The following is a 57,671-nucleotide window of genomic DNA, read 5'->3' on the forward strand; positions in this document are numbered from 1 at the left end:
GTCGAGAACCGGCTGCTCGGTGTCTTGACCGGTGAAGTGGGCAGCGGAAAATCCGCTCTATTGCGGCGTTTATTCCGATCGCTGGACACGATGCGCACGCATCCGATCTACATCAGCATGGCGGACCTGAAGCCAAGAGACTTTTACGGACAGCTTCTGGCTGTATTTCGTCAAGTAAAATTACCCGAAAAAATCGTGCACTTTTACCCATCGTCATCAGGGGTAATTTTCAGCGCTCCTTCATGAGCGCGTGCTTCATTCTGTAGCTCTCACCCTCGAATACGAGCAGATGTCCGTGGTGCGCCAAGCGGTCAATCATCGCGGCCGCCATCTGGTCGTCGGTAAAGACCGAGCCCCATTTAGAGAACTCCAGATTGGTCGTAATAATCAGACTCCGACTCTCGTAGCTGTCGGCAATAACACGGAACAAGAGCTGCGCTCCTTCCTTGTCGATGGGAATGTAGCCCCATTCGTCCAGGATCAGCAGTTGGCAGCGCTGGATCTCGCCCATGAGACGTTCAAGCGTACCACCTCGTTTCGCTTCACCCAGCCGCATCACGAGTTCCGCCACAGTGTAAAATTTAACAGCTAAGCCGAGTTCGCAAGCGCGCAAGCCTGCTGCAATGGCCAGATGCGTTTTACCTGTACCAACGGGACCGTAAAGCACCAGATTGCGTCGTCCCTGAATGAAGTGCCCTTCCGTCAGGTCGCTCCATTGCAGCGACGATGGCAGCTTCACGCCTTGCCTGTCATAGCCCTCTAGTGTCTTGTACACCGGAAATCCTGCCCGGCTCATCAATCGGGAACGGCGGCTTCGCTCCCGGCTCTCCATTTCTTCGGCGAGCACGCGATGCAAGAACTCCTCCTGCTTCGGCGTCGCCTCACTCTCGCACAGCTCCACCGCTCGCTGACTCAAAACAAGCTTCTTGCAGAAGGCGGAAATCTCACTGCGCAGCGCCTCTCGTTCGCGGACTATGCTCATTGCAGCGCACCTCCCGCTTGCTCGAGCATGTCATCGTAAACGCTAAGATCTACGACGCTTGCGCCCTCTGGTTCAAAGCTCGAAAGACGTGCCGCCAGCACTATGCTGTTCGCGTTCGTCAGGCGACCAAGTGATGCTGCTTGCTCCATCGCCGTTAACGCTGTGTCAAAGTCGTAACGTCCTGTCAGCTCCTCCATCGTCTGTAAGGCCTCCTTGAGCTCGCCGCGTTCCAGCCCGTCCAGTTCCTCGCGAAGTCGATCGGGCAACGCGCTGCGTATCAAGCTATTGCGCCAGGCACCGGGGCTCTGAAGCAGCTTGCCTAGTGTCGTACGCACGTCGACGCTGTCTGTCCGCTGTGTTCCGAACTGGCGGATGTGAACGCTTATCGGGTCTCCGCTTGGCGCCAGCGGTTCAACGGTATGCGCTCCAATGCGCACGACAATCTCGCGCCCGGCGTAGTCTGGCGAAGAGGAGTAGAAGTGCTTGCCGTCGACAAGGAACTTTCCATAGCCGTCTGTCTTCACACGGGTATAACGGCATGCGTTAAACTGCGTTTTTGGCAAGTAGAGAAAAGCCTTCTTGTCATCCTCGAACAGGAGGTGAATCGGCATGCTCTTCTTGTAGTGTTCACGCTGCCAGTCCGCCTCACAGCGCTCTAGCAGCTCGCGGTTAAACTCCTGCACATCCGTAACGGTCGGCAGCGGCACGAATAAGTTACGGCGCATGTAGCCAACTTTGTTCTCGACGTTGCCTTTTTCATGACCGGAATAGGGGTTGCAGAACGTGATCTGGAAACCGTAGTGGGCCTTGAAGCGCAGGAACACCTCGGCCATCCGTACGTTGTCGCTGACGCGTCTACCGACGCCACTGGCGTTGTCAAAGATGAGTCGTGTCGGTACACCGCCGATGCGGTGGAATAGATCCTGAAGACCGTGCGCAACGCACTCCGCGGTCTCGCCGCCGAAGAGCTGCACGTATCCAGCATTACTGTAAGGAAAGCTCACGCACAAAAACTTGTACATCCGCTTCTTGCCGCTGGCGTCCATGAAGTCCGCTTCACCAAAGTCCACCTGCGCTTCTCCCGGCTGCCAAATGAGTTCAAGCGTCCCCTCCTTATGCCGATATTCTCGCAGACGCTTCACATAGCGCTGGACGAGCGGATAGGACGCGTCATAATCCTCGCACTCAGCCGTTAGCCGCTTGTGAATTCGCATCGCCGTATGGCGTTGCTTGTACCTGTGCTTCCGGTCTTCCGCAAGCCACTGCTGAATGAGCGGCTTGAACGGATCGAGCTTCGACGGAAGGTCGACATGACTTTCCTTTGGCCCCTGTTCAAACTCATCCAAGGCCATGTATTTGCTGACCGTCTTCCGTGTAATGTTCAACCGTTCAGCGATGGCTACCGGCCCCAGCCCCTGCGCCTGCAAATCTTTGATCGTCTCGATCTGACTCATCTTCAGCATCTCCCGTTACCGCACCCTTCGTCTCTTTGCTACGAAAGGTATCGGAATTTCTACCTGGATTTGTTGTACCCTTGACGATCAAGTGGGGTAATTTTGCACGATTTTTTTGGGTATTTCAGTTTGATCATTTGGGGTACTTTTAGTTTACGATAGACACTTCTGGCGCACGTCGATGAAGAGGCCCCTTACTCCGTCGCGAAGGCGCGTCGGTTGTGGGGCGAGGTGATGTCTCGGCGGGAGGCGCAGGGAGAGCGCAACATTCTCGTCGTCATCGACGAAGCTCACGAAATGAACGAAGCGATGCTGCTGGAGCTGCGCTTTGTGATGAGTCACCAGATGGATGCGAGGTCGCTATTCCCTGTACTGCTTGCGGGTCAGCCGGAGCTACGGAAGAAGCTACGCTTGAAGAAGTATGAGTCGATTAGCCAGCGCATCGGCATCCAGTACCATCTAAGCGGGATGAGCCGTGAGGAGACGGCGGGCTACGTCCGTCATCATATGGGAGCGGCTGAGCTGCAGCGGCCTGTGTTTTCCGACAGTGCGATCCAGATGCTGCACGCAGCAAGCCAAGGCATCCCACGAGTGGTGAACCAAATTTGCAGCCAAGCGCTCTATGACGTCGAGCGTTCGGACGCCGAAGTAGTCGAGGATGGGCACATTGGGCGTGTGCTGTCTGATATGGACCGACAGCGAGGGACGGCGGGATAACCGCCGTTTTTCCGCTACTGCGATAATTGGCGTTAGCATTCTCAATGTAAGCGTCAAACCTAGCACACCTTCAACAAGATGAATCGTTATGAGAAGATAAGGCCAACGTTATTCAGAGATGGAGGCTTATACTCATGACGAAGAAAGAGCTGAGAAGACAAGAATGGATCGCTCGTGTCTCGGACTATGAAGCGAGCGGACAGACCATGAAAGCATGGTGCGCCGAACAAGGCGTGACCAAGGACCAATTGCGTTATTGGCTTCGTACGCTTAACGAACGTACTTCTGGTAAATCCTCTGGCAACACCAGTAATTCCTTCATTCCACTGACCCTATCGGATTCGAGTAATCCAACATCCTCCTGCATCATCGTTCATGCGGGTGCCGCTCGTCTTGAAGTACGATCAGGCTTCGATGCCAAGCTTCTTCATGACGTCGTCAGCGCTCTAACGGTCTCATGCTGAGCATCTCGAGTGCGCATCAGGTCTATCTGGCCGCTGGAGCAACGGATCTTCGGAAATCGATTGACGGACTGGCAGCAATCGTTCAAGAATGCTTTGGCCTGAATCCCTTCTCCAAGTGCCTCTTCGTCTTCTGCAATCGAGAGCGCAACAAGCTCAAACTGCTGTACTGGGACCATAACGGCTTCTGGCTATTTTATCGCCGGTTAGAGCGCGGCACCTTCCAATGGCCGAGCAGCACGGAACGTACGGTTGCGATCTCGGCACGCGAGCTACGCTGGCTGCTGGATGGACTGGCGCTTACACAGCGGCAGGCACACCGGGCCGTTACAGCAGACAACGCCTGGTAATCCATACATTGTTCGCGGAATCGCCTTATCTAGCAGCAGGCGAGAGCCATCTGCTGACGAATATATCCGTTATGGATAAGCGACCGGATTCCCCAACTCTCGAAGAACTCCAACAACAAAATAAGAAGCTGGAAGAACAGAACGTAGAACTATCGGCCAAGCTCAAATGGTACGAGGAGCAATTCCGTCTGGCTCAGCAGAAACGTTTCGGCTCTTCCAGCGAGAAGACGCATCCGGATCAACTCGAGCTGAACCTGTTCAACGAAGCGGAAATGCTGGCAACACCAGTTGGTGAAGAACCGCCAATGGAGAAGGTGACGTATGAGCGCCGGAAGTCTTCCGGCAAGCGTGAGGAAGATCTGTCCAACCTGCCCGTGGAGACTATTGTCTATACACTGGAAGAAGGTCAGCAGCTCTGCGCATGCTGCGGCGGTTCACTGCACGAGATGACGACCGAGACGCGCAGCGAGATTGCCATTGTACCGCCACAGGTCAAGGTGATGCGTCATGTGCGTCAGGTCTACTCCTGCCGTCACTGTGAGCGCCATGAGCTGCAGACGCCAATCGTCACCACGCCCATGCCGAAGCCGGTCTATCCCGGCAGCTTGGCTTCGCCGTCCATCCTATCTCATGTCATGTGTCAGAAGTACGTGGACAGTTTGCCGCTGTATCGACAGGAGCAAGCTTTTGCCCGGTTGGGCTATTCGCTCTCCCGGCAGACGATGGCGAACTGGATGATCTACGGAGCTGAGAAGTGGCTCATGCCGATGTATGAAGCGATGAAGCGTTATCTGCTTAGTCAGGATGCGCTGCATGCGGATGAAACGACCCTTCAGGTGTTGCGGGAGCCGGGCAAATCGGCAGAATCCACCTCGTATCTGTGGCTGTATCGCACAGGCCGCGGGATACCGCCGGTTGTGCTGTATGACTACCAGCGGACGCGGGGCGGCGAGCATCCTCGGAATTTCCTGGCTGGATATACAGGCTATCTGCATGTGGACGGCTACGCCGGATACCACAAGGTCGCGAAGGTCAAGCTCGTCGGCTGCTGGGCGCATGCGCGTCGCAAGTTCGATGAAGCATTGAAGGGAGCTCCCCCAGAGACGGGAACGCTCGGCAGTGTCGCGGGACAAGGATTGGCTTATTGCAATCAGTTGTTTGCAATCGAGCGCGAGCTTGCGGAGGCTTCACCGGAAGAGCGGCATGAAGAGCGGCAGAAGCGCAGTGCTCCCGTATTGGAAGCCTACAAAGCTTGGCTCAAGCAACAGCGTTCTCGGACATTGCCGAAGAGCTTGACCGGTCAGGCGACCGCCTACAGCTTGAAGCAGTGGGAGAAGTTGACGGCCTTCATGGAAGATGGACGGCTGGAGATCGACAACAACCGAAGTGAACGCTCCATTAAACCGTTTGTGATCGGCCGGAAGAACTGGCTGTTCGCGAACACGCCGCGAGGAGCGAAGGCGAGCGCTGTCATCTATAGCATGATTGAGACCGGTTAAACACCCTTATTATGGACACCGCACCTCTTATTCGATATCAATCGTACAATTGCTTTAACTTTCTTCGTTTTTCGCCGAATTCAGATATACATTGGATCAATTCAGTCGACTTTCCATCGGCCGCTCCAAAGGCATCCTTGACGCTGAGCCTCCGACGGATATGATGAGGCATCCCTGCCGGCATCCCCCTAGGGCGCTCCCTACGGTCGCTTGGGGCTGCTAGCCGGACCAGCCTATCATATCCGCCTTCTCAGCATCAAGGACCGCTTCGCTTGCCTTTTCCACTGGTTCAGCTTGCAAACGGACATAACGATTTATTAAACCTTAATCTGCTTAGGCTTCACAATGCCTTGCTTCACCGCTTCCATATAGTCATATGGGGATAAGTCGTAGATGCTGCCATGGATGCGGATTCGATTGTAGTCTTGTATAAACTGACTCACAACTTCATAGGCCTGTGGATAAGACTCGAACTCATGGCGCTGGTAGCACTCCGCCTCTATTATCGAATGATACGATTCGATGTGAGCGTTCTTATTCGGCGTCTTAGGCGGGATACGCTCGTGGATCACACCAAACTCATCACACGCATTTTCGAAGAGATTGCTAATGAACTGTGGACCGTTATCGGAGCGTATGACCGGCTTCTCAGCCTTTTCAAAGAGCTGGCGTTTCATGAGCGCTTCCTGCGTGATCTGGACGAGATGCCTGGCTTCACAGGTCAATCCAATGTGGTATGAAACGATGGCGCGATCAAACACGTCTATGATGCTCATAAGAAAGAAAAATCGTTGCTCGCCCTGGACCCACCCATACTTGATATCCGTTTCCCATAACTGGTTGGAGCCCGTTATCTCGCGATTGTTAGCAAGTCGCTTCGGATGCTTTACTGTTATTTTGCGCTGCGGCCGAAGCACGTTCATTTGCTTGCAAAGGCGATAGACCTTCTTCTTGTTAATCTCCATCTGATGGCGTCTTCGAAGAAGCACGGTCAGCTTGCGGTAACCGTAGTTTGCGCCTTCGCCGGCTAAGAACTCCATGATCCATTCGCATATTTGTTCATCACTGATTGGCTTGCCTTCTTGTGTATATGATAAACCAGGTGCGGGGCGCCCGACCCTGTGGACAGTCTCTTGAGATTGCTGCTTACTTCTGTTCGCATGTGCATAATACGTGGACCGCTCTACTTCCAGCACACGTAGCACAAAGCTAATGTTGTTGCCTTCTCGGATATACTTCTGGGCGATCTCTATTTTATCCGCAAGTGTGGGTTCGTTTTTTTTAGCAGGTCTTTGAGAATGTCCCTCTCTAAAGCTTGCTCTGCAAAGAGCTTCTTCAGCTTCTCATTCTCTTTCTGCAGCTGCGCATAATCTTCTGCGGTGGGCACATACTTCGCTTGCTTGAAGCTGGCTCCATCCAATTGATCCAGATCCTTTCGGTTCAGCTCTCTAGCCCACCGCAGCACCATCTTCGGATCCAGTTCATGTTGTCTTGCAACAGCAGTCATGTTGCCAATTTCGTTGCCCTTGGCAACCACCATCTTTTTAAATTCTAGATCATACTGCTTCTTCTTCATTTCGTTCCCCTCCGCCTCAATATTATTGTATCGGAGTAAGGGGTGTACTGTCCAAATTCATTTAGGGGCTAAATAGAGACAGCCAAGGAAAACGGACTGCATCCGTACAACTACTTGAAGTATCTATTCGAGCAGTTGCCTCAGTTGGCTGATCCGCTTGATGAATCAGCACTCGATTCATTCATGCCATGGTCGGGATCGCTCCCGGCTGAATGCCGTATGAATAAGAAGTAATCGTAGCATACATCAGGTTCGCTCCCACCGCTAGGTGGGGGCTATTTGACGCTCACTTCTCAATGGAGTGACGTGGCTGACGCACAAACGCTCACGTCATTGGCGGTGATGATTGCACCGACAAATTACGTGAGCGTTGACAGCTCGGGGGCTTCGCCTTGATTTCAGATTATTTATTTAATGGAAACACAGGTGGGTGAGGAAACATTATTCCCCTTAATGAGGTAGGGGAATAAGAAACACATGTGGGTTTAGGTTTCCTACATGACATCAAACGTGCTCAGGTACGGCTTTACCACGTGCATGATAAACATGCTCTGTCATGAATCCCTCGCCTTTAGGCGACCGTGACGGGGCTACAAATCATTGTAGTATCTGAGGATGAAGCACAACTTCAAATCAAATACCTGTCCATCTAACGGGGCAACACCTACTTGTGAACGCAGGGGCGGTTATTTTACGTGTGCTACCGCAAAGCCACGGGTAAAGCATTTTATGAGTTTGTAATATTCATCGTTACTAAGTTCTGAATTGTTGCGACACTACGTGAAGATAGAATCGATATTATAACCTTTGTCCTGCAATACTTCTTTCAAGTGGGCTTCATCAGTCCAATATGGATATTTCCCCCATGCTTGAACATGACTAGGAACTCGCTCAACCTGTAATTCCCTGTTTCTCACCCAGTTCCACACGGTATCCTCAGTCACGAACCGCCCTGATTGTAGTTTGGATAGTTTTCTTGCAATTGCCGATAAAGTGTATCTGTTATCCATGTTGAATCACTCCTGTTCTTTTGTTCTGCCGCGAATACTTGTAAACGAGTTGAGGTTCCATCCTCCAAACTCCCCCGACTTTATAAGCAAGGAGTTCACCCTCGTATATTTTCCTGTAAATTGTTCGCGGCGAAAGGTTCAAATAATAAGCCACTTCATCAATTGTCATCAGCCTGTCGCTTCGGATAATCATGCTATCACCCCTTTTGAATTAGTCGATAACATTATAAGAAGAGGGATGTCATGACTTAACAAAAAAAGAGTAAAGATTTCAGCCGCAAATATCTGTAAATAACGCTAGAAAGCGAAGGTAACATTTTAGCCCTTCTTAATGGAGGTATCTAGTGACTTTTGATTTACTGGAAAGGAAAGGAATGTAAAAATTAGGTTATAAAATTCGACCCATCAAAATTACAGGGGGAGCATTTTAGAGAAAATTTTTCACGGCGCAAACGAGGGTAAACTTTATTGAGCAAATGAGTTGCCTTACACTAGGCACTGGGGTATACCTATCTGAGAAGATACAAGTAAAAATATCCCAGTTGTGCTATGCTATGTTTAGTATGTTTTTTGAAGATTTGGAGGGGAATACATGAGAACTGAAATAGAAATGTTTGATTTAATACTAGGGGTTGCTCAAAAGGATGAACGAATCCGTGCTGTATACATGAATGGTTCACGTACCAATCCTAACGCTCCCAAGGATATTTTTCAGGATTATGATATTGTTTATGTAGTAACCGAAACTTCTTCTTTTATAAAAGATGAAACATGGATGAATGTATTTGGTGATATGATTATGATGCAAGAGCCTGATAAAAATGACCAATCTATTGATATAGATATGGATTTCACTCGGTCTTACGCATATTTAATGTTATTTACAGATGGGAATCGTATAGACCTTCAAATCGAAACTAAAGAATTTATGCTTGAAGGTTATCTCACTGATAAGCTGACAATACCACTATTAGATAAGGACAACTGTCTACCAATCATTCCTGCCCCCACAGATATTGACTATCATGTAAAAGAGCCAACTGAGCAGTTATATTTGGGTACTTGTAATGATTTTTGGTGGTGCCTGCAAAATGTAGCCAAAGGAATTTGGCGCTATGAATTACCATATGCGAAACAAATGTTTGAGCACGTCATCAGACCTCATTTGGATAAGATGATTTCATGGTGGGTAGGTACCAAATATGATTTTCAAGTTTCGATAGGAAAAATGGGAAAGTACATGAAAAAGTATCTTCCTGAATCATATTGGGAAATGTATAAGGAAACTTATTCTGATAGCAATTATGATAATTTGTGGAACTCGGTATTCACAGCTTGTGAATTGTTTAGGGTTCTAGCCAAGGATGTCGCTGAATATTTTCGATATTCTTACAATGCCAAAGATGATGCCAATATGACTAGTTATCTTAAGCATGTTAGGGAATTGCCTATTGATGCAAAAGGTATTTATTGAATGTCATTGAGCAAATGCCATTCCTTCGTTTAAGTACGTTTGTACTCCCTGTCACCTCGTCACATGTGGAGTCGGTAATATTGATGGTTCGAATATGAGATACAGTCATTCTGGTAATGCAATGAACACAATCTGTTATAATGTAAAGTATGTAATAAGGTTTCATTCAAAAGGCAAGGAGGGGAAGAAATGCTAAAAAGCTTTTCGTTCCAAAATTATAAAAGCTTTGATCAGTCCATATTAGAATTAGAGAAATTAACCACTATAATCGGTAGCAACGCAGGCGGTAAAACCAATGCAATTGAGGGTATGAAGATTCTTTCTGAAATATCATCAGGGAGAGAATTGGCTGTTATACTTGACGGATCGAAGAACGTTGATAGTGAAATTAGAGGTGGAAGTATCGGGTGCCCTATGCTTGGCACGGATACTTTTACATTAGGCTGCATGGTAGATATCGATGACGAATACGATCTGGAATATTCAATTACGATAAAAATCAGTAATCGGGTTTTTATACTTGCAGAGCATCTGTATAAACTTTCGCCTAACGCAAAACCGATTGTTATTTTCCAAACGAAAGATACATCTGACGACTATAGTGACATTAACGTCGAATATAATAACGGACGAAAGGGTAGAAACCCTGAGGTTACATGTATTCGTTCTGTTTCTGTACTGGCTCAACTGTCATCCAAGATGCCCACGACAACCGATAACAATAAAAAAAACGTGTCATACATTAATTTGGTTTTGGAACGGTTGGGGAAAATTTTATTCTTAGATCCACTCCCTAGTCGTATGAGAGATTACTCAAGAATGAGCGACCATGAACTAAGACCGACTGCTGATAATATATCCTCAGTACTGTACGAACTATGCAAAAACAAGGAATATAAAAGAAGTCTGTTAAAGGCACTGAAAGAATTACCGGAAAATGAGATTTTAGATATCTCATTCATTGAAACCTCGATTGGGGATGTTATGTTTCGACTGAAAGAACGATATGGTGAACGCTCCGAATTTGTTGAGGCCAAACGGCTATCTGATGGTACACTTCGATATTTAGCAATATTATCTTCACTAATAAGTGAAGAATCGGGCAGCATGATTGTGATAGAAGAAGTTGATAATGGTATTCATCCAAGCAGAATTAAAACTTTAGTTCAAACTATATCAAGACTAACCAAAGAAAGACAGATAGATGTTCTTATTACAACACATAACCCTACTCTGCTTAATGCTCTTACGAGAGAAGAGTTATTAGGTGTTGTGTTATGTTACAGAGATCCGTATGATGGTTCGAGTAAATTTTATTCATTACCGGATATCGAATCTTTGCCTACTTTATTGTCAAAAGGATACTTAGGTGACCTGACGGTGAGAGATGAATTAGTAAAGGCATTAAAGAAACCGGTTCAGAGTAATAATGATCTAGGCTGGCTGGGGGTATAGATATGCATGTGAGTATTATCGATACCTCTATACTGTGTAATATTTTAAACATTCCCCACATGAATCAGAACCATCGAGAGGTTATTGAAGAACTAACATTACTACAGCAAGATAGACAGCAGACTTTGATCCTACCATTAGCTACTATAATAGAAACAGGTAATCATATTGCGCATATTGCTGATGGCAATTTGAGAAGAGAACGGGCTCAAACAATGGCTGAGTTAATTAATAGAACGGTAAATGATCAGGCTCCTTGGTCATATTTTGGTCAAGAGTTTGAGAGAGAAGATTTATTACCTAAATCCCCGCCGAATTATAACGAGGAGGGCGGGGCGACCTCTAATAATTCATACAGCTCCCTTTGTCGCTTAGTAATCTCGCCGAACCGCAGATCGTGACCGGGGCGTTCATAACATTCGATCACATCAAGCTCGTCCAAAAGCCCTTGCATCGTATACCGCTGGAATAATTTCTTCTCCTGCATCTCCTTCTTAATATATGAAAGATAGATTAAGGCTACGAATTCCACAAACAGCTTTCCATCAAGACTACGTTCGGATGATACCTCCATACGACGGAAGTTGAGACGCTCCTTCAAATTCCCGAATGCCTTTTCTATGAGATCCTTGTTTCGATAAACGGCCAGTGCTTCAATCGGATCCTTGATCTCATTGCTTAGCATTGCGAAGTAGCCGTAATTTTTAGCCGCGGCGTCGATCGCCTCCTGTTTAGGCCTTATCACGGCTCCACGCTTTGGCGTGGAGGTTACTTCAAAGTATTTAGCGTAGGCTTTCTCATGAGCGGGATCGCGCTTGCCACTCTCTAGTTCTTGCTTCAAGCGAGTCAGCAAACGACTTAATTTCATGGCGTCTTCGGCTTCTTTCTCCTTATTGAAATACAGATGCAAATACGCCCGGCGCTCCCCCTCTAGCACATCGCCTTTATACGGACGATGTTGTGTATACTTCCACGTGATCGTCCTAGAGCAGGCAAACAAATCGTAATCGGAGTTGAAGTTTTCCCATTTCTGAAGCTGAGTTCTAGCGGTCTCCAGTTCAGATTGTACGTATTTTAGTGAGACCTTAACACCAATCAAAAATTTCAGGTGATGCTGGAACAAGGCATTAATGTTGGCTTCGCTGTAGAAGCCTCGATCCATAACCAGCTTGATTTTCTTGTAGTCTAGGAACTCCATATCAGCAATGAGACTCTTGACGGTCTGAACATCGGAGATGTTTCCAGGCAGCTTCCGATAGTAAAACGGCAGGTTGGACTGTTCACCGAATAATAGCGCCAAGTTCATTTGCGGAATAGGATCATGTTCTTTGTTGACACCATACTTGACTTGATTTAAGCATTCAGAATAGCTCGAAATGGTTGTCGTGTCATAGGCCCAATACTCCGTTTCCGTACGACGTCTACCCTGAAGACGGAAGAATCGCTCTCGCCCTTCCTCTGTAATTGAGGCGAACAATTCGCTGCTTCGCTGAGAAGGTATATCTTTGCCATAGGGATGTTTATGAGTCGATGCCCACTTAGGGAATCGAATGAGTGGATTGTGATCCTCGAGAATCAAATAATAGGCAACGGACAACATCTGATCGTATTGCTCAGGAAAGCACTTCTTCAAATCGGCGGTAATTCCGAGCTTATTGCCAATAGCATCAAGTAGAAATGTGGCGCCTGCATAGTGGCGCTTTGATTCGGTCACAGAAGTGGAATCCGCTTTAGAACTAGATGGTTTGATCGGTTTGTTCAACCGCTTTGAAGGAATGAAAGCCCCTGTTTGAGGGTCCAACTTGCCGATGCAAGTACGACGGCTACGAGATTGCTGCTTATCCTTATCCCAGTAGTTTTCGGATTCGTAAACGTATGTGATACCATTGGTCTTATTCTTCAAATAGACAAGTGCCATGTGATCCCCTCATTCCACGTTATAATTATAACGTGGAATGGATAGATTTAGCAAGAGAAAAATGACGAAACCCCGCGAATTATAAGGGGAATTTACAATTCCACGTTATAATTGCGCGGGGATTTAGGTTATTAGAAATATCGAGTGCAGTTGTTGAACATGCAGTCATGGAGATTGGTATCGGTGATTTATCTATAGTGCAAGTTTACAAGAAATATAAGGATACTGTTCCTTCAATTGGGTCTATAAGGATTTGGAGTTTAGACAAACATTTGAAATCCTATTACGAAGAGATGCCCTCTATTCGAAGAAGACGAGATCGATAGTTTTACTGTTTGGAACACTCCAGTCATGTTGAGTGTTGTCTGTTGCTCACTATGAAGTAGCACATTTGAAGGGAGAAATTCAAATGACAACGAGTCCCAATAGCAATAAGAAGGAGTTATCTTCGGAACAACAAGATGGACTGCTCAAAATATTGAAAGCGCGCTTTGAGAAATACATGAACCGCCATCACGGTCTTGAATGGGCAGACGTACAAGCAAGGCTCGAAGCTCAACCAGAAAAATTATGGTCGCTCCATGAAATGGAAGTGTCCGGCGGTGAACCGGATGTTGTTGGTTATGATCAACAGACGGGGGAATACATGTTCTGCGATTGTTCAGCAGAAAGTCCTAAGGGGCGAAGAAGTGTTTGTTACGATCGTGAAGCGCTGGAGTCACGGAAAGAACATAAGCCGCAAAATAATGCGATAGAAATGGCTGCTGCCATAGGTATTGAAATTTTAACAGAAGAACAATATCGGGAGCTGCAGAAGCTTGGAAGCTTCGATATGAAAACATCGAGCTGGGTGAAAACACCTGAAAGGATTAGAAAACTCGGCGGGGCCATCTTTTGTGATCGGCGCTATGACACTGTCTTCATGTACCACAATGGAGCAGAATCCTATTATGCTGCTAGAGGCTTCCGTGGCTCGCTAAGGGTCTAACTGAACGAATAAAGAACCGGAGTTGTCTGGCCAGAGAAGTGTAATCAGCGCAAGCTAACTCAAAAAAGAACAGGCCACAAAGGCCTGTTCTTTTTTTGCTGTTATGCTTACTGTTGATCCAGCACTTTAATCAGTCGGTTGATCATTGCTGCCGCTTCCGCGCGGGTGGCATTGCTGGTCGGCTGGAAGCGCTCCTGCTCGTCACCTTGGACAATACCGAATTGAACTGCCGTCTGCACGCCTGCCTTAGCCCAATCGGCAATGGAGGCTTGATCAGCAAAGGTGACCTCTGCCGCTTGGGCCGGTTTCTTCATCAGACGCGTAATAACGACAGCCAGCTCTTGACGGCTGATCGGATCGTTCGGACGGAATTGTCCGTTCGCGCCTTGGAAGATGCCTGCTTTCTCTACAGCCGCTACTGCTGAAGCGTACCAGGCGTTCGTAGCTACGTCTGCAAAGCTCGGTGCACTGCTGCCGCTGTCTAGCTTCAGCAGCTCGGCGAACAGCTTGGCGACTTGCGCGCGTGTGGTCACGCCAGAAGGCTCGAAGGTCGTCTCCGTTATGCCATTCACGATATGATGCGAGACCAGCACGCGAATATCTTGCTGTGCCCAATGTCCAGTCACATCAGTGAACGCCTTCTCGTAAGTGAGCAAAGCGTAAGTACCCGACGAGGTAACCTTCGCCGTCCATTGACGGCCGAGATATACCCACTGGTTGCCCTTCAGCTCATACAAGCCGATCAAGGCAGCTTCTGTGCTTGCTTGGGCCTTCAACTTGAGCTCAAGCGTCTCAGTCGAGGATACAGCTACAGACTTGCCATCCTTCACCTTGGCCAGCTCTACCTTCAGCGCGGCGGAAGCCGCCTTATAGCCTTGGCCGAAGGTACCTTCCCCTGGAGTGAAGAGAATCGACAATACTTCCTGGTCCTGCAGCTGGAAGGCACTGGAAGGAACAGTTAATACCGCTTCCTCCTTCTCCAGCTTCAGCGTGTAGCCTTTCGCACGGATCTCCTTCCATACGCTGTTTGCAATACTGACGGTATGCTGGTCATTCTTTAATACTACGGTGACGAGCTTGTCTTTGGTCAGCTGCGCAAGCTTCGTTGCATCCAGAGTGAATTCTTTACCGTTCGCTGGTGTGGCGATAATGCCGCCACCGCCACCAACATAGCTAGTCGCATTGTCTGCGGGTCTAGGCTTTACTGTAAAGCTTGCACTCGAACCCTGCATCAAGGTTTTGCCTGCGTAATCCATGACTTCAGCATCGACATACATCTTATACACAGCACCTTGCTGAAGCGCAGACGTCGGCTTGAACACAACCTCCTGCGAAAGCAGCTTCGTATCGTCAGGAAGGAACCAGCCACTCTGACCCTTGATATCCGCAAGCCCCGCATTTGTCTTGCTGATATCCTCCTTATAGCCCTTCATGTTCTGGAACTCGAAGGTGCCTTCCACAGGTACCTCGGTCGCTCCGCTCACTTGCACGACACGGATCGTGCCAGGCAGATTACGCATGCTATCCGGCGCCATGTTCTCCTGATTCATCAGACGGTCGAACACAATTGTGATGCTGGCATCCGCTTCAATGTTCGTTGCACCCTGCTCAGGCGTAATGGATACGACCGAAGGTGCAGAAGTTCTCTCCAGCGGTACATTCAATTGCGTCTCCGCTGGCGGTACGACAACGATGCGGGAAGTATAGCCTTCATACCCTTCTTTGCTGAAGAGTACTCTCCAGTCGCCTTGCAGCACGTCCCAGCCATAGCGCCCTTCGTCGTCTGTGGTCTGAGGGTTCACTTGACCGTACTTGTCAGCATCCCAGTTGGACCATGCATTGTTATTACCGCGCTGCTGAACGATAGCGGTAACGCCCTCCAGACGGTTATCCATGCTTCCTTCAAAGACATAGCCGCTTGGGTCAATCAGGACGATTACTTCGAGAAGCGGCATCTTGATCGTGACCCCGCCCAGTCTGTAGGTCAAATCGAGCAGCTGCTCACCATAAGAGCTCCATCCGCTCGGTACAGAGCCTGTGAAGGTTTTCCCGTCCGCTCCCTTCGTCAGCACATATGTGTTACCGAGGAACGAGATTTGAGCCTCATCCACTGCTTCCTTGAAAACAACCTTAACCTCAATTGGTGTCATCTCCGTAATCGCCATCGTGGCAACGGCTGTGTACGGATTCAGCTTCACATTCTTGTTCCAGCCTGCCGTAATGTTGACGGAGTCCACCTCCGGCGTGCCCTGAGCATATTTCACTGTCACTGGCTCGGAGGTAAAGCTGCCGGCCGATCCATTCTTCGTTACCTTGGCCATCAGCTGGAATTCCGCTTCTGACACATTGTCCGCTACAGGCAGCGTAATATCAGCGAACCACCAGCGGCCGTCCACCTGTACCTTCCCCATGCTAAGGTCGCCAGCGAAGATCTCGACCGTAGAGCCTGACATTGCACTACCGTACACCTTGATTGTCTTGCTTCCTGTCGTCGCAGGCGCGTTGATCGAAGCGTAGAGCACGCTGGTCGAAGCAACCATTACAGGACCTTGCTCGTTATTCGCTGCCGTCACCTGCCCGGTTGCCCGAATTGTATGAACATCTGCGCTTACAGTCACTTCGAAGCTCAGATGGCCACCCTTGCCGGCATCCAGACTGCCCACGGCTACGGAGAAGCTGGAACCATTCACAACGGCTGCCTGCGGCACACCATTCAGCAGCACGGTTCCTGTAAGCAGTGCTACTCCTGTCGGCAGCTCTACATTCAGCCTGACGTTCTCGGCTGTCGTTGTTCCATTGTTCTGGTAATTCAATCGATATTCGAGATTATTGCCGTAGACGGCCGTAGCTACGGAAGAGCTGAAGCTGTTGCCTTGCCCGCTGAAGCGACTACCTGTTTCCTGTTGAAGCACGATTGTTGCTTCCGTCGGTCCGGCTTCTACAGTTGTGGATACGTTCGGGTAGCCATAATAGCTTACTTCCAATCGATACGTACCCGCTTCGAGGCCACGAATCTTGAAGTAGCCGTCCGCATCCGTGCGAGCCCAGCCTTTGTAGAAGCGTCCCGCTGCATCATACAGACTGATGCCTGCATGCTTCAGTGGTGTTGTTCCATCCGCCGCGAATACGCGACCATGAACGAATTGATCTGCCTCCAGCACGATGTCGCCCAGCTGCTTGGCATCATGGACACCAATTGTTCTCTCAACCGGAATATATCCTTCGGCATGAATACGAACCTTGATCGTCTCGTCTGCAGCCAGGCCGCTCAATGTGAACTGGCCGTTCGCCTCCATGGCGGTTGAAGCCCAGCTCGTCTGACTGAACGCCTGAAGCTGTGCGTTCAATATTTGACGGCCATTCGCTGTCATAAGCTTACCTGTCACTGTCGTGCCAAGATCCAATGCAGCACCGATGCTCGTGCTTGCCTGATGAATCGGCCCGCGTCCGGTCACGTTGCGGAAGCCCTTTTCCTGAACCGTCAATTCATATTCTGCCGCTGCAACCACATTCGTTACGTTGAATTCTCCATAACGAACATATACGTTTTGCGATACAGTAGAGGAAGTGCCTCCATTAGCCGAATGCTGCGGATTCGGCACGTATACGCGCTCGGATACGGTCATCGTCCGGTTATAGCCAGTATGCACCGCTTCACTGTAGCCGAAGGCTTGTGCCGCCGATGGGCTATACAGTCGGAAATAATCCAATTCTTCTACGTTAAAGCCATCCGGAATCGTTACTTTAATCCTTACTTCGGGAACGATAACCTTGGTCTTGCGATCTACCGTTACCATGATCGGAGCAACAACATAATCCGTGCCCTCCGCAATAACGACCTCCTGCGTCTTGGACTCGAAGGCGCCCGAGCCCTTGATGCTAAGCTCATATTTACCTGTCTTGACGCGCTTCAGCTCTGTCTCCCCGGTATAAGAGGTGAAATAACCATTTGCGCCAATATAGCCATAGATCTCGACGGCTGACGTCGCCGATTCTTTCCCACGTAGTGACACGTGCAAGGATTGTGCGATAGGCTTGTCTTCCGCATCCACAAGCTGAATCTTTAACGTCTTGTTGACCGGAACCGTAATCGTCTTAAGATTAATTTTTTGGCCTGCCCCGATCGTCAGCTTCGGTCCGATGCCGGAGAATACTTCCCCTTGATAGATCAGGCTGAGCTTGGCTTCGCCTGCTGCCAAGCCTTCCAGGACGAAGCTGCCGTCCGCTGCAACCGCCTTAGAGGCGAAGCGATGGCCGGAATAGAGCTGAAGGATAGCCTGCGCCGGAATTTGACTTCCATAGGTCACCTTGCCGCTCACTGTAGCGCCGACAGTCCGTACGCCTTCCGTCTTCTTCACGTTCGATTTCTCTTGCGCATTCGCTTTCTTCACAAGATAGCCTTCGACGCTCGTGATAGAGAGGATGCCCTCTTCAACTGCGAACTCGCCGGTAAACTTGGCTTCGGCTTGTTGATAAGCAAGCGTCAGCTCTCTCGTCTGCGCGCCAGCCGATGTCGTATAGGCGACTATGGCTTTCGCTTCATACTGATCGCTGTAGGTGCCTGTCAGCCTAATGCCTACCTTGCCGTCCAGCTTCAGCAGCCCGGTCTCGGCCGTAGGCCAGCTTACATCCAATGCCGCAACAGAGAAGTCAGGAACGGTAAACTCAGCAACGTCAGACTCCGTTACAATACCGGTTCGGCCTACGGCTGCAACCTTCACCTGATAGGTCTTGCCTACCGCTACATCGGACTTTACATAACGCGTATCCGTGACTTGGTCCGCCACCTGCACGAGCGACTGGCCCTTCTCTGCGAGGAAGACACGATAATAGCTGCCGCCAAGCACAGCTTGCCACGTTGCCTGGAGTCCCGAGCCTGTCATGCTGAGCTCGACAACCGGCTTATTCGGCGTCTCCTGTACCTTGCCCACGGTAAAGTCGCGGGTCAGCGTCTTGCTCTGATTCGGTCCTACCGGCTGGCTATAACTGAATTGATACGTGCCTGGCGTTAAGTACGCCGTTATATGAATGCTCGACGGGGTATGATCCTCTCCCGTGTAGACCGTACGTCCTTCAGCATTCTTGATGCTGATCGTTGCCGGTACGCTGGAGGTCATGTTGAAATCACCGTCGTAGGCTTGCGTCTCCTGCCGCGCCTCAGTAGCCGCAGCATAAAGCCTAACATTACTTTCTCGATTCACGTAAATCTCATTAAGCTTGAGATCTCCACGCTGGAATAAGACTGAAGCAGCAATGGTCGTGCGATAATTCGCCTCGTCCGTTTGAACCTTGAAGCCCTCGAGCACCGGCTCTGACCGCTGACTTGGGAACTGAAGCGTTGTATTCGTCTCGATCTGCCTGCGCTCTGAGATCCAGTTATAAGTCCATGGCGTCTCGAGCGGCTCCTTCTCCTCCAGTCGGAATATGTACCGATTATTGCCCGGGGTCGTATGGACCTTCGTCAGCACCTGTGTTTCTGTCGGACTAAAATAGCCTATTCCGCCGGTATTGCTATATTGATCCTTCAGGACGTAGACACCCTTGAATGGAACCTCCGCTCCATCCTCGGACTGCAGCTTCACAACAACCGTACCAGCAACCAACTCATGGAATGATATAGGCTCCATGTTCGGCGTTACCGTCACCGACTTCGTCAGCTCATAAGCACTGCCCTGCCCATCCAGCGTAATCCAGCCAAAATCATAATTGCCCGGTCTGGCAAGCAGCGTAGCGGTCGGTGCATTCACTGGCGCGTAGTGCCTTCCTAAATCTACACGGAAGGAGAATTTACTGGTATCCAGCCCTTCGACAGGTACCGCCGCTTGAATAAACGCCCTCTCGCTCGGAATGATTTCCGCATTGGCGAAGGAAATGGTGGTCACTTGCTCATCCACTGGCAACACGTCCATCGTCATAAGATCCCTGCCATCAAAGCTCTTCGCATACAGATAGGTCACAGGCCAGTTCGACGATATATCCCTGAGAGATATCGTCGCATACACCTTGTACTTGCGGTCCTCAGCAATACGCTCCTTGATGGTTAATCTAGGCACTCCATACGATTCATAGCTCAACTCTGAGCTTAATAATCGACTTGTCCCACCAGAGGACAATTCATACACACGGGCATTTTGCGTGTAACTGAAGAAATAACCCGCCGGAAGCTCGAATGGCAGCGTCCTGAAATCCGCAATGCCCTCCCCAGATACTGTAAAGGTTTTGTCCGCGGACAGCGTGACCATGTTCGTCGGGAACCTCTGCTCCTTCAGCTTCAGCCGATACGTTCCCGGCTGGACGTTAGGCAGCGCTACTCGGGTTACCGAATTCGTGCCGACCACCTGCACCAGCTCGCCTGCGGCGTTCAGCAGCTCATAGGTAATCATCCCTTGCACAGGTATCGCATTCGAGCCACCACCGCCACCGCCAACAGATGCCGTATCAGCAACCGAATATTGCGTCCCGGTCTCCGTTGCCTTCAGCTCGTATTTCGTCACTTCACCTTGCTCGTTATAGGCCATAAATGCGGCTGTCGAAAGATTCGTGTTGTTTCTAGGATATACTTCCCACAGCCGGTTGCCATGAGAATCGCTGTACTCCGTATACGCGGAGGGAATCAATTCTAGCTTACTTGAGCTATAATCCTTCACATCCCAGTAGTGATACACCTGCGAAGCCGTCATTTCCCGCTCTAGCTGTAGAGCCAAATCCTCATTCAGCACTGCATTCAACCGATCATAACGGTAAATATAGTCATCCTTCGTAACCGTAAAACCAACTCTCGCCTCAATGCCTTTACTTACATATACGGTTCTCTTGAGGTTAGAGGCCCAATAGTTTTTCCCATAAAAATGCATGTGGATGTCATCGTAGCTTCCTTGAGGCGCTGTCACCTTGACCAGGTCCGAGCCGAAGGAAAGCGTCTGCTCGCTTGGACTGTTCACTGGAACCGTAGTGGTCAGCACGTAGCTTGTTAGGGCCTCCGTCTGGTTCAATACCGCGGATACCCCCAGATCCCTGTTGCCCGCGACATAGATTTCAAGCCCATCCGTAACGTTAAAGTGGTGAGTCATTGGATAGAAGTTCTCTTCCGTACTTGTCGGCGTTATCGTAAGATAGCCATCGTCATAAGGAATATTTGTCTGGAAGGTCAGCTTCTTCAGCTGCTCCTTGCCGAACTTCAGCTCGCTAATCTCCCCGCCCGTGAAGCTGTACTGGTATATAATACGCTTCGAGCCTGGGAAGGAGTAGCCCTCCACGGTCAGATCATAAGTCTTGCCTGACAGCACATAAGCATTCGGAATAAAGAACTTGCCCGTAGCATCCAATTCCTTGCTGTAAACAGGCCGGCTGCTAACATAATTATAACCAACATCCGTAAGCGACGTTTCGGTGTGATAACGCTCATACAGCCTGAGGTATCCGTATTGAAGCGCAGTCCCTGTTTCATTTTCTACTGTGGCTGTAATGCCGTTAATATTCATCGTTTCTGCGAAGGCCGCAGGAGCGAGCGAGCCGAACAATAAGACGACGGCAAGCATCAGCTTCAGCCATCCCGTATTTCTCCATCTACCCATGAGTCTAATTTCCTCCCTTAAGATACAATCCATGACAGCATTACTTCGAGACCGACATCAAGCGTATACCCATTCGACAACAGCATCCACATACTTAAGAACTATACCTACATCCATCTCCTTTTTTTAAAATTACCTAAAGATTTCTTGCATATCTTTAATATTACAAAACAAAGCATTACAATATCATTACACCTCATTACGAATACAAGGACCAAAGGAGCTCTGTATGAATTCAAGTCATGCGACGCACGACCCATCTTGTTCTTCCCCGCATCGCCTCTCCTATCCGGATATTCTGCAACCTGACTACGAGACCATCGTCCTGCTTCATGGTATGGGTCTAAGTCAGGAGGCCTGGGGCACACTTCCATCACTCATGTCCGATAAGTACAACATATGGACCTATAACCTGCCCGGGCATGGAAGACGACCTGTGCTGCTTCCTTTAAGCTGGGAGGCCCTGATGACGGATTTCGACCAAATGACCCGCCCTTGTGCGGAGCAGCGAATTCATCTCGTCGGTCATGGCATTGGAGCAAATCTGGCTGTGAAGCTGGCGGCGCATCAACCTGAGCGCATACATACCCTATCGCTGATCTCTGCACGGGGTTATGTACCCGGCAGCGTGACTGTGGAGGCGATGAACTATCGGCGACAGCTTCTTCAAGCCGGTCGCCCAGAGCTGCTGTTCCATCACATAACGATGGCGATCACGAACAGACCTCAGCATTCCGCCGAATTTTCATTACTCTTGAACGCATTTCGACAGGCCGATCTAACGACATACATGAGCCTCATGGAGCTATTTCTTCAAACCGATGTGCTCCGCGACTTCTCCCGTCTCGAAGCACCTACCCTGCTGTTGTCAGGCGAGCTCGACCTATGTCTTTCTCCAGCGCTTACTGCCATTACCGCGAGCTACGCCAAGCAGGCACGATTTCGCATCGTACCCCGTTCCTCGAACGCCTGCCACTTGGACGCCCCTGAGCTCGTGGCGGAATGGATCATGGAGCACTGCGAAGCAGGCCGCAGTACATTGAGCCAACAGCAGCTGCCTTACTCTCCCATCTCCACGCGAAAGGTGCGCGACAAGCTGCATCAGGTCATTCTTGCGGGTCAGCAGCTCTTGAAGGAGAAGAATCGGCTGGAGGTGTATACGCTGGGCACCTTTCGTGTATTCGCGCGCGGTGTTGAGATCGTTCAAGGCTGGAATCGACGTAGCGCCAAGGAGCTGCTGATCTATTTACTTCTGCACCCCACAGTGACAAGACAGCAGCTCTATGACCGACTCTGGCCTGACGTCGACCTGAAGAGCGCACAGAATCGGCTTCGCGTCAGCTTGAGCCATCTGAAGCAGCTACTGACGCTACCGGGAGGCGAGAACAAGAACGAGTATCTCATGATAGACAGAGAGCATATTTCCCTGCGGGCCGATATTGAATGCGATCTGCTCACCTTGCTGGAATCAATAGCCGACTGGAGCAATGAGCCCGATGAAACGCTCCGCGAGACTATTGCACAGAATCTACTGGACACTTATCGTAAGGATGGACTGAACGGCTATTGCGAGGATTGGTTTCTCGACATTCGTAGGCGAATCGAGGAGGATATGGAGAATATCGTTATATGGTATCTGGAGCGGCTGAGGCAAGGGGGACACGAGCAGAAGGTACATAAATACGAGCGTCTATTGGAGGAGGAGCCTTCAGCTTCCTAAAGTCCTTCCTAAAGGGGCTATCCGATCCAAGCTATGGAGCCCCCCGTTGACCTTCGAATCAGGTGAGCGGCGTTCCCTCCAGGGACGCCGCTCACTCGCTCCTCAGCCCCCTGCAGCACGATGTTGTAGAGGGGCTGCATGTATCACTTTATCAATTAACCCGTATGCGCTAGCTTCATAGGCATCCATATAGTTGTCTCTGTCGGTATCTCTTTCAATCCTCTCAAGCGCTTGACCTGTTTGTTTGGATAAGATCTTGTTCATTTTATCTCGCAATCGAATGATGCGTTTGGCGCTTATTTCAATATCTGTTGCTTGACCTCGCACCCCGCCGAGAGGCTGGTGAATCATAATTTCACTGTTAGGAAGTGCAAGCCGCTTCCCTTTCGCTCCATTTGCCAATAAGAAGGCCCCCATTGAAGCTGCCATTCCTATACAGAGTGTGGATACATCAGCCTTTACTAGATGCATAGCATCGTAGATGCCCATTCCTGCTGTAATGGAACCACCTGGAGAGTTGATATACATGTTAATATCTTGGTCCGAATCGACAGCATCTAAGTAGAGAAGCTGTGCTATGACGCTATTGGCAGCTTCGTCGGTAATCTCTCCAGGCACGAATATGATGCGGTCTTGCAGGAGCCGAGAGTAGATATCATAAGCTCTCTCACCCCTGGAGGATTGCTCGACAACGTAAGGAATCAGATTCATGGCTAGACCTCCTTCATCATCAGTAGTCAATGCGATATTCTCTTTCTAAATACGAATACTTATTGTCCCTGGTCTCCAGTATCCTTGGTTGGATGGTTACACGACTCGAATCCGCATCGCAGGCAGGGGAAGCATTGCTTAACTCTTTGATTCGTTCGATAACTTGCTCGTCAATCTCAAGCTCATCCATTTCATCTGCTTCGACGATCTGAATCGTAATTTCCTTAGTGACAGTGGTCTCGACTGTCCATAGGCTGACTACGATTGTCATTTCCCCACATTCAATTGCAGCACGGGTGAATATTTCTACGAACACTTCTCGGTCGCAGGCATTGACAACAATATGCTCTCGTTCATTCTCAACCAAGCCATTAAGATTATTTGAGCGGTAAATCCCCTCTGGTAATTGAATTTGGATTTCCGACTGTTGAGATTTTTCATCTAGCATGAACTGAATCCATAGATGATTCATTCCTTCTTCGTTCTCCATCTTTGATTTGGCTAACCTGATGTTAAGCATTATTGATTGTCACCCCTTAGTGCCTGAGATACTGAATCGATAACTCTTTGTTTTAACTCCGCAGAAATTCGAGGGCTAATTGTAATCATGACATCATCTGTTATCTTTAGTGTTTCGTTTTCAATCATACGGCTAGGCTCATACCATGTTAATTGCTGACTTATTTTTTCAATGTCCACCAAGGAAAGCTTCTTCAAGGTTCCTTGAATGGAAGCCAATGTTTCCCCCGTTCTTGATAAGGTTATAATTGCGCGAAAGTAGTGGATGTGGTTATCTGTGTACACCCTTTTGTTACCCATTAATTCAAGGGGCGGTACCATACCAATCTGAGTGTAGTACCTTACCGTTCGCAGATTCATGCGCGGGTCATCCTTCTGGAGAATCTCCGCGACCTGTTTAGCGGTATAGCTATTCATTGCACACCTCCAATTACATTTACCTGTATATGTCACACTTGACTGTATTGTTTAGAGTCTACTGTAACATTAATCGTTTGTCAAAAAAAAGTCCACCCCGTGGGTGAACTTTGAACTGGTATGAGCTAAAGGGCGAATGTTCTTGTATTCACTGTTTGATAGATGAAGATACAGTTCCTTCCACTTAACATCGCTGACCGAAATGTATTTCCCTCGCTACACATTTTCTCTTGCGTACATGCTCTGATCTTGCAATCGAATCAGTACCTTGCCGAAACGACCACCTTGATGGATTTCCACCTTGTCTAATGGATAAGTCCGTTCCAAATATTCAGCGACGATGTTGTGGTTCTGCTCGTTCTCGGGTATACCCGAAAACTTCAGCACATCCATAATCTCCTGAAGCGCCTTCTCTCTGCTGACTTCCTTCCTCGTCATTTCCCGCGTGACAAGAGATTCGTAGGAATAGCCTTTAAGATACAACAGATGAAGCAGATAGCCGATTTCCGTCGGTTTGGTCTGGAATGGCTGATCGGAGACCAACGGCCAAATATCTTTCACAAGATTATGCTCCCTGGTGCTCGCCGGCAAGCTGATATAGCAAAACCGCCGCGCACATTGGAGCACCCTTTCCACGCTTTCCCAATCCATAATGACCGGACACATGGAGACAAAAACAAGATCAAAGGCTTGGCTCCACCCTCTTGCCTGTACGTCAATGCTCTCAAAGGGCTCGTGTACAATCTTCACCTTACCTACATCGAATTCTATAAGGTTTGCTTCCAGAAGTTCGACCAGCGGAAGAGCGGATTCCACAGCAGTTACATGGGCCCCACGCTCCGCAAACGACACCGAAAAACCTCCTGTGGCCGCACCAATGTCCAGAACGGAGGCATTCTCGAAGGTAACACCCTGTCCTTCTATCCAGTTCATAATTCGTTTGGCTCGTTTTCTTCCCTCGTCATTAAATGCTTGCTCGTTGAAAGACTTGGCCTTATGGTTAAAAGCACTCGTCGGATCGTATCCGGCCTCCTTCATCTTGTTCAGAACGGTATCGCGGTCGTCCCTCCAAGCTTGTTCCCAAATTTCGTCATCAGTAAAAAGATCCTTGCTCGTTCCTGCTCCCATCCCTTTCACCCCTATTTTCATAATAATTGTCGAGAATAATGAAACGCTCGATAGCCTCGTCAAGTACTGCCTGCCCTCTAATAACACACATTAAAGATCTTTAATGTCTACAATAAACGATTCGGCTCTAGTTTGCAATTGTTTATATAGGGTGAAATATCCCCCCCACCCAATTCCTTACTCATCTGTAACCAGACGGATGCATATGATGAACCGTCCATCCCAATTCACTGAGAGGAGCATGTCCATGTACCCTCATCCATGCTATCCGCGTCCATGGCATTATCCGATGTACGGCCAAGGCTACGGAAGCAACGTTCCCCCCTCCTACAGCTGGTACAGCCCCAGCTATCAGCCGTATGGAGGCAGTCCAAGCAGCCCTAACATTCCGAGCATCCCGAGCATTCCCCTGCAAGACTACGGTCCACGACCGCTTGTCGTGAACATCGACCAGGCCACCAAGCAGAATAACACGTACCGTACCGCCTTATGGACAGGTCGGTATTTCCAAGTCACCCTCATGAGCATTAACGTTGGGGATGATATTGGCCTTGAGGTTCATCCGACGACGGACCAGTTCATTCGGATCGAGGAGGGCCAGGGGCTCGTACAGATGGGCGACCGCAGAGATCAGCTCGATTTTCAAGTGATGGCGTACGACGACTTCGCGATCATGGTCCCGGCTGGCAAGTGGCACAATATTACGAATACAGGCCATCGCCCGTTGAAGGTGTACGTTATCTATGCCCCGCCTGAGCATCCCTACGGTACGGTTCACGTAACGAAAGCCGACGCGCAAGGCAAGTACTAAGCACACCTAGCCTACATATCCACCATCCATACGCGATTACACGACGAGGCGGGCACATGCCCGCTTCTTTGTTGTATAGAACGAGCCGAATCACGTATTATAAGTAGTAATGATTACGACTACTGAATGGAGGATACGATAATGGGGAACACCGATATTTTCGAAATGATGGCCTCCACCTACGACACGCCAGAACGCATTCATATCGCCAGTGTATCGTCCAGCGCCATTCGTGCGTATATTGAGAACGGTCAGGACAAGACGGCTATTGACTTCGGGTGCGGCACAGGGCTTGTCGGGCTGGAGCTGGCTAGCGACTTCCGTCATGTCACGTTCCTCGACACGTCGCCGAACATGCTGAAGCAGATTGAGAGCAAGCTCGCTGCCGCTAGCATCCACAATGCCGACACGCTATGCCTTGACCTCGAGGCTGGCATTCAGCCTGACCTTCACGCCGACTACGTGTTCATGGCCCAGGTGCTGCTGCATATCCAGGATATTGAGCCGGTGCTGGCCCGCTTACGTGAGGTGCTGAATCCGGGAGGCCATCTGCTGATCGTCGATTTTGATAAAAATGAGCACGTCCGATCGGACAAGGTTCATAACGGCTTCGACCAAGGCGAGCTAGCCCAACTGATGACGCGCATCGGCTACACGAACGTAACGTCCAAGACGATCTACACGGGCAAGCAGCTCTTCATGAATCAGGATGCGTCGCTGTTTATAATGGATGCGACTCGATGAGATCGGACAACGACATCCACACCCCCATCCCCACCCAAGGAGGCCACACTAATGGATGCCGCCACCGTTATGCAGGAGCTTCAGGCGCTCGGCAAGGAGCGCACGAAGAAGCAGTACATCTCGAACGGAGCACGCGAACCGCTGTTCGGCGTCGCTACCGGCGCGATGAAGCCGCTCGCTAAGCAGATTAAGATCAACCAGCCGCTCGCCGAGGAGCTGTACGCGACGGGGAACTATGATGCGATGTATTTCGCCGGCATTATTGCCGATCCGAAGGGGATGACGACAGCCGACTACGACCGCTGGATGGATGCCGCTTACTTCTACATGCTGTCGGACTACGTCGTGGCCGTCACCTTGGCGGAGGCCGAGATGGCTCACGCTCAAGGCGTGGCCGATCAATGGATCGCTAGCGGCGAGGAGCTGCGCATGTCGGCGGGCTGGAGCTGCTACTGCTGGCTGCTCGGCAGTCGCAAGGACGCTGAGTTCTCGACCGACAAGCTCGCCCACCTGCTCGAGCGGGTCAAGCCGTCCATTCACAGCGCACCCGAACGGGCGAAATATGCGATGAACCAGTTCATCTACACGGTGGCCATCTCCTACGTGCCGCTCCATGAGCAGGCGGTTGCGACCGCGCAGGCTGTCGGTCCGGTTGAGGTCAAGCGGGGCGATACAGGCAAGAGCAGCCTCCTCGTCGCCTCGGATACGATTCAGAAGGCCATCGAGAAGAACCAGCTCGGCTTCAAGCGCCGGCACGTAAGGTGCTGAAGGAGATGATTGAAGGCTTGAGCGCAACCAACCTTCGATGCTGAGCTAGCTCATTGAGGACTTGGGTGCATACGCGTAACCATAAGCCGTAATACGAAATAGCCCCGTCCTACAGGACCGGGCTCTTCGTGCAGACTTCACTCGCCTTGCGTTCCGACTACTGCTGCACTCTTGGCTTTCCTTGATCGCTAGGGTCGTTAGACCGAGTCGGGCTGTTCTTCGGGTTGTTCTGATCTGGCTTCGCTTTCGTGCTCATCGTGTCGTTCACCTCCTGTGAGATCCATCCTCAGTATGGCTCCAAGCAGTGAACCTTATGACAGACGGGGGACGCGCCGAGGCGTTCTTCTCCGACAGGTTGCCCAGATGGAGCACAGGCGGCAGCAGGAAGAGCATGATCGCGACGAACAACGCTCCGAGCAAGCGACCATGTCAGGAGCAGCTCCCCTCCCTTACCGACTAGAGCCGACTAGTGCCGATTAGAGCCGACTAGAGCCGTCCCCTCCACCTTCCGCGCCATAACGGTCGCCATCGCATGCTGGTGCGGCACGCCTGATGAATGGCAGTCGAATACAAGCTCCGCGCTGTCCTCGATCAGCCAGTCCCGATAATGGGCGAGCAGCTCGCCGGAATGCCACTTGTACGCGTGCGGCTCCTTCTCCGGAGGCGGGGCGATGAATGGCTTGTTCACGAACACATTGAACACGTGCAGGCCGTTCGGCGCGGTATACCTTTTATAATTAGCGAAAATCTCCTCCCGCAGCTCCGGCTTCATATAATGCAGCACGCCGCTTGAGAACACGATGTCGTACGGCTCCTCGAACCGGTATTGGAGAATGTCCGCCTTGAACACATCGACGTGTACGCCCACCCGCTCCGCGAGCCGCCTCGTCTTCTCCACACCCGCATCCGTAATATCGAAGGCCGTGACCGCATAGCCATTCCTGGCAAAAAACACCGCGTCCTTCCCTTCCCCGCACCCGATATCGATTAGCCTCAAGCGCTTCGTCGGCGGCATCGCCTGCAGCACCTGGTAACAAGCCTCATTCGGCTCCGTCCCCCAGTAATAGCTATCCGTCTGATACTCTTCCTCATAGATCGTCATCGGCTTGTCCTGCGACACGTAGCCGAGCAGCTTGTCGATGCTCACGCCTAGCGTTCGCGACAGGTCAGGGAGCAGCGCCAGCTCCGGCATCGTCTGCGCATTCTCCCACTTCGACACTGCCTGATACGTCACCCCGACCGATTGGGCAAGCTCCTCCTGGGTCAGGCCCTTCTCTCTCCGGTATAACCCGATATTTCTCGATAATTGCTCCTTCATGCTCACTCACGCTCCTTATGCTCTCCATTGTAGAAGAGCGGCGGCGCCGTAACAATAACCGTCAGCTTGAGTTTTCCATGCATTCAACCAGTGGTTGAGCAGCGCCTACCGTTGCCTCCCTCGCCGCGGGTCGTGGTACAATGAGGGCAACTAGAGAACCATATCATGAGAGGAGCTGTCATTGTGACAAAAATCCGATTCGGCGTCATCGGCACCAACTGGATTACAGACCGATTCCTGCAAGCGGCGCAATCCGTTGAAGACTTCGCCCTAACAGCCGTCTACTCCCGCACCGAGGAGCGGGCCCGTGCATATGCCGACCAATGGAGCATCCCCCATCGGTTCACCGAGCTCGCGCAGCTCGCCAAGAGCGATGAGCTCGATGCCGTCTATATCGCTACGCCGAACTCACTGCACGCCGAGCATGCGATACAGTGCATGCAGCACGGCAAGCACGTGCTGTGCGAAAAGCCGCTCGCCTCGAACGCAGCAGAGGTGCGGGCGATGCAGGCCGCAGCGCAAGACAATGGCGTATTACTCATGGAGGCGATGAAATCGACCTGCATGCCCGGCTTCGAGGCCGTACAAGCCGCGCTGCCGCGCATCGGCCGCGTACGGAGGTATTACGCAAGCTACTGCCAATATTCCTCACGCTATGACGCCTACCGGCAAGGCACCGTGCTCAACGCCTTCAATCCGACTTATTCCAATGGTGCGATGATGGATCTCGGCATCTATTGCTTGTACCCGCTGCTCACGCTATTCGGTGCGCCGACTCGCATTCAAGCGACTGGCTATATGCTCGAATCGGGCGTCGATGGCGAAGGCAGCATGGTGCTCACGTACCCGGACATGGATGCGGTCATTATGTATTCGAAAATTACGAGCTCCAGTCTTCCAAGTGAGATTCAAGGCGAGGACGGTACGTTGGTCATGGATTCAATCAGCGAGCCGCATCGCGTCCAGCTTCGTCTCCACGACGGAACGCTCGAGGATCTCACGCGCGCCCAGCCAGAGCCGCCAATGGCCTACGAGCTGCGCGAGTTCATCCGTACGCTGCAGGCAGGGAGGCTAGAGTCCAGCATCAACAGCTTCGCACGCTCGCTGGCGACGATCACCGTCATGGATGAGGCGCGCAGACAGCTCGGCCTCGTGTATGAGGCGGATCGACGAGCTGTTCAAGAGCAGCAAGGCTAGACGCTCGGCTCCAATTGCGCTGGTGTGTGTAGTAAGAGCTCCTATTCATTCAGCCAAGCTTCACCATCATCTTCCGTTGAACAACAAGAGCGCCCCGCTTGGAGCTGGTTCAGTGCGTACATAGGCTCAGATGAGCCTAGCACCGATCAGCTTCTTGTCACGAGGCGCTCCACTTAGACTACTCCTTCGGATAAAACGGCGAGTAATTCCCGAACTCCCAACGTAGCGGGAAGCCGTCCGCGCTGTACACCACCTGTTCAACCGTGAACACTAGACTCCGCTCCGTCCCGCGCCATTGAATCTTCCCTTCTCCATGAAGCTGTAGCGTCTCGCCCGTATCGAAGTCGAGAAACAATAGCCCTGCTCGCGAATAGGCGTAAATATTGCCTAACGTGTTGAACATCGCATTCCCCGCGTAATCCGCTACTTCAATCGTTTGTTCATCGAGAACGTGGACGAAGCCCGGTATACCGCCTCTGTGGGACACATCCGCGCCGCGATTCGGGTGAACCGAAGCGATGAAGAACGTATCCGCTCGCTTCAATTGCTCGATATGTCGAACGTTCAACGAACTGAAGCGTTGAGGGCTAGTGGTCGGTTGCCTTTGCTCTCGGAAGCCTAAGAAGGTCCGGGCCTGAATGTATTTCGGACAATTCGCGTACACCTCCATCGTCTGAACGAGCAAGGTATCTGCGTGGATGCTCACGACTGTGCCGTTCACACGCATTCGCCGCCGAGTGGCAAAGTCGATCGCTAACAAGCCGACCTGCGAGCCTTCCTTCAATTGGAGCACCTCGGGGGCGTATGTGTGGTCGCACTGAATCGATACGGTCCGCTCGTCGATGCCCTTCACGAACCCCGCCTCGCCCCACAGCACACAAGCCCGCACCTTCCCTTCACGATCCACGAAGCCGACTAGAACCATCACCTGCTGCTCTAGAAACTGGGCGGCCACCTTCGGTATGAAGTCGCGAATTCCTTTGATCGTCAGCCTCGCGCTCTCCTCTTGATGGGCCTCCCGTTGAACGGCGAGCTCTCCTTCGTGGTACACCATACTCATGTTAGAAGAACCCGCAGGCCGGACCTTCGGTTGTATGTTGCTGATAGGCTTGCAGGCCGGTCTTGGCGTAGATTTCGAGCCGAATCCCGTCTGGGTCCAGGAAGTAGATCCCCCCCGATTCTGCGCCTTCCATGTGAGGCGTAAGGTCTGGGTAGATGAAGGCGACGCCCATGCTTTTCAGCTGCTTCTCCTTCAACTTCACGTCGTCCAGAGAGCTCGCTTCGAAGGCGAAATGATGCATTCCTGGCGACTGGGAGGAAAAAACACCGTTACTCTGCTCCCACAGCGTAATCGTAATCTCATCCTCGCGCCCCAGAAAGGCAAATTTCTTACCCGATTCGTCTGATCGATGGAACACGGTGAGCTGGAATACCTCACAGTAAAACGGGACGGAACGCTCGAGATTCGTGACATTGATACCAACATGACCTATTTTCATTCGGCACACTCCTTTTTATAACCACCAAAATCACCTTACAGGTATTAGGTTAACAGAGTTTTCTTAACTTGTAAACTCTGTTTTTAGTGGTTATAATGTTTTCGGGTGATCGAGAACATGATGAAGCGTGAATTTGTAATGGTCGGGAACAGCCTGACGTTGGATTTTATAAATACGAGAATATGTAAGCAGGGGCAGGTCATCGACCTCCTTGAAGGTACAGATGACCTGAGCGAGTGGCTGGAATGCGCAGGACTGCTTCGTTACGTCTCCGGAAGCTATGCGGCTCTGGATGCAGAGACTAAGCAGCGCCTGTTCACGGACTTCTTGCGTGTTCGGGACGTGCTGATGGAGCTGGTGAGAGACGTGATGGCTAGCGGGGAGCTGACGAACGGGCACAAGGAGCAATTGAACGAGGAGCTGCGCAAATATCCATGCACCAAGCAGATTGATGGTCAAGAGACGGACATGCACATCGAGTCGTATTATGAAGCGGCCTACCTGCCGGGTGCTATTGTGGACAACGCGGCGTTTCTGCTCACGACTGTGAGTCCATCGAAGATCAAGAAGTGCTCGAATGAGGAATGTATCTTGTTCTTTTATGACAATAGTAGGAATGCATCGAGACGCTGGTGCTCCATGTCAACGTGCGGCAATCGGGTCAAGGTGAACCAGCACTACCACCGGAAGCGGGGGCGAGAGTGAAGCGAGGGGCATGAGGCACGCTCGCCGTTAGCGCACGAAACGTGCGCTATCTCGCGCACCGTGCCCGCCGCGCCGCTCTAGCGCTCGCCGTTAGCGCACGAAGCGTGCGCTATCTCGCGCACCGTGCCCGCTGCGCCGCACCAGCGCTCGCCGTTAGCGCACGAAGCGTGCGCTATCTCGCGCGACGCGCCTCTCGCGACGCACCAGCGCACACCGTTAGCGCACGAAGCGTGCGCTATCTCGCGCGACGACGCCCGCCCCACCGCTCCAGCGCTCGCCATTAGCGCACGAAGCGTGCGCTATCTCACCCGCAGCGGCCGCCGCGCCGCACCCCCGCTCGCCGTTAGCGCACGAAACGTGCGCTATCTCGCCCGCAGCGCCCGCCTCATCGCTCCAGCGCTCGCCGTTAGCGCACGAAGCGTGCGCTATCTCGCGCGACGCGCCCGCCTCACCGCACCAGCGCTCGCCGTTAGCGCACGAAACGTGCGCTATCTCGCCGCACCACCGCTCGCCGTTAGCGCACGAAGCGCGTTCGCCGCATAGCAAAAAAGCAAGCACCCCGCTCGGCCATCAGCCGAACAAGAAACGCTTGCCCATACCCTTACCGCGAGAGCACCTGCCCTACCCGCTCCACCCAAGCTACGGCTGCTTCGCACCCGCAGCATTCGAACCGAGCGAGTTCAGATCAATGAACGGCGTCGCGCCGCCCGTCACGGTAGGCAGTCGGCCGTCCCACTTCTCGAGCGCCTTCTCCTGCACCTCGATCTGCTTCAGTTGAACGAGCTCAGGCGTGACCTCCTGCTTCTTCAGCTTGAGCGCCTCCGCCTCGGCCTGCGCCTGGGCGATCTTCTGCTTCGCCTCGATCTCGATCCGCTTCAGATCGTTCTCCGCCTTCAGCGCCTGCTGCTGCGCCACCTGCTTCGCCTCGATCGACTGGTCGAACGCATCGGAGAACTTGAAATTAACGATGTTAATGTCATTCACAACCAGATTGTAGCGACCGACGCGAGCCGTGAGCTGCTCCCGAATCTCCGCGGCAACGACATCACGCTTCGTAATCAGGTCCTCAGCCGGATATCTCGCGGTTACTTCCTTCACGACCTCTTGAATCGCCGGTGCGATAATGACCGTCTCATAGCCAGGCCCGATGTCGTTCATAATTTCGAAAGCAGCTGCCTTATTAATGGAATAGTTCAGTGCCACGTGTGTCGATACCGGCTGCAGGTCGCGCGACGATGCCGTCGCATCCGCTTCAACCTTCATCACCTTCGTGTTCACCTGAATGACACTCTGGATGAACGGCACCTTCAGATGCACACCCGGCTCCAGCGTCTGGTCGCCCAGCTTCCCGAACGTCTTATACAAGCCGACATGACCGAACTGCACCATCGCGAAGCTATTCATACCGCCCAGCAGTACAACGATCCCAATGAGCACACCGAGCACAACCTTATTCGTCTTGCCGCTGCCCGGCTGATTACGCATATTCGTTTCCGTATTCGTTCCAAAATTCATTCCGATCCCCTCCACATATTCGTATCATCGCCGCCCTGCTTCCCATCGCACCGAACCACTCCGCCCTTCCGAGCATCAACAATATTGTGTTCCGACCGCGGCTTTCGTACAATACGTATGACAGCGTCATACGTTCCGCGATGGAAGCATTTGCACAAGCCTATGCAACAAGCAGCCCGCGGGCACTGTTTAATCATACGACGACATAAGAGGTGATTCGGCCGTCATGGAGCTGCTACGGGAAGGCTATTCCTTAATCTCAATCATCAACATATTCCTCGCCATGACCGTCATCTTCATGGAACGGCGCAACGTCGGCGTCACCTGGGCTTGGGTCATGGTGCTCTTCTTCCTGCCTGGCGTCGGCTTCATTCTGTACTTGATTTTCGGGCAAAATCTCGCCCGCCGCAAGCTGTACCGGCTCCCGGTCGTCAACCGTCAGCTCGTCGATACGCTCGTGGAGCAACAGAAGGAGGCGCTGCGGCTCGAGCGCATTCCGTTCCGAGATGAAGCCGCCAAGCAGTCGAGAGAAATGATCCTGATGCACCTGAACAGCGCCTACGCGATCTACACACAGGATAATGAGGTCGCGATCTTCACAGAGGGCAATCGCAAATTCCAGTCGTTGCTGCATGACATCAAGGCGGCGAAGGACCATGTCCACCTCATGTACTTCATCATCCGCGACGATGCGCTCGGCCAGCGACTCATGGAGACGCTGGCCGCGAAGGCACGCGAGGGCGTGCAGGTGAAGCTGCTGTACGACGCGATCGGCTGTCAGGCGCTCCCGCGCACGTTCTTCCAGTCGCTGCGCGAGGCGGGCGGCGAGGCAGCCGCCTTCTTCCCGTCGCGCATTCCGTACATTAACCTGCGGGTCAACTACCGCAACCACCGGAAGCTCGCCATCATCGACGGGCGCATCGGCTACATCGGCGGCTTCAACGTCGGCAATGAATATTTGGGCCTCAGCGCACGATTCGGTCATTGGCGCGATACGCATCTGCGGCTGACGGGCGGGGCTGTGCTCCATATGCAGGCGCTGTTCTTCCTCGACTGGGAGCTCGCGGCTGGCGAGCAGCCTGAGGTCGAGCCGAGGTACTTCCCCATTCAGCCGCATCCGGGTCAAGTCGGTCTGCAGATCGTAGCGAGCGGTCCGGATTCGGAGTGGCAGCAGATCAAGAACGGCTACATCAAGATGATCGTTAGCGCACGCGAGTCCGTCTACATCCAGACCCCCTACTTCATACCGGACGAGAGCCTCATTACCGCGCTGAAGATGGCGGCCGTCTCCGGTGTCGATGTGAAGATTATGATTCCGTACCGACCTGACCACAAGCTCGTCTACTGGGCCTCCTTCTCCTATATCGGCGATCTATTGTCCTGCGGTGTTCAGTGCTACCTATACGACAAGGGCTTCCTCCATGCCAAAATGATCGTCTGCGACGGCAAAACAGCATCCGTCGGCACCGCCAATGTCGATATCCGCAGCTTCAAGCTTAACTTCGAGGTGAATGCGTTCATCTACGATACACGCACGGCGCTGCAGCTCAAGGACGCATTCGAGCGGGATATGCTCGATTCGCGGTGGCTGACACTGGCTGCCTACAATCGCAGACCGCTGCTCCATAAGTTCCGCGAGCCTGTCGCCCGCTTGCTGTCGCCGATTCTATAGCGGTACAATAAGACCACACTTGCTATTAGACAGCCACGCCGCTAGCGCGGCACCTTCAGGTGATGTAACATCGAGGATGGCCCTCAATTTGGCTGCGCCAAATTCGAGGCTTGCCATAACAGATTCCGATATTCACGGAATCTGTTATTTCAGGAGGCAGCCACGCCGCTAGCGCGGCGCCTTCAGGTGATGTAACATCGAGGATGGCCCTCAATTTGGCTGCGCCAAATTCGAGGCTTGCCATAACAGATTCCGATATTCACGGAATCTGTTATTTCAGGAGGCAGCACTGCCGCTAGCGCGGCGCCTTCAGGTGATGTAACATCGAGGATGGCCCTCAATTTGGCTGCGCCAAATTCGAGGCTTGCCATAACAGATTCCGATATTCACGGAATCTGTTATTTCAGGAGGCAGCACTGCCGCTAGCGCGGCGCCTTCAGGTGATGTAACATCGAAGATGGCCCTCAATTTGGCTGCGCCAAATTCGAGGCTTGCCATAACAGCTTCCGATATTCACGGAATCTGTTATTTCAGGAGAGGAAGGAGCAACTATTATGCCAGCCTTAATCGTTCGAGGCATCTCGCCCGAAGCGATGCGCACGATCAGCACGCCGCTCGTCGAGGAGCTTGCCTCCATCTGCAGCTGCGGCACCGATAACTTCACGATCGAATGCCTAACAACGACTGGTGTGTTCGGCGGTGAGCTCGTCCCATCGTTCCCGTTCATTGAAGTGACCTGGTTCGAGCGCGGACAAGACGTTCGCGATCGATTCGCCGCGGCCATCCATCAGCAGCTACAGTCGATCGGCATCGAGGAGGCAGAGCTTGCCTTCATCGTCTACGCCGAGAGCAGCTATTACATCAACGACAAGCGCTTCGGCTCCTGACGTAACGTATAGCGAATAGCACGGACCGTCCTACGTCCTGAGCCAACCCATTCCCTCCGTGCCTAGCATGGAGTCCAAGAGGTGAACCGAGCATGTCCACAACCGATAACCATTACGAGCTGGCTACCTTCGCCGGCGGCTGCTTCTGGTGCATGGTGACACCCTTCGAGGAGCTGCCAGGCATCATAAGCGTCGTCTCCGGCTACACCGGCGGCCATACGACGAACCCGACGTACCAGGAGGTATGCTCCGACACGACCGGGCATACCGAGGCTGTGCAGATTACGTTCGACCCCGAGCTGATGCCCTACGAGGAGCTCGTGGAGCTATTCTGGCAGCAGATCGATCCGACCGATGCTGGCGGGCAATTCGCCGACCGCGGCTCGTCGTACCGCAGCTCGATCTTCTACCATACTGAGCAGCAGAAGAACACCGCCGAAGCGTCCAAGGAGCGACTCAACGCCAGCGGACGGTTCGAGCAGCCGATCGTCACGCCGATTGAACCGGCTCAAGTGTTCTACCCGGCCGAGGAGTACCATCAGGATTACCATAAGAAAAATCCGCTCCGCTACAAGATGTACCGTCGCGGGTCTGGCCGGGAGCAGTTCCTGAAGGAGCACTGGAACACCGAGCGCGACAAGGCCGAGCTGAAGGAACGGCTCACGCCGATGCAGTACAAGGTCACGCAGGAGAACGGAACCGAGCCTGCGTTCCATAACGAATATTGGGACAACCACGAGGAAGGCTTGTACGTCGACATCGTCTCCGGTGAGCCGCTGTTCACCTCCCGGGACAAGTTCGACTCCGGCTGCGGCTGGCCGAGCTTCACGAAGCCGATCGCGAGCGGCCTAATCGAGGAGAAGCAGGATTACTCGCACTTCATGATCCGCACTGAGGTACGCAGCCGCAAGGCCGACTCGCATCTCGGCCACGTCTTCACCGATGGCCCGAAGGAGCTTGGTGGATTGCGGTATTGCATTAATTCCGCTGCGCTGCGGTTCATCCCGAAGGACCGGTTAGAGGAAGAAGGCTACAGCCGTTACAAAACGCTGTTCGAGTCATAGGAGCGTTGTCGTCTCACCCACCTACAGCACGGGCAGCAAGCTCGTAAGACTCCGCAAGCGTAGCGAAGAGCAGGCCAAGTGGGCCTGCTCTTCGTCTTACATCTGACATCCAGCAATAGCATGCCTCTAACCTGCAGCCAGCGGCACCCTAGACACCAAGAGCGGCAGCCCCGGACTCCCGTCCAGAACTGCCGCTCTCTGTCTTCTATGCTCGATTACCAGAAGCTTACCAGAACAACCCGCCGCCGTAGCCGGCGCCCGGATAACCGCCATAGCCAACGCCTGGATAGCCGTAGCCATAGCCTCCACCATAGCCATAGCCGCCGTAAGCTCCTGCATATGGTGCTGTACCAATCGCCAGCAGGTCGAACAGCACGAGTGGAAGAATCGCCGAGGTTCTAACCTTCTTCCCCTTCGCGCCAACAGACACGAACAGCTTCGTGCCGCTGATCTTCACCAGCTTGCCGTAGACGACAGAGCCGTCCTTCTTCTGTGCGTAAATGTGCTTGCCAATGAGCTTGGCAGCGTCTTGCTTGCGAACCGCTTGCTTCTTCATCCACGCTCACCTCCAATAAGATCGTCAGGCCAAGCCGCCTGGCGGATTGGCGTTAACGCTATATTGTACGAGGCGAGTGACAGCGCTGCTTGTATGGATGTCTAGAACGGCCGCAATTAGGCGGTTAGGCGAGAATCCCGCCTGTCACCGTCTACTTCCGCAGCTTCCCGAGCTCCATCGTAATCGCTTCGATCTCGGAGATGCTGAACTGATTTTTGCTTGCCACCATCTGATAGATGTCATGCAGGTCCTCATATTGGGAATCGCCGAGCTCCGTCGCTCTCAAGGCCGCTCCAGACGCCATGCGCAGCTTCTTCTTGATCTCCTCGATCATGAACTCCGTGTTTTGCAGCGTATTCTGTGATAAATCCATCGTCGTTCCTCCTTCCATCTATTGTAGCTTGGGCTTATTGTATCATGTTTGGCACATGCCCGCCCGTTGTATTATAATGGTACACAATCCACCCCTTGTCACTGGAAAGGAGCTTCCCCGATATGGTACATACCATCCAGCTCACGACGAAGCTGCGCGACGAGATGATCGACATTACCCGACAGGTCCACGACCTGCTCAAGCAAGAGCAGCTCGATGAAGGAATAGCCGTCATCTACTCGCCTCATACGACCGCCGGTGTGACGATTCAGGAGAATGCCGACCCTGACGTCCGTCACGACGTGCTGCTGCGTCTTGATGAAGTATACCCCTGGGAGCACCCGGAATACCGCCATGCCGAAGGGAATACGGCCTCTCATCTCAAGACGATGACGACCGGTGCTTCGCAGACGGTCATCGTATCCGGCTCGAGGCTATTGCTCGGCCGCTGGCAGGGCATCTACTTCTGTGAGTTCGACGGTCCGAGACAGCGCAACTGTCTAGTCAAGTTCATAAGGGGCTAACCCACAGGCTATCTTGGCCTGCTCCTGACCGGCACGCCCGGCGCAACCGACACGCTACGCGTGCAAGCCCTCACATATATATTTCACATGCTGCTCGGCCAGCTTCTTCACGTCCTCATAGCTCTGGCTGTAATGAATGTTATACGTTATGAAGCCGTGCATCGACATGAACAAGCTCCATGGGAGGCTGTACATCTTCTTATCGCTATTCTCATGACGCGAGATGACCGAGCGGACGACAGCCGCGAACAGATCTAGACATTGCGCCTGCTCCGTTCGGGAATACCGCTTCAGCTCCGGCTCCTTGATCATGAACATGATCTCGTAATGATTCGGGTTCTCCAGCCCGAACTTGATGAACTCCAGCATCAGCTTCTCGAGCTGGGCGACATCGCCTAGTCTTGTGCGCTTCAGCATCTCCTTCAGCCTGTCCAGCAGCATAATGAAGTCCTCCGTCACGAGCGCGTAGAACAGCTCTGCCTTATCGCTGAAGTGATAATACAACGCGCCGTGACTATAGCCCATCGACTTCGCTATACTGCGCATCGTCAATGCATGATACCCGTGCAGAGCGAATAGTTGACGTGCTTCAGTCAATATTCGATCACGACTCAGCTCTTGCTCCACTGCCTTTCTAGCCAATGTGCTCCACTCCCTCACTTGCATCGCAGCATTCGCCTACGTGCAGTTCACTCTACTTGTACGCCTTAGGCTCTGGCAGCTCCATATGCTCCACATACAGCTGCTCGCCCTCTGTAATCTCGGCTTGTCCTTGCGTCAGATCCGTCATCCACGCGATGAACGCACCCGCCTCCTGCTCCAGCGGCAGACAACGCAACGTCACCTTGTCAGTAAACTCCGTCTCGCCGAGCAAGGTCCCGAAGCCCCGAAGCTCATTATCGACCTTACCGTGCCACGTATAATCGATCGCTACGCGCACGTCCCGGTGCAGCACCTTGTACACCTGCTCCGCAGCGGCAAGGCCTGCTACAGCACCGTCGGTATACGCACGCACAAGACCGCCTGCCCCGAGCATAATACCGCCGAAGTAACGGGTGACGACGACGGCGACATTTTTGAGACCCTGATTCTTGATGACCTCCAGAATTGGCTTGCCCGCTGTACCGCTCGGCTCTCCGTCATCCGACGCCTTCTGAATCTCGTCCCGCTCCCCTAGCATGTAGGCCGAGCAGTTGTGGTTCGCCATCCTGTGCTGCTTCTTGATCTCCTCGATGAAGGCGATCGCCTCCGCCTCGGAGACTACCGGCTTCGCGTATCCGATGAAGCGTGACTTCTTGATGACGATCTCTGCAGCACCCTCCCGCTTCACCGTCCGATAGTGCATCAGCATCGACGTTCCGCGCACCTCCTTGTTAATTCCAGACTATATATGTTGCAAAAAAAGCGACCACCCCGCAGGGTGAACGCTTCTTCTGCAAATGGCTTCATACGTTCATAAGCTTGCTGCGCTTCCTGCTTACTTGCTCAGTCGAGCCTCGAGCTCCGCCTTCTCGTTCTCGTAGCCCGGCTTGCCGAGGAGCGCGAACATGTTCTTCTTGTACGCCTCAACGCCCGGCTGGTCGAACGGATTGACACCGAGCAGGTAGCCGCTGATGCCGCACGCTTTTTCAAAGAAGTAGACCATGTATCCGAAGGTGTAAGGACTCATATCCGGCAGCGTTACGATCAAGTTCGGCACCCCGCCGTCCGTATGTGCCAGCATCGTACCCTCGAACGCCTTCTTGTTAACGAAATCCATCGTCTGGCCGCTCAGGAAGTTCAGTCCGTCCAGATCCTGCGCATCCTCGCCGATCGTAATATGGTCAGCAACGCTCTGTACCTGAATGACTGTCTCGAACAGGTTGCGGTTGCCCTCCTGAATGAACTGGCCCATCGAGTGCAGGTCGGTCGAGAAGTCAACGGACGCCGGGAAGATCCCCTTGAAGTCCTTGCCCTCGCTCTCGCCGAACAGCTGCTTCCACCACTCCGACACGAAGTGCAGCGACGGCTCGTAGTTGACGAGAATCTCCGTCGTCTTGCCCTTGCGGTACAGCGCGTTACGCACAGCTGCGTATTGGTAAGCTGCGTTGTCGCTGAGGCTCGGCTGCGAGTACGCCTCGCGAGCATCTGCCGCGCCCTGCATCATCGCCTCGATGTCGACGCCAGCCGTCGCGATTGGCAACAGACCTACCGCCGTGAGCACCGAGTAACGACCGCCGACATCGTCCGGGATGACGAACGTCTCGTAGCCTTCCTCCGTCGCCAGCTTCTTCAGCGCGCCCTTCGCCTTGTCTGTCGTCGCGTAGATCCGCTCGCGCGCGCCTTCCTTGCCATACTTCTTCTCCAGCAGCTCGCGGAAAATGCGGAACGCAATCGCCGGCTCCGTCGTCGTGCCGGACTTCGAGATGACGTTCACCGACAGCTCCTTGCCCTCAAGCAGCTGCAGCAGGTGCGTCACGTAGGTGGAGCTGATGTTTTGCCCGACGAAATAAATCTCAGGCGTCTTGCGCTTATCCTTCGGCAGCAGGTTGTAGAAGCTGTGCGACAGCATCTCGATCGCCGCGCGCGCGCCGAGGTACGAGCCGCCGATGCCGATGACGATCAGCGCGTCAGAATTCGACTGAATGCGCTGCGCCGCCGCCTGGATGCGGGCGAACTCTTCTTTATCATAGTTAACAGGCAAGTCGATCCACCCGAGGTAGTCGTTGCCTGCTCCTGTTCCGTTATGCAGCTGCTCATGTGCGGAAGCGACCGCTCCCGTCAAGTATTCCACCTCGTGCTGTCCTACGAATTGAAGCGCCTTGCTGTAATCGAACTTCAGCTTTGCAGTCATCTCGTCCATAGCCTCCGATTCCGAACCTTAGGTTCTATATATTTAGTGTGCACTGGCCCATAAAATCCCTATAAGTTTAGAATACTTGATATGTGGACGCAAACGCAAGACATCATTCACAGCATTCCCACGAAATGCTAGAATAAAGGAGGGGAGGGATCGCCATGAAAACGATCGGATTTATCGGTCTCGGTACCATGGGCAAACCTATGGCCGCGAACCTGTTGAAGAAAGGCTATGAAGTCATCGTTTATAATCGGACGCAAAGTAAATCCCTGGAGCTGAAGGGGCTCGGAGCTCTTGTAGCAGATAGTCCAATGGATGCAGTGAAGCAGGCAGACGTCATCATTACGATGCTCTCGACCGACGCTGTCGTACTAGAGACCGCCTTCGGCGAGAACGGAATTGTACACGGTCTGCGTCCCGGACAGACGATCATCGATTGCAGCACCGTATCTCCCGAGACGAGCCGCAAGCTGTACCACGAATTCTCCTCACATCTCGTTGAATTCCTCGACGCTCCCGTAACCGGTACGAAGCCGGCGGCTGAGAGTGGTCAACTCGTCTTCATGGTGGGCGGAGCTGAGGAGGGCATGCAGGAGCAGCACGACATATTCAAGGCGATGGGCAGCAAGATCATCTACATGGGTCCTTCCGGATCGGGTTCATATGCGAAGCTTGCGCATAACACCATCGTCGGCATCAATGCGGTCGGCTTGATGGAAGGTATATCCATTGCAGCCAAGGCCGGACTGAACATCGAGAGCTTCCTCGAAATCGTTCAATCGGGTGGAGCCGCGAGCAAGCAGGCGGAGCTGAAGGGACCGAAGCTGCTCGGACGCGACTTCAGTACCCAGTTCTCGCTACAGCTCATGCTGAAGGATCTGAAGCTGGCCGGTAAGGTATCGGAGGAGTTCCAGCTTCCTTCACCGATGCTGCACGCCGCACAGAACATCTTCCAGATGGGCGTCTCCAAGGGGCTCGGCGCGCAGGATCTGAGCAGTGTGATCCAGTGCTACGAGGAATGGATGCATATGAAGGTATCTGCAGAGCCTAAGGCAATGTCGAAGGCAGAGCAGGAGCTGCTTGAGCGTCGCCGCAATACGCGTGTGCAGCTTAACATCAAGCTTCATCTGTCTGTCTATCAGTGGGAGCAGGAAGGCTCCTTCTCCGGCCAGCTGATCGAGGGCACACTCGTCGATCTGTCCGAGAGCGGCATGCGAATCTTAAGCGCTTACCCGCTTGCACGTGACATGTTCATTGTCATTCACTTCCCGCAGGAGGCGGAGCTGCCTCCGGTTACTGCGCGCATCATCCGCATCGACCCGGACAGCGGACAGTTCCGCTACGGCTGCATGCTGTCGGGCCTCCCGCCGTATGTGAGACTGAAGCTCGAGGACTATATTCGATCGAAGGCTGAGTAACAGCCGAGTAGCAGTTGCGATGCAGGTCAACAGCACGAAGCTGCAATGAGCAAGCGACCTAATATAAAACGTTAAAAAACCCCGCCAAGCTCTCCTGCGAGAAGCTAGGCGGGGTTCTCTTATGGTGTACATCGATAAGCTATAAGACTACGTGCTGCCTACTCCTCGATATACGAGCAGATGTAGTCGGTTGCTGTACGTACGTCCAGCTTGAACTTCGTACCCTTCGGAACGAAGAATTGGCCGCTGCCGTTGATTTCGAGCCACTCCGTCGCGTCAGGCAGCAATACCTTCAGCTCGCCGGCTTGAATCTCCATCAGTTCCTTGACATCGGTGCCGAACTCATATTCGCCTGGCAGCATGATGCCAAGCGTCTTCTTCGTACCGTCCGCGAACAGCACCGTGCGGCTCGTCACTTTGCCGTCGAAGTAGATGTTCGCTTTAGTCAACACTGTAACTTGTTCGAATTGGGACATGGTAGATTGCTCCTCTTATCTTGAACTAACAGTCTCCGAGCTGTCTCGGAAGCTGGTGTAGCTGATTACTTCAATAGTTGCTTCGCGCGCTCAACCACGTTCTCCACGGTGAAGCCGTACTCGGCAATAACGACAGGTCCTGGTGCAGATGCGCCGAAGCGATCGATACCAAGGACGCTGCCCTGGTCACCTACATAGCGATCCCAGCCGAACGAATGACCCATCTCGATCGCAAGGCGAGCCTTCACGTTAGGCAGCAGGACGGAATCCTTGTACGCCTGATCCTGGCGATCGAACAGCTCCCAGCTTGGCATACTGATCACGCGTGCTGCGATGCCTTCCTCAGCCAGCTTCTTCTGCGCTGCTACCGCCAGCTGCACCTCGGTGCCTGTAGCGATCAGCTGCACCTGAGCTTGACCATTCGCTGCATCGGAGAGGACATAAGCGCCGCGCTCGACCGCGCCGTTCTCCGAGCCCTCAAGCTTCGCTGCTGCTTGACGGGAGAAGATCAGAGCAACAGGGCCCTTCTTGTTCGCCACGGCATACTTCCAAGCTGCCGCCGTCTCGCTGCCGTCAGCCGGACGAATCACCGTCACGCCTGGGATAACGCGAAGCGCAGCAAGCTGCTCGATCGGCTCATGCGTCGGACCGTCTTCGCCTACGCCGATGCTATCATGCGTGAACACGTAGATCGCAGGCACGTCCATAATGGAAGCAAGGCGAATCGCCGGACGCAGGTAGTCGGAGAATACGAAGAACGTACCGCCGAATACTTTCAGACCGCCGTGCAGCAGCATACCGTTCACCGCAGCGCCCATTCCGAACTCACGAACGCCGAAGTAAATGTTGCGGCCGCTGTAGTCGTTAGCGGTCAGAACGCCAAGTCCCTTCATATGCGTCATCGTGGACGACTCAAGGTCCGCAGAGCCGCCGACCAAGGAAGGTACGTTCTGAGCGATCGCGTTCAGCACGGTACCCGAAGCAGTACGTGTACCCTTCTCAGCTGGAATATCAGCCGGAATCGCAGCGTCCCAGCCCTCTGGCAGGTCACCGTTCACCGCAGCCTCGAATTGCTTCGCCAGCTCCGGATGCGCCTTCGCATATTCCGCGAACATGCTGTTCCAAGCGTTGTAGTTCTCAATGTTGCTCTTCTTGATCCCCTCGAAGTGAGCGCGAACCTCGTCCGGTACATGGAAATGCTGGCTGTCATCCCAGCCGTACGCTTGCTTCGTCAGCACAACCTCGTCTGTACCGAGCGGGGAGCCGTGCGGACCTGCATGACCGCCCTTACCAGCCTTGTTCGGGCTGCCGTAGCCGATCACCGTCTTCACCTCGATCAGCGTCGGACGGTAGTCAGCCTGCGCCTCAAGCACAGCCTTGTGAATCGCCTCGAGGTCGTTGCCGTCCTCTACGCGCAGCACTTGCCAGCCATAGCCCTCGAAGCGCTGAGCGACGTTCTCGGAGAACGACAGGTTCAGCTCGCCATCGAGGGAAATATCGTTCGAATCGTACAGCACGATCAGCTTGCCAAGCTTCAGGTGACCCGCAAGCGATGCGGACTCCGAAGAAATACCTTCCATCAGGTCGCCATCGCCGCAGATCGCGTATGTATAATGATCGACAACACGGAACTGGTCACGGTTGTATACAGAAGCAAGATGAGCTTCAGCCATCGCCATACCAACAGCCATACCGAAGCCTTGTCCGAGCGGGCCTGTCGTAGCGTCAACACCCGGCGTGTGGCCAACCTCAGGGTGACCCGGCGTCAGGCTGCCCCATTGACGGAAGTTCTTCAGCTCCTCCATCGGCAGGTCGTAGCCGCTCAGGTGCAGCAGGCTGTACAGCAGCATCGAGCCGTGTCCAGCGGACAGCACGAAGCGGTCGCGGTTGATCCATGTCGGTGCATCGGGATTGTGCTTCATCAGCTTCGCAAACAGCTCATAGCCCATAGGAGCAGCTCCCATCGGCATACCAGGGTGACCGGACTTCGCCTTCTCAATCGCATCAATAGAAAGCGTCCGAATCGTGTCTACGGATAATTGCTCGATCGTCTTGTTCGTAACCGTCATGAAACGTTATCCTCCACTCCATCATATATTTTCTTACTGTACCGCAGTAAAGCATGAATCCACACGCGCACAGCAAGTATGGGTCGACTGCCTGCAGCATGCCTTGCACATCGCGCGGCACTTGTACGTACAGGATCGACACTCAAGTACTCCTTATTGTACCATTGTCGCTTCGAGATTGCCATACAGAAAGCGCTACAGCAGACATCCATCTTGAGTCTCATAAGCATATTCTAAACATTTCGAAGCATAATAGACGTCCGCGCCGTTTAGCCACTAGCCAACGACTTATTTTCAAAAAAATAGTTAGGTCTTTCGAAGGAATTAGCCTCTGAGCATCGAATTTAGGAGTAATGGAAACCGGAGAACATTTTACCAATCATCCACGTCCTAATTCGTCTGAATATACATGACTTCGGGGAGTCGATCTATGAACCACATCTTACAAGAGCTTGCCAACACACGCCAGACTTATCGGAAAATGCTGAGCCTATACTGGATTACCATCATTCTGACCGTTATTCTGGAAGGTCTGATCCGCTTGCATCAAGGGCTGGAGCCCTCAAGCATCTGGCTTCCCCTCATCGCTCACGCCGCTGTGCTGGCCACTGTCACAGGTGTTGTCGAATGGCTGAGTCGCTACCGGAGCATCCAGCGCGACTGGCTGCTCATAACGACCGGCATTCTCTTCGCCTCATCGATAGTATGGATGAATCCGACCATCGGCATCGTGCCGGCCATCTACATCTTCCCGATTCTGACATCTGTCTTGTCGTTCAATAAGAAGCCGATCATATTCTCGTTCGCCACTGTCCTGCTCGCCTTCGCCGCGTTGTACGGCATCAGCGAGCCGCTGCGCATGACGATGCAGCCCGTCCATACAATCGGCATCCTGTTCCTGTTCACGGGTACAACAGTTATCGCACTCGCAATTACGAGCAGCGGGATCGAGCTGCTGGACAATCTGAAGTCCGAGACCGAGGCCAAGCAGGAGCTATTGGTCAAAAACATCATTATGGATACGGTATCGAAGATCGACGCGCTGACCGAGCTGTACAACCACAAGACGTTCCACGAATATTTAGAGAAGCTCATCGAGCAGAGCGAGCGGAATAGCCTCCCGCTCCAATTAGCTATTCTCGATATTGATAGCTTCAAGCGGATTAACGACACGTACGGCCACTGGGTCGGCGATATCGTGCTGATGCGAGTTGCGGCCATTATGAAGGAATCAGTCACGCCGAACGATTTTGTTGCCCGTTACGGTGGTGAGGAATTTGCCATTATCTTCACCGAGAAGACGCTTGAGGAAGCCCATGCCATCGTGGAGAACATACGGCAGAAGCTCTACATCACCTTCCATCCCGAGCTCGAGAACAAGGCCGCAACGATCAGCATCGGACTGCAGGACTACGTCAAGGGTGAGGGCAAGGAGGGGCTGTTCAAGGGAGCAGACGCCTCGCTCTACATCGCCAAGCGCTCAGGCAAAAACCGCACGGTCATGCAGGCCGGGCTGGAGGAGAGCAACCACTCGGAGCATCAGAGCGCTGCCGCCGTTATATCAAGCTAGAGCTATACCTGCTCAGCATACACCTCCATTGATACGATAGCTCATCACAAGTGTCGCCCATACGCATGAAGCCCTGCTTCCCATCACGGGAGCAGGGCTTCTCTTATTCTCTACATCATCGCGAACAAGCGTTCTCCAGCGAACCAAGCGGTCAATCGGTGGTTCACCTGCTCCTCAGATAGCTCCGGGAACACATTCTCCGCCGCGATCAGATCGTACAGCCGCTCCATCGGCTCGCGCCCGTCGGCCTTCTTCGCCTTCGCATCCGTCTTCAGCAGCTGCCAGGTGTCCAGCACGTAAGCGCGGGAGTCGATCTCCTGCTTGCTGAAGAAATGACCGAGCTTCTCAACATCGGTGAGAAACGCATCGCCGAACCGTTCCTTCACCGTCCCGCCCAGCAGCGCAATCTCCACCTCGTACATCGGACGCTGCTTGTCATCGTCCTTGCCGATCCACGGCGTCTCGAGAATGAACGGCAGATGCTTCAGCTGCTCGTGATGCACGATACGCTGCATCGCCTCGAAGCCGATCCAGCCTGCGCCGACCGGAGCATGGCGGTCCTTGCCTGCGCCGCGCATGTTCTTGCTGTCGTTCAAGTGAATGACAGCAAGCCGGTTCAGCCCGACGGTGCGGTCGAACTGCTCCACGACACCGTCCAGATCGTTCACGATGTCATAGCCAGCGTCATGAACGTGGCACGTGTCGAGGCAGACGGTCAGACGCTCATTACGCTCGACCTTCTCCATAATGGCAGCCAGCTCCTCGAAGCTACGGCCGATCTCTGTGCCCTTGCCGGCCATCGTCTCGAGCGCGATATTCACGCCCGTGTCCTTGATGCCTTCGAGCACCTGATTCAAGCCCTCTGCGATCCGGGCGATGCCGTATTCCGCATCCTTGTCCGTGTAGGCGCCCGGATGCAGCACAATCTGTCTCACCCCGAGGTAGTCCGTGCGGCGAATCTCCTCCTGCAGGAAGCGGACAGCCAGCTCGAACGTATCCTCCTTGTAGGAGGCCAGGTTCACAATATAAGGAGCATGGACAATAATTTCCCCAATGCCATGCTTGTCCATGATCGCCTTGCCCTCTTCAATATATTGATTCTCAATCGGCTTGCGGCGCGTGTTCTGCGGCGCTCCGGTGTAGATCATGAACGTGCCAGAGCCGTAGGAGACGGCTTCCTCTGCTGCGTTCTGCAGCCCTTTATCTGAGAACGAGACGTGCGATCCGATTTTCACCATGCTCGAATTCACTCCTTTTCCGATGTCCCTATGGACATGCTTCTTTGCTATTTTACTAGGAATGATGACGGAAATCTAGGAACCGTCCAACGTTTGGTGTCATTTGCATTTTATAAATGCGAGGATTGCGGTATAATGTGGAATGAGGTGACGATTACAATGTTATTTCCATTCAACAGCGCCCCGCCAGCGGGGTTCATGTGGTTTATATTTTTCTGGGTATTCGTGCTCTTATTCGCGATGTCAGTAGGCGGGTACTTCATGTTCCGCAAGTTCTTCAAGGTGCTTCCGAAGGAGGACGGCAAGAGCAAGCTCGATTGGCAAAATCATTACGTCGAAGCTTCCCGCCACCTGTGGACTGACGAAAGCAAGGCGTTCCTCGACATGCTCGTCGAGCCGGTGCCGAGCGCCTTCCGCGACATCGCCAAGCATTCGATTGCAGCGAAGATCGGCGAGGTGGCGCTCAGCGAGAACGCTGCTGCCGTTACACGCGACCATTGCATCAGGGGCTACATTCTGGCAACGCCGCGGCGGGATTACCGCAGCTTGATCAGCTTCCTGAACAAGAAGAAGATCGACTACACACCGTACAAGCATATGCTGCAATAATAGGCAGGCTGAAGCACCATGCGTACCCGACGTGTACGAGAGATACTAAGTCGTGTAGGATGAATGAAAAGCTCCGCAGTCTGAACTCATCTGAGTTCGAGCTGCGGAGCTTTGTTGTGTTGCGAAGACTTTAGCGCTTCTTCTTCGTCACGGGCTGTTCGTTCGTCAGCTTGACCGTCAGCGTCGCCTCGTACGCAGCGCCTGGGGTGAGGATCGGCTCTCGTACCTGTGTGCGAATCGCGACGATCGAGGCACTGCCGACCGATAACGTAATAGGCAGCTCCTCCTGACGGACGAAGCCCATCCGCGAGTCGATCGTAATATACAGATCCACTGCCTTCCTCGAGGATAGATCGATGGTGATGTACTTCTTCCCCTTCGGCTCGATAGCCGTCTGGATCTCGCCGTTCATCGCCAAATTCTTGACGATCTGCCCATTGCCGTCGAACCAATCCAGCACCTGCACCCCCGCACTGTTCGAGCTGTTCGGCGCACTCGGGGTACTCGGCGTATAGGACGAGCCAGGAGAGGCGTTGTAGTCAAAGACAGGCGTAGAAGGTGTGGACGGCGAAGCTCCCGTTCCGGGCACCCCTGGCTGCGAAGGCGCCCCCGACTGAGGCGCAGCTGCCTCCAGATCGACGGTCGAGTAGAAATCAAGCCAATCATTAACGAGCAAATAATGGTAGACTCGATCCAGGATGACGACCGCCTCGGCGCGGCTGAGAGGGTCGAGCGGACGGAAATATCCTTCATCATCCTCCGACATGATGCCGTTCGACTGCAGCCCTGCCAGCGCCCTTGCCTGCACATTCGAGAGCGGGTCATCGCCGAGCGTGCAATCACTCGCACCTGTACCGAGCATCAGAATCGGATACACCTCTGTCATCGCGGCGTCCATCCAGCCGTTGCCGTCATAGCGTCCATCAAGCTGGGCGAAGGCGTAAGCATCCTTGTCCGGCTGCAGACTGACCGGCACGTCCTGGAAGTGGCTCAGTGATACTGCGCACACGTCGTTGTCTGTCAATCGCTCATCGAGCAGCTTGCCGCCGAAGTACGAATGAAGCATGAGCGCCAGCTGCAGTCGCGTGAGCGGCATATCTGGCATGAACGCGAGCTGCCCTTCCTCATCTGCCCCGTAGGCCCCAATGCGGAACGAGCTATCATATAGATCCATTATCGGCTTATACGCCCAGTGCGTCTCGGGCACATCCGCGTACCCTATGACCCTCGTCATGTCACTCGCCTTCGCATTCGGTCTGTATGTATCGAAGAGACGGTACACCATCGCGCTCCATTCCGCCTTCGTGACCGCCTGCTGCGGCCGGAAGCTGCCGTCTGGGAACCCGCTCAATATCTTCTTGCCCGCAAGCAGCGAGATTGAGCTGGAAGCCCAGGCGTAGCTTGGTCCCACGTCCTTGAACGCAGCTTGAGCGACTGGTGCGCCAGCCTGCATTGTGCCGAACGCGAACGCTACGGACAGAAGAGCAGCTGCGAGTCGGCGAACCGTTCTTTTGCCATTCATAGTCATCATCCATCTTACCTCCCATCCCTACCTATATCGGCAAATAGAAGGTCAATTGTTACCTTTATTCGACAGACGAATCGTCCAGCAGCTGCTTCAGCCGGGCCGGATAATCCGTAATGATGCCCGTGCAGCCCGCTGCGATCGCCTGCTGCAGATGCTGTGGCTCGTTGATCGTGTACGGATATACCTTAAGACCACAGCGGACCGCCTCCTGTACATCCTCCGCGCCAATGCCCGCGTAGTGCGGATGCAGCGAGTAGACGTCCATGCCGGAGATGTCGGCCAGCTTCGCATGATGCACGAGATCGCCGACGTACAGCAGGCCGATGCGCAGCGCTGGATGATCATGCTTCAGTCGCAGCAGCGTCTTATGGTTGAAGGAAGAGACGACGACCGAGTCCATACGGCCATATTCGACCAGCAGCTGCAGCAGTCGGATGGACAAGCGCGCGCTGTAGTCGCACTTGATCTCTACATTAATCATGATGTGCTGCGGCACCGCCGCGAACACCTCCGCCAGCAGCGGCACCCGCTCCCCTGCATAGCTCGGGCTGAACCATGCGCCTGCATCGAGCTTGCGCAGCTCATCGGCGAGCATCGCATCGATCCGTCCGGTTCCATCCGTCGTCCGATCTACCGTATGATCGTGGCACACGATGATGTCTCCGTCTGCCGATTCGTGCACGTCCAGCTCGAGCGCATCGGCTCCCTGCTCAATCGCTAGCTTGAAGGAAGCGAGCGTATTCTCCGGCGCCTCACCTGCCGCTCCGCGGTGCCCGATAATAAGCGGGCGTCCATATGACTGCTGCTGTTCCATCTGTTTCGTCCTCCGTTCGTTCGATTCGACATCTGTGCATGTCGTCGTGCGAGGTGCTGATGTATCTACTACTATTATCCCGCGCTTAGGCGCCGCCGCGCAATCGTTAGTCGTCGGGGAGCGTGTTAATTTCTTGTAAAAAGCTGGATCGAACTGCAAAAAGCTCTCACAGCAACGGTGAGAGCTTCGAAATTCGATCTGATGGTGCGTCAGTGTGCGTATTCCATGTGTGTATGTAGATAGAGGATAAGTTCGTAGACGATGCCGCTAGACGCGGACGTCCAGATTGCGGCCCAAGTGAGCCGGCTGTGCAGCTGCAAAATCTTGCAAAATCGTCGCCGCCTGCGTCGCTTGCGTCTCCTTCACCTTGTTCAAGATCGAGATGCCGACGAGCTGCTTCAGTGTGTCTTGGCCGGATATAGCGTTCAGTGTCGATTGAATATTCATCGGGATCGGGTCACCCTCTTCCGTTAGAGATGAATCGAACAGGTATGATGGCGCAGACGCTGTTCGTTATAACGACTATAGCTCATATAGGCAGAGGCTGTAAAGGGAGGATGGACATGGGGCTGGAGTTGCAGGGGGGGGCTAAGCTAGGACATATGAAAAAATATAAAATTACTTCGAAAAAAAAAAGAAACCTTGATACTCAAGGCTTTGTCAATGTATGCGGTTGAGAGGACTCGAACCTCCACGGGCGAAGCCCACTACCCCCTCAAGATAGCGTGTCTGCCATTCCACCACAACCGCGTATTTAAATGACCCGTAGGGGATTCGAACCCCTGTTACCTCCGTGAAAGGGAGGTGTCTTAACCCCTTGACCAACGGGCCTTGCTCGAAGCGACAAGTGTTATTATATATCATGCATAGGACGGATGCAATACCTTTTTTACAAAAAAATAATAAGGAATTCCCTGCCAAAGACTCAGGCCTGCAAATCGGTCTATTCGTCCTGGCAGAGAACCATATCAAGGAGAGACCCTGGCGCTATTCCGCTGTTTCGTAGCCGTTCGGATTGTTCAGCTGCCAGCGCCAAGCATCCTCGCACATCTGCTCCAGGCCACGCTCAGCCTCCCATTGCAGCTGCGCCTTCGCCTTGGCCGGGTCTGCATAGCATACGGCTATATCGCCAGGTCTGCGGTCTACGATCCGGTATGCGATGGTACGGCCCGATGCTCGCTCAAGCGCCTGAATCATCTCGAGCACGCTGTAGCCATTGCCTGTCCCGAGGTTGAATGCCTCTGCACCCTTATGAGCTCGAATATACTCCAGCGCCTTAATATGTCCGACCGCGAGGTCTACGACATGGATATAATCTCGCACGCCTGTTCCGTCTGGCGTCGGATAGTCGTTGCCGAATACGTTCACATGCGGAAGCTTGCCGACGGCCACTTGCGTCACGAACGGCATCAAGTTATTCGGCAATCCGTTCGGGTCCTCGCCGATCGTACCGCTCTCGTGAGCGCCGACGGGATTGAAATAACGGAGCAGCGCGATGCTCCACTCGTTGTCGGATACGTACAGGTCCCTCAGCACTTGCTCGATCATCAGCTTCGTCTGTCCATACGGATTTGTGGCGCCTAGCGGCATTTCCTCATCAATCGGCACCTGCTCCGGTACACCGTATACCGTTGCTGACGAGCTGAAGACGAGCTTCTTCACGCCATATTGCTGCATAACCTCGCATAGCGTCAGTGTGCCCGTAATATTGTTGTGGTAATATTGCAGCGGCAACCGAACCGATTCCCCTACCGCCTTAAGCGCGGCAAAATGAATAACCGATTCGATCTCGTGCTCGGCGAATACGTTCGCCAGCGCGTCCCGCTCCAGCAGGTCGACGGTGTAATAAGGGAACGTCCTTCCTGTGATCGCCTCGACCCGCCGTAGCGCCTCCGGCTTGCTGTTATAGAAGTTGTCGACGACGACGATGTCGAACCCGCGGTTCAACAGCTCTACGCAAGTATGAGTCCCTATGTAGCCTGCTCCACCCGTAACCAATACGGCCATCTGTACACCCTCCAACCGATCTGTCGGCAAAATTCGGGTTATTCCCCTACGTTCCATAGTAACTGGTAAGCCATTCCATAGGCAAGCTTAATTGTGAGGAGGGACGCCCCCTCGCATGCTCTGTACAGGCATTACTAATCATCGAGCCTTAAAATCGGTGTACCAGACATCCTATTGGAATTACCAACTTTCTATCAGACGCTCTAAAGGTAAGTGTAAAATAGCCCACACCTTAGGACTACTTCGGTGGTGCTACACGACAAGAGTCCGGCAATGACGTTGACCACGGAGCCAGTTGTCTCAAACCATGTTTATCATGAATGTTCCTAAACTGTGGCAAATGCTAGAACAAAAACTTCAAGTATTTGCGGATTCAACAATGCTGTAGATCGTCACACTTGCTTTCGCGCCTTTAGGCGCGTAGGTATATATCCAGTTTTTCCGGCCAATCAAATCCGGTTTAATGGCACGCTCCGCTCGGTTATTGTCAATCTCGAGCCTGCCGTCATGCATGAATGCGACAAGCTTGCCCCAATGGTTCAGGCTGCAGGTGACCACCTGTCCCGTCAAGTATGGTTATTGGCCTTACCCCAGGCAACAATGGTTTGACCGCTCGTTCGATATTTCTCAATACGAATTCTCTATGCCTGTAGTCGCTCTGCTCGATTAATTCAATGTCCTCATCGGTTCATACTGAGGACATTATCTCACCTATGCATACATGGGGTGAGGGCGAAGTGTATGACGCTTACCTTTAAAGACACTGCGCGCAAAGAAATAAAACAGAGAGGATGAACTTCTGCCTCTCTGTTTTGAAAAAGTTTTTAGTTCAGAGTCTGCTTCGATTTCAGTAGCCTGGCTGCTTTGAACCTATATTTTTTTAAGTTTAACGCTCGTTTCTCAATCAGATGCCATGAGAAATATGCCACGATTAAAGTTAGAGGGTATGAAAGTAGGAATAAACCTGCGAAGTTCAATCTATCCCCATGTAAGGACACAAGAAGTTGCTGTATTGGGAATGAGTAAATGTAGAGACCATAGGAGTAGTCACCGTTCTTTGAAAATTCACGAAGATGTTGATTACCCATAAATGCAAAAAACATAACGAGATATGTGCCGCAAAAAGTAAACGCAAATTGGAAGTGGCCAAAGCTACTAGTAGCGACTAACAATATGACAGATAAAATTGCTATATAACGATGCATGATTATGTAGTAACGTAACAAATAGCACAACATTCCTACAGTGAAATACTTAACTAATTCCGTTGTAATGGGTGATGCAAAATAGCCATTTCCAATAAGGTCAGGTGAATGTGATACCCAATAGACACCTAGTAAAAATAAAAGAATAATTTCTTTCCTCAGCATTTTTATTACACCTAATATGCCGACTAATATGTAACAAAGAAACTCAAATTCTAAGGTCCATAATGACCCGTTAACAATCCCTGCATCATCAGTATTGGCGAAAACACCTGGTAGTGAATAATACATTGGGTGAAGTAACACTGATTTTAGATAGGTGTAGGTTTCCGGACTCTGCATATAATCACGTAGAGGTAATGTCGTGACCAATGGCCCTAACACAAATACAGTAAGAAGCAACAAGACAATGAGTGCAGGGAAAATTCGAAGTGCTCTATTTAGAAAAAATTTCAATACATGATTATTCTTTTCATAGCTTTGAGTGATTAAAAAGCCACTTACGATAAAAAATATCGCTACACCCATTTTCCCAAGATGAAACTGTCCGTTGGTGAAGATAAATAACGGATCATGACTAGCATTAGTACCAAAAGAAAGTACACACGCATGAAATAAAAGTACTATGGAAGCTGCAAAAAATCTTATTAAATCAAAGGTATTGTTTCTTCCTTCGGAGTAATCACCAATGGCATTAATTTTTTTTAGCATAGGAATATCCTCATAATCACTTGAAATGTTTGATTTTCTAGACGCTTTCAACATTATACCAGAAAAAAGAGGACAGCAATAGAACTATTTGAGAATAGCAATAGGACCATACTGTAAAGCAATGACCATATTCGCCAAAAAGTAACGGTTCCAGATCTCGTGGATATCGCCGCATCCCAGTCTGACCGATTCTCCAAAAAAACAGGTGTGCAATGTGCTCGGGATTGGACACAGCAGCTTTTATTTCTGTACCCAAAACGCCCACGCGGCAAGCTCGCCTTGGAGAATGAAAGACTAAAAAAGGAGATCATACTGATCTATCATAAGCATGATGGCATTTATGGAGCCCCTAAGTTTAGACAGGAGCTCCTTAAGTCAGAGCTGCCCTTTAAAGTCTGTGAGAAAAGAGTACAGCGCATCATGAAGCGCCTGGGACTGCGGTCTGTCGTGATTAAGAAGTTTAGACCGGAGAAGAAAGATGCTGTGTACAATGGCGGAGAGAACTTACTGAATCGAGACTTCTTTACGACGCGCCGCAATGAAAAATGGGTTAGCGATGTGACTTATGTACATACGTTAGAGTTAGGCTGGTGTTATCTAGCCTCCATTATGGATTTATCCACATCCAAGATTATCGGTTGGTGTTTTAGCAAAACCATGGATAAATCGATTGTACTGTCTGCGCTAGATATGGCTGTGAACGCAGAAAACCCTGTGAAAGGCTTAATCCTGCACTCCGACCGAGGAAGTCAGTACACCTGCCGGGAATATCGAGATAAGCTGAAAGCGCTGGGAATTCGCCAATCCTTTTCAGCCAAAGGCTGCCCTTATGATAGCGCTCCGATCGAGAGTTTTCATTCGGTATTGAAGAAAGAGATGGTATATAGTGACTCATCCGGTTGCAACCCTCAAATTGGATTCGTATACCTCGAGCCGTCCTTTTACTTCATTGCTCTTGGCTAATGGCAGGCGCTTGCCAGCCCCCATTCGGGACTTTCACCGCGGAGATGACGCACACGGTGAGCGAACATACCAAAAGGAAACCGTCAGTTGACGGCTTCCTTTTTTGTATTCTATACGGAGAGAGAGGGATTCGAACCCTCGCACCACTTACGCAGTCTAACCCCTTAGCAGAGGGTCCCCTTGAGCCACTTGGGTATCTCTCCAAGAAATATGGCTCCCCGAACAGGACTCGAACCTGTGACAACTCGATTAACAGTCGAGTGCTCTACCAACTGAGCTATCAGGGAACGTGTTTATTAATTTATCATGAATGCTGCTTGATGTCAAGCTCGACGAGCATCAGCTTGCCCTTGCACTTGCCGCACACGTACCGCTTCGGATCGGCCTTGCGCTTGCGCAAATATTCCATCCGGCAATCCACACACACCAGCTTGTACCGGTAAGGCTCCCGGCGCTGCAACGAATCCGGCAGCGACTGACAATAGCGCGTGCCACCCACGAGCTGCAGCAGCGTCTTGAACTCCTCATCCCGATGCTGATATCCTTGCCCCAATATGTGAAGATGGTAATGACACAGCTCATGCTTAATGATCGCTTCAATATCTTGCCGACCGAACTGCTCATATTGCAGCCAGCTA

52 protein-coding genes, 4 tRNA genes and 3 pseudogenes (2 of these 59 only partly in view) are annotated in these 57,671 nt (G+C 52.3%); 24 read left to right on the plus strand and 35 right to left on the minus strand.

All coding sequences use genetic code 11. The annotated features are described in order from the left end of the window. Positions 1–246: the 3' portion of an ATP-binding protein gene (locus PAE68_RS20190; protein ID WP_281889969.1), read on the plus strand. 87 nt of this gene lie to the left of the window's left edge; the window shows 246 of its 333 coding nt (coding positions 88–333); its start codon lies off the left edge, out of view; it ends in the stop codon at positions 244–246. On the opposite strand, the gene istB is transcribed toward PAE68_RS20190, so the two are convergent. Further along, entirely contained in the window at positions 230–982 is a 753-nt protein-coding gene (istB, locus tag PAE68_RS20195; RefSeq protein WP_281884144.1) for an IS21-like element helper ATPase IstB, read from the minus strand. The genes PAE68_RS20190 and istB overlap by 17 nt on opposite strands. Further along, entirely contained in the window at positions 979–2,436 is a 1,458-nt protein-coding gene (gene istA, locus PAE68_RS20200; RefSeq protein ID WP_281889971.1) for an IS21 family transposase, read from the minus strand. The genes istB and istA overlap by 4 nt, the downstream gene beginning before the upstream one ends. Before the next feature lie 234 nt (positions 2,437–2,670). Here istA and PAE68_RS20205 point away from each other — a divergent pair, with 234 nt between their 5' ends. The 4 genes and pseudogenes from PAE68_RS20205 to tnpC form a co-directional block, all read left to right on the plus strand. After that, positions 2,671–3,153, plus strand: a complete 483-nt coding sequence (locus PAE68_RS20205; protein ID WP_281889973.1) for an ExeA family protein — start codon at positions 2,671–2,673, stop codon at positions 3,151–3,153. A 134-nt stretch (positions 3,154–3,287) separates the two neighbouring features. Continuing rightward, complete coding sequence (gene tnpA / locus PAE68_RS20210; protein ID WP_281886237.1) at positions 3,288–3,617, plus strand: IS66 family insertion sequence element accessory protein TnpA; 330 nt, start codon at positions 3,288–3,290, stop codon at positions 3,615–3,617. Further along, entirely contained in the window at positions 3,611–3,964 is a 354-nt protein-coding gene (gene tnpB / locus PAE68_RS20215; RefSeq protein ID WP_281886235.1) for an IS66 family insertion sequence element accessory protein TnpB, read from the plus strand. Before tnpA ends, tnpB begins: the two co-directional genes overlap by 7 nt. 53 nt (positions 3,965–4,017) lie before the next feature. Further along, positions 4,018–5,457 (plus strand): annotated as a pseudogene (gene tnpC, locus PAE68_RS20220) (IS66 family transposase); the annotation flags it as partial. A gap of 323 nt (positions 5,458–5,780) precedes the next feature. Here tnpC and PAE68_RS20225 read toward each other — a convergent pair. Further along, the gene (locus tag PAE68_RS20225) at positions 5,781–6,668 is read right to left on the minus strand and encodes an IS3 family transposase (RefSeq protein WP_309299346.1); all 888 of its coding nucleotides are present in this window, start codon (positions 6,666–6,668) and stop codon (positions 5,781–5,783) included. Positions 6,669–6,712: 44 nt separating this feature from the next. Further along, positions 6,713–7,039, minus strand: a complete 327-nt coding sequence (locus PAE68_RS20230) for a transposase (protein WP_281883356.1) — start codon at positions 7,037–7,039, stop codon at positions 6,713–6,715. Positions 7,040–7,111: 72 nt separating this feature from the next. Between PAE68_RS20230 and PAE68_RS22855 the strand changes: the two are divergent. Beyond that, a pseudogene (locus tag PAE68_RS22855) lies at positions 7,112–7,273 on the plus strand (transposase domain-containing protein); the annotation flags it as partial. A 542-nt stretch (positions 7,274–7,815) separates the two neighbouring features. Here the strand turns inward: PAE68_RS22855 and PAE68_RS20235 are convergent. Together PAE68_RS20235 and PAE68_RS22860 are read right to left on the minus strand one after the other, a co-directional pair. Then, a complete protein-coding gene (locus tag PAE68_RS20235) occupies positions 7,816–8,049 on the minus strand; it encodes a hypothetical protein (RefSeq protein ID WP_281889976.1) in 234 nt (77 codons plus the stop codon). Beyond that, positions 8,042–8,242, minus strand: a complete 201-nt coding sequence (locus PAE68_RS22860) for a helix-turn-helix domain-containing protein (RefSeq protein WP_397379152.1) — start codon at positions 8,240–8,242, stop codon at positions 8,042–8,044. Before PAE68_RS22860 ends, PAE68_RS20235 begins: the two co-directional genes overlap by 8 nt. A gap of 399 nt (positions 8,243–8,641) precedes the next feature. Between PAE68_RS22860 and PAE68_RS20240 the strand changes: the two genes are divergently transcribed. Further along, positions 8,642–9,523 (plus strand): aminoglycoside 6-adenylyltransferase, encoded by an 882-nt coding sequence (locus tag PAE68_RS20240; protein WP_281889977.1) that lies wholly within the window; start codon positions 8,642–8,644, stop codon positions 9,521–9,523. 189 nt (positions 9,524–9,712) lie between these two features. Next, positions 9,713–10,978, plus strand: coding sequence for an AAA family ATPase (locus PAE68_RS20245; RefSeq protein WP_281889979.1), 1,266 nt, complete (start codon positions 9,713–9,715; stop codon positions 10,976–10,978). 316 nt (positions 10,979–11,294) lie between these two features. On the opposite strand, the gene PAE68_RS20250 is transcribed toward PAE68_RS20245, so the two are convergent. Next, positions 11,295–12,896, minus strand: coding sequence for an IS1634 family transposase (locus PAE68_RS20250; RefSeq protein ID WP_281884531.1), 1,602 nt, complete (start codon positions 12,894–12,896; stop codon positions 11,295–11,297). Positions 12,897–13,305: 409 nt separating this feature from the next. Between PAE68_RS20250 and PAE68_RS20255 the strand changes: the two genes are divergently transcribed. After that, positions 13,306–13,884 (plus strand): DUF4256 domain-containing protein, encoded by a 579-nt coding sequence (locus tag PAE68_RS20255; protein WP_281889981.1) that lies wholly within the window; start codon positions 13,306–13,308, stop codon positions 13,882–13,884. A gap of 107 nt (positions 13,885–13,991) precedes the next feature. Here the strand turns inward: PAE68_RS20255 and PAE68_RS20260 are convergent, their stop codons facing one another. After that, a complete protein-coding gene (locus tag PAE68_RS20260) occupies positions 13,992–21,458 on the minus strand; it encodes an S-layer homology domain-containing protein (RefSeq protein ID WP_281889983.1) in 7,467 nt (2,488 codons plus the stop codon). 229 nt (positions 21,459–21,687) lie between these two features. Here PAE68_RS20260 and PAE68_RS20265 point away from each other — a divergent pair, with 229 nt between their 5' ends. Then, positions 21,688–23,178 carry an alpha/beta hydrolase gene (locus tag PAE68_RS20265; protein ID WP_281889985.1) on the plus strand — a complete coding sequence of 497 codons (1,491 nt, stop codon included), beginning with the start codon at positions 21,688–21,690 and terminating at the stop codon, positions 23,176–23,178. Positions 23,179–23,280: 102 nt separating this feature from the next. Here the strand turns inward: PAE68_RS20265 and clpP are convergent, their stop codons facing one another. From clpP to PAE68_RS20285, 4 genes are all read right to left on the minus strand, one after another. Then, complete coding sequence (gene clpP, locus PAE68_RS20270) at positions 23,281–23,889, minus strand: ATP-dependent Clp endopeptidase proteolytic subunit ClpP (RefSeq protein ID WP_281889987.1); 609 nt, start codon at positions 23,887–23,889, stop codon at positions 23,281–23,283. A 19-nt stretch (positions 23,890–23,908) separates the two neighbouring features. Beyond that, positions 23,909–24,361: a hypothetical protein gene (locus PAE68_RS20275; protein ID WP_281889989.1), complete on the minus strand. Its 453-nt coding sequence runs from the start codon at positions 24,359–24,361 to the stop codon at positions 23,909–23,911. A 47-nt stretch (positions 24,362–24,408) separates the two neighbouring features. Further along, positions 24,409–24,825 (minus strand): MerR family transcriptional regulator, encoded by a 417-nt coding sequence (locus tag PAE68_RS20280; protein WP_281889991.1) that lies wholly within the window; start codon positions 24,823–24,825, stop codon positions 24,409–24,411. A 216-nt stretch (positions 24,826–25,041) separates the two neighbouring features. Then, complete coding sequence (locus tag PAE68_RS20285; RefSeq protein WP_281889993.1) at positions 25,042–25,953, minus strand: class I SAM-dependent methyltransferase; 912 nt, start codon at positions 25,951–25,953, stop codon at positions 25,042–25,044. A gap of 247 nt (positions 25,954–26,200) precedes the next feature. Between PAE68_RS20285 and PAE68_RS20290 the strand changes: the two genes are divergently transcribed. From PAE68_RS20290 to PAE68_RS20305, 4 genes are all read left to right on the plus strand, one after another. Then, entirely contained in the window at positions 26,201–26,764 is a 564-nt protein-coding gene (locus PAE68_RS20290; protein ID WP_281889995.1) for a cupin domain-containing protein, read from the plus strand. 141 nt (positions 26,765–26,905) lie between these two features. Continuing rightward, on the plus strand, positions 26,906–27,508 hold the full coding sequence (locus PAE68_RS20295; protein WP_281889996.1) for a class I SAM-dependent methyltransferase: 603 nt from the start codon (positions 26,906–26,908) through the stop codon (positions 27,506–27,508). 51 nt (positions 27,509–27,559) lie between these two features. Continuing rightward, positions 27,560–28,276, plus strand: a complete 717-nt coding sequence (locus PAE68_RS20300; RefSeq protein WP_281889998.1) for a DNA alkylation repair protein — start codon at positions 27,560–27,562, stop codon at positions 28,274–28,276. Between the two features lie 313 nt (positions 28,277–28,589). After that, entirely contained in the window at positions 28,590–28,736 is a 147-nt protein-coding gene (locus PAE68_RS20305) for a hypothetical protein (protein ID WP_281890000.1), read from the plus strand. Positions 28,737–28,742: 6 nt separating this feature from the next. On the opposite strand, the gene PAE68_RS20310 is transcribed toward PAE68_RS20305, so the two are convergent. After that, a complete protein-coding gene (locus PAE68_RS20310; RefSeq protein WP_281890002.1) occupies positions 28,743–29,594 on the minus strand; it encodes a methyltransferase domain-containing protein in 852 nt (283 codons plus the stop codon). Between the two features lie 192 nt (positions 29,595–29,786). On the opposite strand from PAE68_RS20310, the gene PAE68_RS20315 reads away from it, so the two are divergent. Then, positions 29,787–30,791, plus strand: coding sequence for a Gfo/Idh/MocA family protein (locus tag PAE68_RS20315; RefSeq protein WP_281891164.1), 1,005 nt, complete (start codon positions 29,787–29,789; stop codon positions 30,789–30,791). Positions 30,792–30,969: 178 nt separating this feature from the next. Here PAE68_RS20315 and PAE68_RS20320 read toward each other — a convergent pair whose 3' ends face one another. Next, positions 30,970–31,851, minus strand: coding sequence for a pyridoxamine 5'-phosphate oxidase family protein (locus tag PAE68_RS20320; protein ID WP_281890004.1), 882 nt, complete (start codon positions 31,849–31,851; stop codon positions 30,970–30,972). A gap of 1 nt (position 31,852) precedes the next feature. Further along, complete coding sequence (locus PAE68_RS20325; RefSeq protein ID WP_281890008.1) at positions 31,853–32,290, minus strand: VOC family protein; 438 nt, start codon at positions 32,288–32,290, stop codon at positions 31,853–31,855. Between the two features lie 117 nt (positions 32,291–32,407). On the opposite strand from PAE68_RS20325, the gene PAE68_RS20330 reads away from it, so the two are divergent. After that, positions 32,408–32,995, plus strand: a complete 588-nt coding sequence (locus tag PAE68_RS20330) for a CGNR zinc finger domain-containing protein (protein WP_281890010.1) — start codon at positions 32,408–32,410, stop codon at positions 32,993–32,995. A gap of 639 nt (positions 32,996–33,634) precedes the next feature. On the opposite strand, the gene PAE68_RS20335 is transcribed toward PAE68_RS20330, so the two are convergent. Continuing rightward, entirely contained in the window at positions 33,635–34,510 is an 876-nt protein-coding gene (locus PAE68_RS20335; RefSeq protein ID WP_281890011.1) for a prohibitin family protein, read from the minus strand. Positions 34,511–34,736: 226 nt separating this feature from the next. Between PAE68_RS20335 and cls the strand changes: the two genes are divergently transcribed. From cls to msrA, 3 genes are all read left to right on the plus strand, one after another. Further along, on the plus strand, positions 34,737–36,182 hold the full coding sequence (gene cls, locus PAE68_RS20340) for a cardiolipin synthase (RefSeq protein WP_281890012.1): 1,446 nt from the start codon (positions 34,737–34,739) through the stop codon (positions 36,180–36,182). 554 nt (positions 36,183–36,736) lie between these two features. Further along, the gene (locus PAE68_RS20345; RefSeq protein WP_281890014.1) at positions 36,737–37,069 is read left to right on the plus strand and encodes a DUF1904 family protein; all 333 of its coding nucleotides are present in this window, start codon (positions 36,737–36,739) and stop codon (positions 37,067–37,069) included. A gap of 92 nt (positions 37,070–37,161) precedes the next feature. Further along, positions 37,162–38,133: a peptide-methionine (S)-S-oxide reductase MsrA gene (msrA, locus tag PAE68_RS20350; RefSeq protein WP_281890016.1), complete on the plus strand. Its 972-nt coding sequence runs from the start codon at positions 37,162–37,164 to the stop codon at positions 38,131–38,133. Positions 38,134–38,359: 226 nt separating this feature from the next. Here msrA and PAE68_RS20355 read toward each other — a convergent pair whose 3' ends face one another. Together PAE68_RS20355 and PAE68_RS20360 are read right to left on the minus strand one after the other, a co-directional pair. Beyond that, positions 38,360–38,689 carry a hypothetical protein gene (locus PAE68_RS20355; RefSeq protein ID WP_281890018.1) on the minus strand — a complete coding sequence of 110 codons (330 nt, stop codon included), beginning with the start codon at positions 38,687–38,689 and terminating at the stop codon, positions 38,360–38,362. Between the two features lie 151 nt (positions 38,690–38,840). Next, on the minus strand, positions 38,841–39,062 hold the full coding sequence (locus PAE68_RS20360; protein ID WP_281890019.1) for a DUF1128 domain-containing protein: 222 nt from the start codon (positions 39,060–39,062) through the stop codon (positions 38,841–38,843). A 122-nt stretch (positions 39,063–39,184) separates the two neighbouring features. Between PAE68_RS20360 and PAE68_RS20365 the strand changes: the two genes are divergently transcribed. Next, positions 39,185–39,586: a secondary thiamine-phosphate synthase enzyme YjbQ gene (locus PAE68_RS20365; RefSeq protein ID WP_281890020.1), complete on the plus strand. Its 402-nt coding sequence runs from the start codon at positions 39,185–39,187 to the stop codon at positions 39,584–39,586. A gap of 54 nt (positions 39,587–39,640) precedes the next feature. On the opposite strand, the gene PAE68_RS20370 is transcribed toward PAE68_RS20365, so the two are convergent. From PAE68_RS20370 to PAE68_RS20380, 3 genes are all read right to left on the minus strand, one after another. After that, positions 39,641–40,228, minus strand: coding sequence for a TetR/AcrR family transcriptional regulator (locus tag PAE68_RS20370; RefSeq protein ID WP_281890021.1), 588 nt, complete (start codon positions 40,226–40,228; stop codon positions 39,641–39,643). Positions 40,229–40,280: 52 nt separating this feature from the next. After that, positions 40,281–40,937, minus strand: coding sequence for a YigZ family protein (locus tag PAE68_RS20375; protein ID WP_281890023.1), 657 nt, complete (start codon positions 40,935–40,937; stop codon positions 40,281–40,283). 126 nt (positions 40,938–41,063) lie between these two features. Continuing rightward, a complete protein-coding gene (locus PAE68_RS20380) occupies positions 41,064–42,419 on the minus strand; it encodes a glucose-6-phosphate isomerase (RefSeq protein WP_281890025.1) in 1,356 nt (451 codons plus the stop codon). Between the two features lie 164 nt (positions 42,420–42,583). Between PAE68_RS20380 and PAE68_RS20385 the strand changes: the two genes are divergently transcribed. Next, the gene (locus PAE68_RS20385; RefSeq protein WP_309299348.1) at positions 42,584–43,843 is read left to right on the plus strand and encodes an NAD(P)-binding domain-containing protein; all 1,260 of its coding nucleotides are present in this window, start codon (positions 42,584–42,586) and stop codon (positions 43,841–43,843) included. Between the two features lie 158 nt (positions 43,844–44,001). Here the strand turns inward: PAE68_RS20385 and ppnP are convergent, their stop codons facing one another. Both ppnP and tkt read right to left on the minus strand, forming a co-directional pair. Further along, the gene (gene ppnP / locus PAE68_RS20395; protein ID WP_281890027.1) at positions 44,002–44,319 is read right to left on the minus strand and encodes a pyrimidine/purine nucleoside phosphorylase; all 318 of its coding nucleotides are present in this window, start codon (positions 44,317–44,319) and stop codon (positions 44,002–44,004) included. 65 nt (positions 44,320–44,384) lie between these two features. Continuing rightward, positions 44,385–46,388, minus strand: coding sequence for a transketolase (gene tkt / locus PAE68_RS20400; RefSeq protein WP_281890028.1), 2,004 nt, complete (start codon positions 46,386–46,388; stop codon positions 44,385–44,387). Positions 46,389–46,818: 430 nt separating this feature from the next. On the opposite strand from tkt, the gene PAE68_RS20405 reads away from it, so the two are divergent. After that, positions 46,819–47,958, plus strand: coding sequence for a GGDEF domain-containing protein (locus PAE68_RS20405; RefSeq protein WP_281890030.1), 1,140 nt, complete (start codon positions 46,819–46,821; stop codon positions 47,956–47,958). A gap of 110 nt (positions 47,959–48,068) precedes the next feature. On the opposite strand, the gene PAE68_RS20410 is transcribed toward PAE68_RS20405, so the two are convergent. Then, complete coding sequence (locus PAE68_RS20410) at positions 48,069–49,196, minus strand: deoxyribonuclease IV (protein WP_281890032.1); 1,128 nt, start codon at positions 49,194–49,196, stop codon at positions 48,069–48,071. A 159-nt stretch (positions 49,197–49,355) separates the two neighbouring features. Here PAE68_RS20410 and PAE68_RS20415 point away from each other — a divergent pair, with 159 nt between their 5' ends. After that, positions 49,356–49,805 carry a DUF2621 domain-containing protein gene (locus tag PAE68_RS20415; protein WP_281890033.1) on the plus strand — a complete coding sequence of 150 codons (450 nt, stop codon included), beginning with the start codon at positions 49,356–49,358 and terminating at the stop codon, positions 49,803–49,805. A gap of 130 nt (positions 49,806–49,935) precedes the next feature. On the opposite strand, the gene PAE68_RS20420 is transcribed toward PAE68_RS20415, so the two are convergent. From PAE68_RS20420 to PAE68_RS20455, 8 genes and pseudogenes are all read right to left on the minus strand, one after another. After that, a complete protein-coding gene (locus tag PAE68_RS20420) occupies positions 49,936–51,336 on the minus strand; it encodes an S-layer homology domain-containing protein (RefSeq protein WP_281890035.1) in 1,401 nt (466 codons plus the stop codon). Positions 51,337–51,391: 55 nt separating this feature from the next. Then, the gene (locus PAE68_RS20425) at positions 51,392–52,147 is read right to left on the minus strand and encodes a glycerophosphodiester phosphodiesterase (RefSeq protein WP_281890037.1); all 756 of its coding nucleotides are present in this window, start codon (positions 52,145–52,147) and stop codon (positions 51,392–51,394) included. 267 nt (positions 52,148–52,414) lie between these two features. Continuing rightward, entirely contained in the window at positions 52,415–52,594 is a 180-nt protein-coding gene (locus PAE68_RS20430) for a YjfB family protein (protein ID WP_281890038.1), read from the minus strand. A gap of 221 nt (positions 52,595–52,815) precedes the next feature. Next, positions 52,816–52,897 (minus strand) — tRNA-Leu (locus tag PAE68_RS20435). A 9-nt stretch (positions 52,898–52,906) separates the two neighbouring features. After that, a tRNA-Glu gene (locus PAE68_RS20440) sits at positions 52,907–52,978 on the minus strand. 156 nt (positions 52,979–53,134) lie between these two features. Then, on the minus strand, positions 53,135–54,154 hold the full coding sequence (galE, locus tag PAE68_RS20445; RefSeq protein WP_281890040.1) for a UDP-glucose 4-epimerase GalE: 1,020 nt from the start codon (positions 54,152–54,154) through the stop codon (positions 53,135–53,137). Between the two features lie 366 nt (positions 54,155–54,520). Next, positions 54,521–54,694 (minus strand): annotated as a pseudogene (locus PAE68_RS20450) (IS66 family transposase); the annotation flags it as partial. 284 nt (positions 54,695–54,978) lie between these two features. Continuing rightward, a complete protein-coding gene (locus PAE68_RS20455; RefSeq protein ID WP_281890041.1) occupies positions 54,979–56,070 on the minus strand; it encodes an acyltransferase family protein in 1,092 nt (363 codons plus the stop codon). Positions 56,071–56,229: 159 nt separating this feature from the next. Between PAE68_RS20455 and PAE68_RS20460 the strand changes: the two genes are divergently transcribed. After that, positions 56,230–57,033, plus strand: coding sequence for an IS3 family transposase (locus tag PAE68_RS20460; protein WP_281890043.1), 804 nt, complete (start codon positions 56,230–56,232; stop codon positions 57,031–57,033). Between the two features lie 115 nt (positions 57,034–57,148). Here the strand turns inward: PAE68_RS20460 and PAE68_RS20465 are convergent. The 3 genes from PAE68_RS20465 to PAE68_RS20475 form a co-directional block, all read right to left on the minus strand. Then, positions 57,149–57,236 (minus strand) — tRNA-Ser (locus PAE68_RS20465). Positions 57,237–57,244: 8 nt separating this feature from the next. Then, positions 57,245–57,320: transfer RNA gene (locus PAE68_RS20470), tRNA-Asn, on the minus strand. Between the two features lie 17 nt (positions 57,321–57,337). Further along, a protein-coding gene (locus tag PAE68_RS20475) for a SprT family protein (RefSeq protein WP_281890045.1) crosses the window boundary here: on the minus strand, positions 57,338–57,671 show its 3' portion. 143 nt of this gene lie beyond the right edge of the window; only the last 334 of its 477 coding nucleotides appear in the window; its start codon lies beyond the right edge, outside the window — the gene reads right to left on this strand; it ends in the stop codon at positions 57,338–57,340.

Origin of the sequence: Paenibacillus sp. YYML68, assembly GCF_027923405.1 — a bacterium.
Classification (GTDB): Bacteria; Bacillota; Bacilli; order Paenibacillales; family NBRC-103111; genus Paenibacillus_G.

What these genes read in the sequence shown, in the direction of transcription:
- istB (WP_281884144.1), bottom strand. Translation starts at nt 982, where the DNA reads ATGAGCATAGTCCGCGAACGAGAGGCGCTGCGCAGTGAGATTTCCGCC.
- istA (WP_281889971.1), bottom strand. Translation starts at nt 2,436, where the DNA reads ATGAGTCAGATCGAGACGATCAAAGATTTGCAGGCGCAGGGGCTGGGG.
- PAE68_RS20205 (WP_281889973.1), top strand. Translation starts at nt 2,671, where the DNA reads ATGTCTCGGCGGGAGGCGCAGGGAGAGCGCAACATTCTCGTCGTCATC.
- tnpA (WP_281886237.1), top strand. Translation starts at nt 3,288, where the DNA reads ATGACGAAGAAAGAGCTGAGAAGACAAGAATGGATCGCTCGTGTCTCG.
- tnpB (WP_281886235.1), top strand. Translation starts at nt 3,611, where the DNA reads ATGCTGAGCATCTCGAGTGCGCATCAGGTCTATCTGGCCGCTGGAGCA.
- PAE68_RS20230 (WP_281883356.1), bottom strand. Translation starts at nt 7,039, where the DNA reads ATGAAGAAGAAGCAGTATGATCTAGAATTTAAAAAGATGGTGGTTGCC.
- PAE68_RS20235 (WP_281889976.1), bottom strand. Translation starts at nt 8,049, where the DNA reads ATGGATAACAGATACACTTTATCGGCAATTGCAAGAAAACTATCCAAA.
- PAE68_RS22860 (WP_397379152.1), bottom strand. Translation starts at nt 8,242, where the DNA reads ATGATTATCCGAAGCGACAGGCTGATGACAATTGATGAAGTGGCTTAT.
- PAE68_RS20240 (WP_281889977.1), top strand. Translation starts at nt 8,642, where the DNA reads ATGAGAACTGAAATAGAAATGTTTGATTTAATACTAGGGGTTGCTCAA.
- PAE68_RS20245 (WP_281889979.1), top strand. Translation starts at nt 9,713, where the DNA reads ATGCTAAAAAGCTTTTCGTTCCAAAATTATAAAAGCTTTGATCAGTCC.
- PAE68_RS20250 (WP_281884531.1), bottom strand. Translation starts at nt 12,896, where the DNA reads ATGGCACTTGTCTATTTGAAGAATAAGACCAATGGTATCACATACGTT.
- PAE68_RS20255 (WP_281889981.1), top strand. Translation starts at nt 13,306, where the DNA reads ATGACAACGAGTCCCAATAGCAATAAGAAGGAGTTATCTTCGGAACAA.
- PAE68_RS20260 (WP_281889983.1), bottom strand. Translation starts at nt 21,458, where the DNA reads ATGGGTAGATGGAGAAATACGGGATGGCTGAAGCTGATGCTTGCCGTC.
- PAE68_RS20265 (WP_281889985.1), top strand. Translation starts at nt 21,688, where the DNA reads ATGAATTCAAGTCATGCGACGCACGACCCATCTTGTTCTTCCCCGCAT.
- clpP (WP_281889987.1), bottom strand. Translation starts at nt 23,889, where the DNA reads ATGAATCTGATTCCTTACGTTGTCGAGCAATCCTCCAGGGGTGAGAGA.
- PAE68_RS20275 (WP_281889989.1), bottom strand. Translation starts at nt 24,361, where the DNA reads ATGAATCATCTATGGATTCAGTTCATGCTAGATGAAAAATCTCAACAG.
- PAE68_RS20280 (WP_281889991.1), bottom strand. Translation starts at nt 24,825, where the DNA reads ATGAATAGCTATACCGCTAAACAGGTCGCGGAGATTCTCCAGAAGGAT.
- PAE68_RS20285 (WP_281889993.1), bottom strand. Translation starts at nt 25,953, where the DNA reads ATGGGAGCAGGAACGAGCAAGGATCTTTTTACTGATGACGAAATTTGG.
- PAE68_RS20290 (WP_281889995.1), top strand. Translation starts at nt 26,201, where the DNA reads ATGTACCCTCATCCATGCTATCCGCGTCCATGGCATTATCCGATGTAC.
- PAE68_RS20295 (WP_281889996.1), top strand. Translation starts at nt 26,906, where the DNA reads ATGGGGAACACCGATATTTTCGAAATGATGGCCTCCACCTACGACACG.
- PAE68_RS20300 (WP_281889998.1), top strand. Translation starts at nt 27,560, where the DNA reads ATGGATGCCGCCACCGTTATGCAGGAGCTTCAGGCGCTCGGCAAGGAG.
- PAE68_RS20305 (WP_281890000.1), top strand. Translation starts at nt 28,590, where the DNA reads ATGACAGACGGGGGACGCGCCGAGGCGTTCTTCTCCGACAGGTTGCCC.
- PAE68_RS20310 (WP_281890002.1), bottom strand. Translation starts at nt 29,594, where the DNA reads ATGAAGGAGCAATTATCGAGAAATATCGGGTTATACCGGAGAGAGAAG.
- PAE68_RS20320 (WP_281890004.1), bottom strand. Translation starts at nt 31,851, where the DNA reads ATGAGTATGGTGTACCACGAAGGAGAGCTCGCCGTTCAACGGGAGGCC.
- PAE68_RS20325 (WP_281890008.1), bottom strand. Translation starts at nt 32,290, where the DNA reads ATGAAAATAGGTCATGTTGGTATCAATGTCACGAATCTCGAGCGTTCC.
- PAE68_RS20330 (WP_281890010.1), top strand. Translation starts at nt 32,408, where the DNA reads ATGATGAAGCGTGAATTTGTAATGGTCGGGAACAGCCTGACGTTGGAT.
- PAE68_RS20335 (WP_281890011.1), bottom strand. Translation starts at nt 34,510, where the DNA reads ATGAATTTTGGAACGAATACGGAAACGAATATGCGTAATCAGCCGGGC.
- cls (WP_281890012.1), top strand. Translation starts at nt 34,737, where the DNA reads ATGGAGCTGCTACGGGAAGGCTATTCCTTAATCTCAATCATCAACATA.
- PAE68_RS20345 (WP_281890014.1), top strand. Translation starts at nt 36,737, where the DNA reads ATGCCAGCCTTAATCGTTCGAGGCATCTCGCCCGAAGCGATGCGCACG.
- msrA (WP_281890016.1), top strand. Translation starts at nt 37,162, where the DNA reads ATGTCCACAACCGATAACCATTACGAGCTGGCTACCTTCGCCGGCGGC.
- PAE68_RS20355 (WP_281890018.1), bottom strand. Translation starts at nt 38,689, where the DNA reads ATGAAGAAGCAAGCGGTTCGCAAGCAAGACGCTGCCAAGCTCATTGGC.
- PAE68_RS20360 (WP_281890019.1), bottom strand. Translation starts at nt 39,062, where the DNA reads ATGGATTTATCACAGAATACGCTGCAAAACACGGAGTTCATGATCGAG.
- PAE68_RS20365 (WP_281890020.1), top strand. Translation starts at nt 39,185, where the DNA reads ATGGTACATACCATCCAGCTCACGACGAAGCTGCGCGACGAGATGATC.
- PAE68_RS20375 (WP_281890023.1), bottom strand. Translation starts at nt 40,937, where the DNA reads ATGCTGATGCACTATCGGACGGTGAAGCGGGAGGGTGCTGCAGAGATC.
- PAE68_RS20380 (WP_281890025.1), bottom strand. Translation starts at nt 42,419, where the DNA reads ATGACTGCAAAGCTGAAGTTCGATTACAGCAAGGCGCTTCAATTCGTA.
- PAE68_RS20385 (WP_309299348.1), top strand. Translation starts at nt 42,584, where the DNA reads ATGAAAACGATCGGATTTATCGGTCTCGGTACCATGGGCAAACCTATG.
- ppnP (WP_281890027.1), bottom strand. Translation starts at nt 44,319, where the DNA reads ATGTCCCAATTCGAACAAGTTACAGTGTTGACTAAAGCGAACATCTAC.
- tkt (WP_281890028.1), bottom strand. Translation starts at nt 46,388, where the DNA reads ATGACGGTTACGAACAAGACGATCGAGCAATTATCCGTAGACACGATT.
- PAE68_RS20405 (WP_281890030.1), top strand. Translation starts at nt 46,819, where the DNA reads ATGAACCACATCTTACAAGAGCTTGCCAACACACGCCAGACTTATCGG.
- PAE68_RS20410 (WP_281890032.1), bottom strand. Translation starts at nt 49,196, where the DNA reads ATGGTGAAAATCGGATCGCACGTCTCGTTCTCAGATAAAGGGCTGCAG.
- PAE68_RS20415 (WP_281890033.1), top strand. Translation starts at nt 49,356, where the DNA reads ATGTTATTTCCATTCAACAGCGCCCCGCCAGCGGGGTTCATGTGGTTT.
- PAE68_RS20420 (WP_281890035.1), bottom strand. Translation starts at nt 51,336, where the DNA reads ATGATGACTATGAATGGCAAAAGAACGGTTCGCCGACTCGCAGCTGCT.
- PAE68_RS20425 (WP_281890037.1), bottom strand. Translation starts at nt 52,147, where the DNA reads ATGGAACAGCAGCAGTCATATGGACGCCCGCTTATTATCGGGCACCGC.
- PAE68_RS20430 (WP_281890038.1), bottom strand. Translation starts at nt 52,594, where the DNA reads ATGAATATTCAATCGACACTGAACGCTATATCCGGCCAAGACACACTG.
- galE (WP_281890040.1), bottom strand. Translation starts at nt 54,154, where the DNA reads ATGGCCGTATTGGTTACGGGTGGAGCAGGCTACATAGGGACTCATACT.
- PAE68_RS20455 (WP_281890041.1), bottom strand. Translation starts at nt 56,070, where the DNA reads ATGCTAAAAAAAATTAATGCCATTGGTGATTACTCCGAAGGAAGAAAC.